General features: G+C 35.7%; 56 protein-coding genes (1 of these 56 running past the window's edge). 20 read left to right on the plus strand and 36 right to left on the minus strand.

The window, feature by feature from the left end:
* Positions 1 to 279: 279 nt before the first annotated feature.
* From G551_RS0109665 to G551_RS0109690, 6 genes are all read left to right on the plus strand, one after another.
* On the plus strand, positions 280 to 855 hold the full coding sequence (locus G551_RS0109665; protein ID WP_027885391.1) for a YceI family protein: 576 nt from the start codon (positions 280 to 282) through the stop codon (positions 853 to 855).
* A gap of 11 nt (positions 856 to 866) precedes the next feature.
* Entirely contained in the window at positions 867 to 1,361 is a 495-nt protein-coding gene (locus tag G551_RS0109670) for a VOC family protein (protein ID WP_027885392.1), read from the plus strand.
* Positions 1,362 to 1,380: 19 nt separating this feature from the next.
* Positions 1,381 to 2,262, plus strand: a complete 882-nt coding sequence (gene ygiD, locus G551_RS0109675) for a 4,5-DOPA-extradiol-dioxygenase (RefSeq protein WP_027885393.1) — start codon at positions 1,381 to 1,383, stop codon at positions 2,260 to 2,262.
* A 152-nt stretch (positions 2,263 to 2,414) separates the two neighbouring features.
* Positions 2,415 to 3,059 carry a hypothetical protein gene (locus G551_RS0109680; protein ID WP_027885394.1) on the plus strand — a complete coding sequence of 215 codons (645 nt, stop codon included), beginning with the start codon at positions 2,415 to 2,417 and terminating at the stop codon, positions 3,057 to 3,059.
* A gap of 12 nt (positions 3,060 to 3,071) precedes the next feature.
* On the plus strand, positions 3,072 to 3,356 hold the full coding sequence (locus G551_RS0109685) for a hypothetical protein (protein WP_027885395.1): 285 nt from the start codon (positions 3,072 to 3,074) through the stop codon (positions 3,354 to 3,356).
* Between the two features lie 79 nt (positions 3,357 to 3,435).
* On the plus strand, positions 3,436 to 5,085 hold the full coding sequence (locus G551_RS0109690; RefSeq protein WP_036243645.1) for a M1 family metallopeptidase: 1,650 nt from the start codon (positions 3,436 to 3,438) through the stop codon (positions 5,083 to 5,085).
* Positions 5,086 to 5,103: 18 nt separating this feature from the next.
* Here G551_RS0109690 and G551_RS0109695 read toward each other — a convergent pair whose 3' ends face one another.
* The 6 genes from G551_RS0109695 to holA all read right to left on the minus strand — a co-directional run bounded on the left by G551_RS0109695 (position 5,104) and on the right by holA (position 11,088).
* Positions 5,104 to 6,207 carry an AMP-binding protein gene (locus tag G551_RS0109695; protein ID WP_027885397.1) on the minus strand — a complete coding sequence of 368 codons (1,104 nt, stop codon included), beginning with the start codon at positions 6,205 to 6,207 and terminating at the stop codon, positions 5,104 to 5,106.
* A gap of 55 nt (positions 6,208 to 6,262) precedes the next feature.
* Positions 6,263 to 7,207, minus strand: a complete 945-nt coding sequence (locus G551_RS0109700; RefSeq protein ID WP_027885398.1) for a CPBP family intramembrane glutamic endopeptidase — start codon at positions 7,205 to 7,207, stop codon at positions 6,263 to 6,265.
* A 3-nt stretch (positions 7,208 to 7,210) separates the two neighbouring features.
* Positions 7,211 to 8,251 carry an o-succinylbenzoate synthase gene (locus G551_RS0109705; protein ID WP_027885399.1) on the minus strand — a complete coding sequence of 347 codons (1,041 nt, stop codon included), beginning with the start codon at positions 8,249 to 8,251 and terminating at the stop codon, positions 7,211 to 7,213.
* Complete coding sequence (locus G551_RS0109710) at positions 8,248 to 8,931, minus strand: metal-dependent hydrolase (RefSeq protein ID WP_027885400.1); 684 nt, start codon at positions 8,929 to 8,931, stop codon at positions 8,248 to 8,250. The genes G551_RS0109705 and G551_RS0109710 overlap by 4 nt, the downstream gene beginning before the upstream one ends.
* A gap of 244 nt (positions 8,932 to 9,175) precedes the next feature.
* On the minus strand, positions 9,176 to 10,078 hold the full coding sequence (menA, locus tag G551_RS0109715; RefSeq protein WP_036243648.1) for a 1,4-dihydroxy-2-naphthoate octaprenyltransferase: 903 nt from the start codon (positions 10,076 to 10,078) through the stop codon (positions 9,176 to 9,178).
* Positions 10,078 to 11,088, minus strand: coding sequence for a DNA polymerase III subunit delta (gene holA, locus G551_RS0109720; protein WP_027885402.1), 1,011 nt, complete (start codon positions 11,086 to 11,088; stop codon positions 10,078 to 10,080). The genes menA and holA overlap by 1 nt, the downstream gene beginning before the upstream one ends.
* Before the next feature lie 32 nt (positions 11,089 to 11,120).
* Here holA and G551_RS0109725 point away from each other — a divergent pair, with 32 nt between their 5' ends.
* From G551_RS0109725 to G551_RS0109735, 3 genes are all read left to right on the plus strand, one after another.
* Entirely contained in the window at positions 11,121 to 11,567 is a 447-nt protein-coding gene (locus G551_RS0109725; protein ID WP_027885403.1) for a type I restriction enzyme HsdR N-terminal domain-containing protein, read from the plus strand.
* A gap of 9 nt (positions 11,568 to 11,576) precedes the next feature.
* A complete protein-coding gene (locus G551_RS0109730) occupies positions 11,577 to 12,590 on the plus strand; it encodes a glycosyltransferase family 2 protein (protein WP_027885404.1) in 1,014 nt (337 codons plus the stop codon).
* Positions 12,591 to 12,658: 68 nt separating this feature from the next.
* Entirely contained in the window at positions 12,659 to 13,513 is an 855-nt protein-coding gene (locus tag G551_RS0109735; RefSeq protein ID WP_027885405.1) for an OmpA/MotB family protein, read from the plus strand.
* A 57-nt stretch (positions 13,514 to 13,570) separates the two neighbouring features.
* Here G551_RS0109735 and G551_RS0109740 read toward each other — a convergent pair whose 3' ends face one another.
* The 4 genes from G551_RS0109740 to trxA all read right to left on the minus strand — a co-directional run bounded on the left by G551_RS0109740 (position 13,571) and on the right by trxA (position 19,198).
* Positions 13,571 to 14,233 carry a uracil-DNA glycosylase family protein gene (locus G551_RS0109740; RefSeq protein WP_027885406.1) on the minus strand — a complete coding sequence of 221 codons (663 nt, stop codon included), beginning with the start codon at positions 14,231 to 14,233 and terminating at the stop codon, positions 13,571 to 13,573.
* 211 nt (positions 14,234 to 14,444) lie between these two features.
* A complete protein-coding gene (locus G551_RS0109745; protein ID WP_027885407.1) occupies positions 14,445 to 17,897 on the minus strand; it encodes a pyruvate carboxylase in 3,453 nt (1,150 codons plus the stop codon).
* Positions 17,898 to 18,081: 184 nt separating this feature from the next.
* Positions 18,082 to 18,882, minus strand: coding sequence for a TIGR00266 family protein (locus G551_RS0109750; protein ID WP_027885408.1), 801 nt, complete (start codon positions 18,880 to 18,882; stop codon positions 18,082 to 18,084).
* Positions 18,883 to 18,898: 16 nt separating this feature from the next.
* A complete protein-coding gene (trxA, locus tag G551_RS0109755; RefSeq protein WP_027885409.1) occupies positions 18,899 to 19,198 on the minus strand; it encodes a thioredoxin in 300 nt (99 codons plus the stop codon).
* 130 nt (positions 19,199 to 19,328) lie between these two features.
* Between trxA and G551_RS0109760 the strand changes: the two genes are divergently transcribed.
* From G551_RS0109760 to hemN, 4 genes are all read left to right on the plus strand, one after another.
* Positions 19,329 to 20,564, plus strand: coding sequence for a PAS domain-containing sensor histidine kinase (locus G551_RS0109760; protein WP_027885410.1), 1,236 nt, complete (start codon positions 19,329 to 19,331; stop codon positions 20,562 to 20,564).
* A 6-nt stretch (positions 20,565 to 20,570) separates the two neighbouring features.
* The gene (locus G551_RS0109765; RefSeq protein WP_027885411.1) at positions 20,571 to 21,623 is read left to right on the plus strand and encodes a response regulator; all 1,053 of its coding nucleotides are present in this window, start codon (positions 20,571 to 20,573) and stop codon (positions 21,621 to 21,623) included.
* 334 nt (positions 21,624 to 21,957) lie between these two features.
* Positions 21,958 to 22,776: a universal stress protein gene (locus tag G551_RS0109770; protein WP_027885412.1), complete on the plus strand. Its 819-nt coding sequence runs from the start codon at positions 21,958 to 21,960 to the stop codon at positions 22,774 to 22,776.
* Positions 22,777 to 22,786: 10 nt separating this feature from the next.
* Positions 22,787 to 24,148 (plus strand): oxygen-independent coproporphyrinogen III oxidase, encoded by a 1,362-nt coding sequence (hemN, locus tag G551_RS0109775; protein ID WP_027885413.1) that lies wholly within the window; start codon positions 22,787 to 22,789, stop codon positions 24,146 to 24,148.
* 105 nt (positions 24,149 to 24,253) lie between these two features.
* On the opposite strand, the gene G551_RS0109780 is transcribed toward hemN, so the two are convergent.
* Both G551_RS0109780 and G551_RS0109785 read right to left on the minus strand, forming a co-directional pair.
* On the minus strand, positions 24,254 to 24,637 hold the full coding sequence (locus G551_RS0109780) for a group III truncated hemoglobin (RefSeq protein WP_027885414.1): 384 nt from the start codon (positions 24,635 to 24,637) through the stop codon (positions 24,254 to 24,256).
* 6 nt (positions 24,638 to 24,643) lie between these two features.
* Entirely contained in the window at positions 24,644 to 24,937 is a 294-nt protein-coding gene (locus G551_RS0109785; protein WP_027885415.1) for a hypothetical protein, read from the minus strand.
* A gap of 169 nt (positions 24,938 to 25,106) precedes the next feature.
* Here G551_RS0109785 and G551_RS0109790 point away from each other — a divergent pair, with 169 nt between their 5' ends.
* From G551_RS0109790 to G551_RS0109810, 5 genes are read left to right on the plus strand one after another with little or no spacing between them, the layout of a single operon-like run.
* Positions 25,107 to 25,370: a DUF2089 family protein gene (locus tag G551_RS0109790; protein WP_027885416.1), complete on the plus strand. Its 264-nt coding sequence runs from the start codon at positions 25,107 to 25,109 to the stop codon at positions 25,368 to 25,370.
* 7 nt (positions 25,371 to 25,377) lie between these two features.
* Complete coding sequence (locus tag G551_RS0109795; RefSeq protein ID WP_027885417.1) at positions 25,378 to 25,962, plus strand: hypothetical protein; 585 nt, start codon at positions 25,378 to 25,380, stop codon at positions 25,960 to 25,962.
* A gap of 4 nt (positions 25,963 to 25,966) precedes the next feature.
* Positions 25,967 to 27,349 (plus strand): alpha/beta hydrolase family protein, encoded by a 1,383-nt coding sequence (locus G551_RS0109800; protein WP_027885418.1) that lies wholly within the window; start codon positions 25,967 to 25,969, stop codon positions 27,347 to 27,349.
* Positions 27,350 to 27,381: 32 nt separating this feature from the next.
* Positions 27,382 to 28,023, plus strand: coding sequence for a spermidine synthase (locus tag G551_RS0109805; protein WP_027885419.1), 642 nt, complete (start codon positions 27,382 to 27,384; stop codon positions 28,021 to 28,023).
* 55 nt (positions 28,024 to 28,078) lie between these two features.
* Positions 28,079 to 28,804, plus strand: a complete 726-nt coding sequence (locus tag G551_RS0109810; protein ID WP_027885420.1) for a Bax inhibitor-1/YccA family protein — start codon at positions 28,079 to 28,081, stop codon at positions 28,802 to 28,804.
* Positions 28,805 to 29,051: 247 nt separating this feature from the next.
* On the opposite strand, the gene G551_RS0109815 is transcribed toward G551_RS0109810, so the two are convergent.
* From G551_RS0109815 to G551_RS0109860, 10 genes are all read right to left on the minus strand, one after another.
* Positions 29,052 to 30,320 carry an acetyl-CoA hydrolase/transferase family protein gene (locus G551_RS0109815; protein WP_027885421.1) on the minus strand — a complete coding sequence of 423 codons (1,269 nt, stop codon included), beginning with the start codon at positions 30,318 to 30,320 and terminating at the stop codon, positions 29,052 to 29,054.
* 219 nt (positions 30,321 to 30,539) lie between these two features.
* A complete protein-coding gene (locus G551_RS0109820; RefSeq protein ID WP_027885422.1) occupies positions 30,540 to 31,262 on the minus strand; it encodes a sulfite exporter TauE/SafE family protein in 723 nt (240 codons plus the stop codon).
* A 289-nt stretch (positions 31,263 to 31,551) separates the two neighbouring features.
* Positions 31,552 to 32,001 (minus strand): FixH family protein, encoded by a 450-nt coding sequence (locus G551_RS0109825; RefSeq protein ID WP_036243651.1) that lies wholly within the window; start codon positions 31,999 to 32,001, stop codon positions 31,552 to 31,554.
* 88 nt (positions 32,002 to 32,089) lie between these two features.
* Positions 32,090 to 33,511, minus strand: a complete 1,422-nt coding sequence (gene ccoG / locus G551_RS0109830; protein ID WP_027885424.1) for a cytochrome c oxidase accessory protein CcoG — start codon at positions 33,509 to 33,511, stop codon at positions 32,090 to 32,092.
* A gap of 66 nt (positions 33,512 to 33,577) precedes the next feature.
* Positions 33,578 to 34,537, minus strand: a complete 960-nt coding sequence (locus tag G551_RS0109835) for a cbb3-type cytochrome c oxidase N-terminal domain-containing protein (protein ID WP_027885425.1) — start codon at positions 34,535 to 34,537, stop codon at positions 33,578 to 33,580.
* Positions 34,534 to 34,719, minus strand: a complete 186-nt coding sequence (locus G551_RS0109840; protein WP_027885426.1) for a cytochrome c oxidase subunit IV — start codon at positions 34,717 to 34,719, stop codon at positions 34,534 to 34,536. The genes G551_RS0109835 and G551_RS0109840 overlap by 4 nt, the downstream gene beginning before the upstream one ends.
* 11 nt (positions 34,720 to 34,730) lie before the next feature.
* Positions 34,731 to 36,929 (minus strand): cytochrome-c oxidase, cbb3-type subunit I, encoded by a 2,199-nt coding sequence (gene ccoN, locus G551_RS0109845; protein WP_027885427.1) that lies wholly within the window; start codon positions 36,927 to 36,929, stop codon positions 34,731 to 34,733.
* A gap of 2 nt (positions 36,930 to 36,931) precedes the next feature.
* Positions 36,932 to 37,135, minus strand: coding sequence for a cbb3-type cytochrome oxidase assembly protein CcoS (ccoS, locus tag G551_RS0109850; protein ID WP_027885428.1), 204 nt, complete (start codon positions 37,133 to 37,135; stop codon positions 36,932 to 36,934).
* Positions 37,136 to 37,436: 301 nt separating this feature from the next.
* Complete coding sequence (gene pdxH, locus G551_RS15645) at positions 37,437 to 38,042, minus strand: pyridoxamine 5'-phosphate oxidase (RefSeq protein WP_051191357.1); 606 nt, start codon at positions 38,040 to 38,042, stop codon at positions 37,437 to 37,439.
* Between the two features lie 2 nt (positions 38,043 to 38,044).
* The gene (locus tag G551_RS0109860; protein ID WP_027885429.1) at positions 38,045 to 40,435 is read right to left on the minus strand and encodes a heavy metal translocating P-type ATPase; all 2,391 of its coding nucleotides are present in this window, start codon (positions 40,433 to 40,435) and stop codon (positions 38,045 to 38,047) included.
* 130 nt (positions 40,436 to 40,565) lie between these two features.
* Here G551_RS0109860 and G551_RS0109865 point away from each other — a divergent pair, with 130 nt between their 5' ends.
* Positions 40,566 to 41,159, plus strand: coding sequence for a DUF6134 family protein (locus G551_RS0109865; protein ID WP_027885430.1), 594 nt, complete (start codon positions 40,566 to 40,568; stop codon positions 41,157 to 41,159).
* Positions 41,160 to 41,223: 64 nt separating this feature from the next.
* On the opposite strand, the gene G551_RS0109870 is transcribed toward G551_RS0109865, so the two are convergent.
* Positions 41,224 to 41,793 carry a T9SS type A sorting domain-containing protein gene (locus G551_RS0109870; protein WP_169558814.1) on the minus strand — a complete coding sequence of 190 codons (570 nt, stop codon included), beginning with the start codon at positions 41,791 to 41,793 and terminating at the stop codon, positions 41,224 to 41,226.
* Between the two features lie 237 nt (positions 41,794 to 42,030).
* Between G551_RS0109870 and G551_RS0109875 the strand changes: the two genes are divergently transcribed.
* Complete coding sequence (locus G551_RS0109875; protein ID WP_027885432.1) at positions 42,031 to 42,915, plus strand: AraC family transcriptional regulator; 885 nt, start codon at positions 42,031 to 42,033, stop codon at positions 42,913 to 42,915.
* Between the two features lie 55 nt (positions 42,916 to 42,970).
* Here the strand turns inward: G551_RS0109875 and G551_RS0109880 are convergent, their stop codons facing one another.
* From G551_RS0109880 to G551_RS0109940, 13 genes are all read right to left on the minus strand, one after another.
* Positions 42,971 to 44,296 carry a TolC family protein gene (locus tag G551_RS0109880; RefSeq protein WP_229797333.1) on the minus strand — a complete coding sequence of 442 codons (1,326 nt, stop codon included), beginning with the start codon at positions 44,294 to 44,296 and terminating at the stop codon, positions 42,971 to 42,973.
* A gap of 1 nt (position 44,297) precedes the next feature.
* Positions 44,298 to 47,411: an efflux RND transporter permease subunit gene (locus tag G551_RS0109885; protein ID WP_027885434.1), complete on the minus strand. Its 3,114-nt coding sequence runs from the start codon at positions 47,409 to 47,411 to the stop codon at positions 44,298 to 44,300.
* Positions 47,412 to 47,414: 3 nt separating this feature from the next.
* Positions 47,415 to 48,473 (minus strand): efflux RND transporter periplasmic adaptor subunit, encoded by a 1,059-nt coding sequence (locus tag G551_RS0109890; RefSeq protein WP_027885435.1) that lies wholly within the window; start codon positions 48,471 to 48,473, stop codon positions 47,415 to 47,417.
* Between the two features lie 20 nt (positions 48,474 to 48,493).
* Entirely contained in the window at positions 48,494 to 49,090 is a 597-nt protein-coding gene (locus tag G551_RS0109895) for a TetR/AcrR family transcriptional regulator (RefSeq protein ID WP_036243654.1), read from the minus strand.
* Between the two features lie 460 nt (positions 49,091 to 49,550).
* On the minus strand, positions 49,551 to 50,105 hold the full coding sequence (locus tag G551_RS0109900; protein WP_027885437.1) for a DUF4494 domain-containing protein: 555 nt from the start codon (positions 50,103 to 50,105) through the stop codon (positions 49,551 to 49,553).
* 319 nt (positions 50,106 to 50,424) lie between these two features.
* Positions 50,425 to 51,066, minus strand: coding sequence for a DUF6266 family protein (locus G551_RS0109905; protein ID WP_027885438.1), 642 nt, complete (start codon positions 51,064 to 51,066; stop codon positions 50,425 to 50,427).
* Positions 51,067 to 51,154: 88 nt separating this feature from the next.
* Positions 51,155 to 51,628, minus strand: a complete 474-nt coding sequence (locus tag G551_RS15650) for a DUF6943 family protein (protein ID WP_051191358.1) — start codon at positions 51,626 to 51,628, stop codon at positions 51,155 to 51,157.
* Positions 51,629 to 51,859: 231 nt separating this feature from the next.
* Entirely contained in the window at positions 51,860 to 52,156 is a 297-nt protein-coding gene (locus G551_RS15655; RefSeq protein ID WP_036243656.1) for a helix-turn-helix domain-containing protein, read from the minus strand.
* Positions 52,157 to 52,923: 767 nt separating this feature from the next.
* On the minus strand, positions 52,924 to 54,852 hold the full coding sequence (locus G551_RS0109920) for a heavy metal translocating P-type ATPase (protein ID WP_027885439.1): 1,929 nt from the start codon (positions 54,850 to 54,852) through the stop codon (positions 52,924 to 52,926).
* A 12-nt stretch (positions 54,853 to 54,864) separates the two neighbouring features.
* Positions 54,865 to 55,863, minus strand: a complete 999-nt coding sequence (locus G551_RS0109925) for a sodium:calcium antiporter (protein WP_027885440.1) — start codon at positions 55,861 to 55,863, stop codon at positions 54,865 to 54,867.
* Positions 55,864 to 55,865: 2 nt separating this feature from the next.
* Positions 55,866 to 56,546 carry a lipoprotein signal peptidase gene (locus tag G551_RS0109930; protein ID WP_027885441.1) on the minus strand — a complete coding sequence of 227 codons (681 nt, stop codon included), beginning with the start codon at positions 56,544 to 56,546 and terminating at the stop codon, positions 55,866 to 55,868.
* Between the two features lie 44 nt (positions 56,547 to 56,590).
* Positions 56,591 to 57,382, minus strand: a complete 792-nt coding sequence (locus tag G551_RS0109935; RefSeq protein ID WP_027885442.1) for a cation diffusion facilitator family transporter — start codon at positions 57,380 to 57,382, stop codon at positions 56,591 to 56,593.
* An 85-nt stretch (positions 57,383 to 57,467) separates the two neighbouring features.
* On the minus strand, positions 57,468 to 57,671 hold the end of the coding sequence (locus tag G551_RS0109940) for a cytochrome P450 family protein (protein ID WP_027885443.1). Its footprint extends 228 nt past the window's final position; the window shows 204 of its 432 coding nt (coding positions 229–432); the start codon falls outside the window, past its right edge; the stop codon is at positions 57,468 to 57,470.

Here is a 57,671-nt window from a genome sequence, read left to right on the forward strand (position 1 = left end):
TGAAATTAATCTTTTTTAGTAAATTGTGCAACAAGCACAATGGCTATAAGTAATTGCGACTTGGTTTTTTCATTCAAGTCGCTATTTTTTTTAATTACTTATTAAAATAGTTGCTATCTATAAATTTCCATTAATTAAAAAAATACCGACAAATATGCGTCATAAATTTTTAGACTCATAACTTCTTTACAAGACAACGATCATTTATTGATTCAGGTCAAGAGAAAACAGGTTAGTGACTGCTTATTTTTGTGATATCAAATTTTAAAAACAGATATCATGAAAAAGATCATTTTTATTCTCTTAGCTTTTATTAGTCTAACAGCTTTTAAAACCATTCAAAAAACTTGGGTAAACGACGATCCGCATACGCAACTAAATTTTGAGGTTACCCACTTGGGTATTAATCAAATTTCTGGAGCTTTTACAGATGTAGATATTACCTTGAATGCTAAAAAGAAAGATTTTAGTGATGCAAAATTTCAGCTTACCGCAAAAACAGCTTCTATAGATACACGTGTTGAAGCACGAGACAACCACCTAAAAAGTGCCGATTTTTTCAATGCTGAAAAATTTAAAACCCTAAACTTTACAAGTTCTTCCATAAAAAAGGTGAAAGATAACACCTATCAAATTTCAGGAGAATTAACAATGCATGGTGTTTCAAAAGAAATCACGCTCGACGCAATTTATCGTGGTCATCAAAAGAATCCTGCAAATAATAAAGTAGCTGAAGCTTTCCAGATCACAGGAACTTTAAAAAGATCTGATTTTAACATAGGTAACGATTTTCCTGAATCTTTAATTAGCGACGAAGTTAAGATTGAAGCGAATATTGAATTTATTCAGCAATAAATAATTAAGCCGTGAAAAAAGATTCTTATCACATTCCGCAAGAAACTCGTATTGGTCACGTACATTTAAAAGTTTCTGATCTTCAAAAATCACTCGACTTTTATTGTGGTTTATTAGGTTTTAAACTTACTCAAATGTATGGTGATCAAGCGGCATTTGTATCGGCAGGAGGCTATCACCATCATATTGGCTTAAATACTTGGCAAAGTCAAAATTTCCCTCCGGCTAATAGAGATGGTGTTGGGCTTTATCATTTAGCTATTTTATATCCAACTCAAAAAGACCTTGCGACTATTTACAAAAGGTTACACTTACATAGTGATTTAAGAATAGGAGCTTCAGATCACGGCGTTTCTCAAGCACTTTATATAAGAGATCCAGACGATAACGGAGTTGAACTTTATTGGGACAGGCCTAAAGAAGAATGGCCAAAAACTTCAGAAGGTGAATTAGCAATGTTTACTAAACCGCTTCGCTTAAAAGAATTATTAGAATTGGCAGATTAACGCTAAAAGTGCTATTATTATGAACAGAAAAAATTTTGTAAAAACTATGATCGCAGGAGCTGCTGTAGGATCTTTATCTACATTACATAAAATAACATCAGATTTAAAAGATAGTGAAAAACTAATGCCGGCACTTTTTGTGGGACACGGCTCTCCGATGAACGGAATTTTAGATAACGAATTTTCACAAAAATGGTCAACGCTTGCAAATAAAATTCCGAAACCCGCTGCTGTTTTAGTCGTTTCTGCACATTGGTACACGAAAGGCACAAAAGTTACCGCAATGGATTTTCCGGCGACGATTCATGATTTTGGTGGTTTTCCCAGAGAATTATTCGAAGTTCAATATAAAGCTCCCGGAAATCCTGAACTTGCCAAAGAAACTTCAGCATTAATAAAAAGTACTTCTGTTGAATTAGATCACGAATGGGGACTAGATCACGGAGCTTGGGTAATTGTAAAACATATGTACCCGAACGCAGATATTCCCGTTTTACAATTAAGTATCGATTGTACCAAACCACCAACCTATCATTATCAATTAGCGCAAGAATTGTATGAACTTAGAAAAAAAAGGGTTTTAATTATTGGTAGTGGTAATATGGTTCATAATTTAAGAATGGTCGCTTGGGATAAGATCAACGATAATTATGGTTACGATTGGGCTTTAGAATTAAATCAAAAATTTAAATCGTTAATCGAAAGTAAAGATCACGACTCGTTAATTCATTATAAAAATTTAGGACAAGCAGCAAATCTAGCCATTCCTAGTCCAGATCATTACTTACCGCTACTCTACACGCTAGGCTTACAAGGTAAAAAAGATGAAGTTTCATTTTTTAATGACAAGGCTGTAGCAGGTTCACTAACGATGACTTCTGTTGAATTAAATTCGCTTTGATATAAATAAAATATCATTATTTTTCGGCATTTAATTTAGTTCTTAGAATTCAGCTAATTGATATGACGTGCTAAAAACCCAAGCAAATCGAAGGAGTAGTTCTTTAGTTAATTTGTTAAAGTTTTCTATATATTTGAAAAAATTAAACACCCATGAAATATATAGCTTCAATTTTAATCATTTTAGCTTTAACCGTAAGTTGTAAAAAAGATGTAAATCCCGTAAAAGTAGATCCAAGACCGTTAGGAGATATTAATGTGGTTATCAATTCACCTAAAATTAAAATTGACAGTTTAGCTATTTTCAGTATTGATGCTAAAAATAAAGTGATCGAAACTACAGAGTTTGATACCCTTAAGTTTAATTTAACTGAACCTTTAAACGATATCTATAAAATAGAATTTTTTAGCGAAAAGCATATCACCCCAACTCAAGTCTGGCTTGATGGAGAGAAAACTATTTTGAATATTCAGGTAGATAGATTTGCCAAAGTAAAAGAAGTTAAGAACTCACCTTTACACGATCATATTAATCAATATTCTAAAAAATTAGAGGAGTTATATAAAGATCCCGTTGAAAACAACGAAAAAATAGATGCTTATCTATTACAGCAAATCGATGAGTATAAAAACTCTCCTTTTGCCTTTTCTCCGGCAGAAGTCTATTATTATAAAAACAAAGAAGATCTTCAAAAACTAAAAAAGCTCGATAGCTTACTTAATACGGTTGCTAAGAAATTTAATAACCATAAAATAAATATTCAACCACTTGTAAAAAAATCTATCGAAAACTTCTAATACCTAATTATCATGATCGGGATTGTATTTATCTACTTCGTCGGAAAAAAATTCTATACCCTTGCTGAAGAAAAAAATAAGAAAAAGTGGCCTTACGCCATTCTTGGCGTACTTAGCTATTATTTTGGTTTAGTAACCGGCGGAATTCTATTAGGTATCCTTTTAGAGATTTTTATGCCGGGAACAATAGATTCTACGATATGGCTTTTAGTTTACTTTGCATTCCTTTTGGGTTATTGGCTTGTTTCGGGTTATATTGGATATTTAGATATGCTTGGCAAGGTGATGAGACTATAGAACCAAACGATTTACATACCGAAAACTTAGAATAAAATTCAGTTAAAATTGGTATCTTGCTATCCTCAAAATTAGATCGATGCGATACCTACTTTTCTTTATTTTATTTAGTATTTTTCAGTTTTCTAACGCGCAATTACTTTCAGGAAAAGAAAAAAATTATACCCGTAAAGACTCTCTTCGTGGCTCGTTAAGGCCAGAAAGAACAGACTACGACGTAAAGAAATATGATCTATTCGTAAAAGTAGATCCTGAAAAGAAATACATTTCCGGTGTTAACAAAATCAGTTTTAAAACTTCAGCAAAACTACCAAAACTACAGATCGATCTGTTTGAAAATATGAAGATCGATTCTATTCTTTTCCGTGGAAAAAAATTAAAATTCAACAGAGAATTTAATGCTGTTTTCGTTGAATTTGAAAAAGCGATCAAGAAGAATAAAAAACGAACCATCGATGTTTATTACTCCGGTAATCCAATAATTGCCAAAACTCCGCCTTGGGATGGTGGCTTTATTTTTACCAAAGACCAAAACGGCAAAGATTGGGTAAGCGTTGCCGTACAAGGTACCGGAGCGAGTTTATGGTATCCTAATAAAGACCATTTAAGTGATGAACCTGAAGAGGTTGAAATTCATATCGCAGCTCCAAAAGATTTAGTCGCCGTTTCTAACGGTAGATTGATGGGCAAAGAAGAATTAGATAAAAACTTCACACAATGGAACTGGAAAGTCGTGAACCCGATCAACAACTACAACATCATTTTAAATATTGGTGATTACGTTAATTTTTCAGATCAATTTCAAGACTTAGATCTAGAGTATTACGTCCTTTCATACAATTTAGAAAAGGCGAAAAAATCGTTTCAAGAAGTGCAACCGATGATGGACTGTTTTTACGAAAAAATTGGTCCCTACCCTTTTCCTGAAGATTCTTACAAATTAGTAGAAACTCCTTTTCTCGGGATGGAACATCAAAGTGCCGTGGCTTACGGTAATGGTTTTAGCTTTGGTTATCGTGGCAGCGATCTTTCGGCGACCGGCGTTGGTTTAAATTGGGACTATATTATTATTCACGAATCGGGTCACGAATGGTTTGGCAACAGTATTACCGCAAAGGATATTGCCGATATGTGGATTCACGAATCGTTCACTTCTTATACAGAAGCGATTTATATCGAATGCCGTTGGGGACTCGAAAAAGCGCTCACTTACCTTAACGGAGTAAAACGTACAATGGTAAGAAACAACAAACCGATTATTGGCGATTATGGCGTAAATGCTGAAGGTTCTGGCGATATGTATTTTAAAGGCGCCAATATGATCAATACGTTACGTTTTGTGATTAATAATGACGAAAAATGGTGGAATATATTGAATAATTTCACTTCAGAATTTAAACATACCACCACAGATACCGAAAGTGTAGTTGCTTTTTTTGAAGCGGAAACCGGTCTAGAATTAACTCCGTTTTTCGATCAATACTTGCGTTACACAAAATTACCTCAACTTCAGTTTAAAAAGGAAAAGAATGTTATTTCTTACCGCTGGAAAACCGATGTCAAGAATTTTGAAATTCCGGTTGAACTTTCTAATGATGCTGAAGAAATAAGAATCTACCCAACCAATAAATGGCAAGAATTAGATCAAGAAATTTCAACTAAACATCTAAAAGTAAACCTGAAAAAATTCTATATCACGACCAATTTAGAAGAAGTTTTGAAAAAATAGAAACCGCAAAAAATTAATTTAATCAAGTCTCGCTTTCAACGTATTTAAACGGTTAATTTTACCGGTATGCGTTTCTTCAAATTTTTCAACAAAATAGATCTTCTTCGGTTTTTCGAACTTGTCTAATTTTTTAGATTGCTGAATTTCTTCTTTTAAATGCTGCAGCACTTCTTCACTAAAAGCCGCTTCAACAAACAGAATTAATTTTTCTCCTAAAGCATCATCGGGCAATGAGGTCACAAAAAATCGTTGTAAAATGATATTTTGAAGTTTTTTTTCTACTTCTTCCGGATGTATTTTTACTCCACCGCTATTAATTACGTGATCGATTCTGCCTTTCCAGAAGAATTTTTTATAGGTCACCAATTCAACCACATCATTGGTAACGATGGTTTCATCGGCAACCATTGGCGCTTTGATCACTAAACAATTTCGGTCGTCTTGCGCAACAGTTACATTATTTAGCACTTTAAACGGAAGCTGTTTTTTTCTGCTTTTTTTAGAATTAATTCGGCGTGCAGCAATATGTGTGACGGTTTCGGTCATTCCGTAAGTTTCGTAAATCTTAGTAGGAATACCTTGTACTAATCTTTTTAAAGGAACAGAAACGGCGCCACCACCCACAATTAACTTTTTGATTAAATGAAGTCTTGCTAACGAATTATCGAGCTGAAAGGGCGTCATTGCACAAAAATCGTAGCGTTTAAAAACCTGATCTATCGGATTTGATTTTGGCTGAACGCTATCGATATGCCAACCTAGAACCATCGCTCTTACCAACATCATTTTACCGGCAATGTAAGAAGCTGGTAAACAAAGTAAAGCGGTAGTTTGCTCTGGCAGTTTAAAGAATTTACCGGTAGCTTTTGCGCTATTAACCATAAATTCTTTACTTATTTTTATAATTTTTGGCGTTCCGGTAGAACCAGAAGTTTTTACTTCAACAAAATCTCGTTCATCTAACCAATCTAAAATAAATTCTCCTATTTGCTCTTCGTAAGGTTCGCCTTCATTAATATATAAATTAGCCAGTTGAATTAAACCGGCCTCATTCAGTTGGTTTTTGTTAAACTGAAAATCTTCGTGAAGTCTTGGGATAAAATAGTCGTTATATTCAGTCATAACCAAATATGAGATTTCGTTTATAATTTAGCGTTACTAAACCAATAAATTAAAATTAAATTTCTTCAGCAGATACTTTTTCTGTTTCAAGAATAGGAACAGGACCAATTAGTTTCTCTTTCCAGTTTTTCCATTTATAGACTTTTGCCATAATTAAAAGAAAGATAGGATAAATAATAATGACCGGCAAAATCACTTGAAAACCTGCGGTTGGGTTAGAAACGTCTTTCAGAATAGATTCTGTTTGGAAAGCCGTCCAATCTGCGGTAACCAATAAAACTCCTATTAAATTATTCCCCGCATGAAAACCAAGTGCTAATTCCATCCCTTCATCCATCAAAGTAATGATCCCTAAAAATAACCCGGTACCGATGTAATAGATCATAATAATATTACCTAGTTTGGTTACTTCAGGATTAAAAAAATGTAATCCGCCAAAGATAAATGAAGTGAGCAATAACGGGAACCAACGATTTTTAGCTAACAATCCAAAACCTTGCATCAAATATCCTCTAAAGATATATTCTTCCATGCTTGTTTGGATCGGAACCATTAAAATTGCAATGATGCATAAAATCGTAAAAGAAACCGGTTCAAAATTAATTACGTAATTATCCGGGGTAGAAGAATAATCCCAATAAGTAGTTACTGCTGTGAAAATTGCAATTAAAGAAAAACCGAAGGCAATACGCTTCCAATCTACTTTTCGTCGGGTTGTCGTGACAGTTTTAAATGGTTGTTTGTGCAGAAATTTCACCACTAAATAAATCCCTAACATTCCAAACACAAAAGAGAGCAATAATAAGAAAAGGTTGAGATTAGAATCTAAAACCTGCATTAATTCTGCTTCTGTGGCTCCCATTATTTCGAATCCTTTTTTGTAAAAAACGGCAAAGGTAAATGGTAATTGACCGATCACTGAAGCTATAATTATAATGAACGATCCTACAAGATATCTCCAAAAATCATGAGCATACTTCGATGCTTGTGCTATAAACATAAATTATAAAATTGAATTTACATCCCATTTTTTTTCGGGTGCATAAGTTATATATTCTCCTTTAACCTCTAACGGACTTTCAATATTATTGGTGTACAAACTACCGGTACCAAGACCTTGCGGCATATTGCTATTTTGCATAAATGTAAATTGCGAAATTGCATTTAACCCAATGTTGCTTTCTAAAGCGCTGGTAATCCACCAACCGATATTTTGCTTTTCCGCTAAATCTATCCATTCTTGCGTACCTTTAAAACCACCGATTAAACTTGGTTTTAAAATAATGTATTGCGGTTGTATGGTTTGTAGAAGTTCTTCTTTTTTTGTTACAGAAAATACACCAATTAATTCTTCATCTAAAGCAATAGGCAGCGGCGTTTTAGCACATAATTTTGCCATTTCTGAAAACTGACCTTGCTTAATGGGTTGCTCAATGCTGTGCAAATCTAATTCACTTAAACGTTGAAGTTTTTGCAAAGCTTCTTGAGGCTGAAAAGCTCCGTTAGCATCTACGCGTAATTCTATTTCTGAAGCTGAATATTTTTTACGAATTGATTGAAGCAAAGCGATTTCTTTATCAAAATCGATCGCACCAATTTTCAATTTAATACAAGAAAACCCCTGTTCTAATTTCTGCTGAATTTGCTCATGCATAAAAGTTTCTTCACCCATCCAAATAAGTCCGTTAATCGGGATTCCTTTTTCACCATTCGTAAATGCTGAAGGAAATAATTGAAACGGATCTTGTGACTGAAGCGATAACAATGCCATTTCTACCCCAAACTGAATGGAAGGAAATTCAACTAACTCGGCCAACAACTCATCTTTTGGTAAATGAATGTTTTGGCACGTCCATTTTAGTTTTTCTTCATAATCGGGACGATCGTCGATGCTTAGTGTTCGTAAGATTCCGCATTCTCCGATCCCGAAATTATTTTCTTCTTCTAAAATTAAAAACCAGGTTTCTTTGGTAGTAAGAACGCCCCGCGAAGTTCCGCTAGGGCGTTTAAAATTTAGTGTGTACTTTTTGTAGCTTGCTTTCATTTAACTTCGATACTCTCGCCGATTGGTAATAAATACAATTCTTTATTTTTCATCTTGAATTTATCTTTGGCTAAATTATGATCTATTTCAATAAAACCAAAAGTATCGTAGTGACATCCTAGAATTTTATCACATTCAATAAAATCGCTGGCAATAATCGCATCATCAACATCCATTGTAAAGTTATCGCCAATTGGCAAGACTGCTAAGTCTAATTTTGTACGCATCGGGATAAGCTTCATATCTAATGTTAAGGCAGTATCACCGGCGATGTAAAGATTTCCTTCTTCAGTTTCAAATACAAAACCTCCTGGTTGGCCTCCATAACTTCCGTCGGGAAAAGAGCTACTGTGATGTGCAACGACATATTTTACTTTTCCGAAATCAAAATTCCAGCTTCCGCCATGATTCATCGGGTGAGCTTCGAACCCTTTAGATTCGTAATGAGAAGCTATTTCTGCGTTACTCACAATTTTTGCTCCGGTGTTTTTAGCGATCGCTTCAGCATCTAAAATATGATCTTGATGCGCGTGAGTTAAGAAAATATAGTCTGCTTTTAAGTCTTTAATATCTACTTTGTCTTTGGCAAGATCGCTTCCGGTAATAAATGGGTCTACAATAATATGTTTTCCTGCTACTTCGATAGCAAGTGAATTTTGCCCGTAAAAGGTAACTTTCATAATGTTTAGTTTTTAAGCAGTAAAATAATCAATTTTCAATTTTTACTCAACCTATTCACATTATAATAACATTTGAATTTAGTATACACTGAAATACAGATAATTACCCACTACAAGGGATGTTTTCATACATAATTAATGAGTAGGTTTACAACAACTTAACTATGATAGTTCCCAAATTTATTATCGTAATTTTGTTTGCTTTAGCGGTTTGTTTAAAAGCCTTCAGAAATGAAGGCTTTTTTTATAAGTGAACAGCAATTAAAAACAGTATTGAAAAGAAAAATGTGCTTAAGGCAACTTTTTTTAATTCAGGATCTAAGTCTTTCGGAGTGGTGTTTTTCGCAACAACATTCAAGTGAATGAATAATGGAATAAATGCTACTAAACTTAATAATAAGTAATAATTTTCTTTTAAGATGATAAAAATAAGTTGTGACAATAAAGCGAAAATAATGATCGAAAAGTGATAGATTTTTGCTCTTTTTCCTCCTAATTTCACCACCAATGTATTTTTACCGGAATTAGCATCGCTTATGCGATCACGCATATTATTTAGGTTTAAAACCGCAGTACTCAATAAACCAACAGCAATCGCCGGAAGAAAAATTTGCAGCGATAGATCTTGATAGTACAGAAAAAAACTTCCTGCAACGCTCAATAAACCAAAAAACAAAAACACAAATACGTCGCCTAGACCGCGATAACCGTAAGCAGATTTACCAACGGTGTATTTTATCGCTGCTCCGACAGATGCTAAACCTAATACAAAAAACAACAGTGAATAAGCAAAATTCTCTTTTCCGAAGGCTAAATAAATTAAGATCAATGCGAAAATCATGGTAATAACCGAGGTAATGATCATCGCTTTCTTCATTTCTTTATCGGTAATAATTCCGCTTTGGAGCGCGCGCATCGGTCCGATCCTCTCTTCGTTGTCGGTACCTTTTACTCCATCACCATAATCGTTGGCAAAATTTGAAAGTATTTGTAAGCCCAACGTGGTTAAAATCGCAAACACAAAAATTGCCCAAGAAAAAGTATGATATTCTACAGCAAGTGCGGTACCGGTGATAATCCCTGCAATAGAAAGTGGTAACGTTCTTAATCGTGCGGCCGAAACCCAAGTTTTAATCTTAACTCCCATTACCTGGCCATTGAAGTTTTTATTAATATCTCTTTGAATAGATCTGAAGTATTCGCACCATTTGCTCCTACTCCTTTCCCTTTGGCATCTACTTCTCGTAATTTCTCTACAATGCCACTTACTTCTTTCATTTTATAATTTCTGGCGGCAACCGCGTAGTCTTTTACAAAAAAAGGATTTATGCCTAAGGTTTTTGCTACATTACCTTTATCGTGGTTCGCTAAACTATGGTACTTCAAGATCTTCGTAAAAAAGCTGAATAAAATAGCAGTGGTTTGTAAAATAGGATGCTCTTTTGGGTTTTGTGAAAAATAATCGATAATTCGAAAAGCCTTTTTAAAATCTTTTTCACCCAAAGCTTTTTGCAGCTCAAAGTTGTTGAAATCTTTACTGATCCCGATATTTTCTTCAATAAGTTCTGGTGTAATTTGTGAACCTTCCGGTAAAATAAGTTGTAGCTTCTCTAATTCATTATTGATCTTGCCAAGATCGGTTCCTAAAAATTCAACTAACAATAAAGAAGCTTTCGGCGTAATGGTATAGTTTTTCCCTTTCAATACTTTACCAATCCAATCGGGTATTTGATTGTCGTATAAAGGTTTACTTTCAAAAACCACACAGGTTTTATTCAGCGTTTTGTATAAAGCTTTACGCTTGTCCAGTTTTTTATATTTGTAACAAATCACCAGAATGGTTGAAGGCTGCGGATTTTCAGCATACTTCACCAATTTCTCGATGGTACGCGATAGATCTTGCGCTTCTTTTACGATAAGCAACTGGTATTTTGCCATCATCGGGAAACGCTTTGCAGAAGAAATAATATCGTCTACGCTTACATCTCTACCATATAAAACCGACTGATTAAAGCCTTTTTCTTCTTCACTGAGTAAATTTTCTTCAAAATAATTGGCTAAACTATCGATATAATAAGGCTCTTCACCCATTAAAAAATAGATAGGTTTTAGCTCGTCTTTTTTTATATCTGCTACAATTTTCTTTACTTGCTCCATAAAAGCGCTACAGCCTAAGTTGTACTAGTTAGATGATAAAACTTAACTTTCCGTCGTATCAATTTCGGTTCAAAAATAGCGAAAATAAAACGGCTATTTTCGATGAACTCCGAAAAAAATTCATCATTCTTACCCCGGAAGAATGGGTGCGACAACATACGATCCAGTATTTAATTCAGCAGAAAAATTACCCAAAACAACTTTTAAATGCCGAAAAACAACTCAAAGTAAATGGCTTAACGCGACGCTACGATATTGTGGCTTACAATCCTAACGGAAGTATTAATTTAATTGTTGAATGTAAAGCGCCGTCTATTAAGATCACACAAGATACTTTCGACCAAATTGCTCGTTATAATTTAGCTTTAAAAGCAGAACAATTGATGGTCACTAACGGAATGAATCATTATTTTTGCGAAATGGATTATGAGTTAGAAAAATATCATTTCTTACGCGAAATTTCGTCGTATTCTCTTTAATTTGCAATCGTGAAAATTGCCGTCGTCATCTTAAATTGGAATGGGAGAAAATTGCTTGAAACTTTTCTGCCATCTGTAGTTAACTATTCTGAAGAAGCTCAAATCTATCTTGCCGATAATGCTTCAGAAGATGATTCTGTGGCTTATGTTGAAGAGAATTTTCCACATATAGAAATTATTCAGAATAAAGAAAATGGCGGCTATGCAAAAGGATATAACGATGCGCTAAAGTATGTTGAAGAAGATATTTTCATCTTATTGAATAGTGATGTTGAAGTAACTGAAAATTGGCTTCAGCCTTTATTATTTCATTTTGAAAATCATCCAAAAACAGCTATTCTTCAGCCTAAAATTTTAAGCTACCAAGACAAAGAAAAGTTTGATTATGCCGGTGCTTGTGGTGGTTTCGTCGATAAATTAGGTTACCCTTATTGCCGCGGAAGAATTTTTGCAACACTCGAAGAAGATGAAGGTCAATATAATAAAGCGCAACGCATTGGCTGGGCAAGTGGAGCGTGTTTTGCAATTCGAAAAAAGGTGTTTTTTGAAACCGGTAAGTTTGATGAAGATTATTTTGCACATCAAGAAGAAATTGATCTTTGTTGGCGTGCGCACCATTTAAATTATGAAATTTGGGCAATACCGGAAGCAAAAGTTTATCATTTAGGCGGCGGAACTTTGCACGCGATGCATCCTAAAAAAACCTATTTAAACTTTAGAAACAGCCTTTTTAACTTGGTAAAGAATAAAAAGAAACACGTATTTCTAAGTATTTTCACTCGAATGCTTTTAGATGGTTTAGCTGGCATTAAGTTTGTTGCTGAATTAAAACCAAGGCATTTTATTGCTATTCTTAAGGCGCATTTTAGCTTTTACAGGCAATTGAATAAAATGATAAAAAAAAGAAATACGAATTACAATAAAGAAAATTTCAGTCCGTTAAAATCTATCGTATGGCAGTATTATGTTGAGAAAAACACAAAATACAGCGCTCTAAAAAAACCCGCGCTAAATAATTGTTAATCCTTGACTTGAATATTGCTTTTTTAATAGCTTTGAACCAATAATTAACATTTTTAAAACAACTTATGATGAATAGAGTTTTTTTATTTTCTGTACTATCAGTATTCATGTTCACTTCGTGTGTATCTAAAAAGAAATATGCTGAGCTTGAAGAAAAACAAAAGGAGACTCAAGATTTGCTAGATACGGCAACGATTAAGCTAAATTCTTGTTTAGACGAAAAAGAAACCAGAGTTACTTATCTAGAAGATCAGGTAAATACTTTGAAAAAGACCAATAACGCTTTATTAACTAACCAAGGTGATTTAGCGACTTTATCTAAAAAAGGAGCTGAAAATTTAGAGCGTTCTTTAGAAAGCATCAAAGAGAAAGATCTTCAGATCAAAACAATGCGTGATGCGATTAACAAAAAAGACTCTGTAACCTTAGCTTTAGTAACGAGTTTAAAAGGTGCTTTAGGTAACATTAACGATGAAGATATCGAGATTAATGTTGAAAAAGGAGTTGTTTTCGTTTCGATCTCAGACAAACTTTTATTTAGAAGTGGTAGCTACCAAGTTTCTAACCGTGCAAGAGAAGTATTAGGTAAAGTAGCAAAAGTTGTGAAAAACAAGCCAGATTTTGAATTTATGGTTGAAGGTCACACCGATGCAGATCCTATTAAAACGGAATGTATTCAAGATAACTGGGATTTGAGTACTAAAAGAGCGACTTCTATTGTTAGAATCTTACAAAACGAATTTGGCGTAGAACCTTCAAGAATGACAGCTGCCGGAAGAAGCCAGTACGTTCCTGTATCTTCTAACGATAATGCTGAAGGTAAAGCTGCTAACCGTAGAACAAGAATTGTTGTGCTACCTAAGTTAGACCAATTTTACAATATGATCGAAGAAGGAATGAAAGAAGCTTCAAACAAAAAATAATTGAAGAAAATTCATTAGAATAATATTGAAAAAGCTACTCAAATCGAGTAGCTTTTTTTATGCTTTAAAGAAAGGCTCGTATTGCAACACCCGAAAATCTAAAGTATTCATTTCAGGATTTTTCTGTTTTAAGTATTTATAATGCTGCATACTTCCTACAGCTCTATTGGCTGCTCCCGATGGCGCGGTTAGTGAAACGGTGGTAATTGTTCTTTCTTCTAGATTAAATTCGTGAATTCTTGGCACCTCATCACTCATTCTTTTTAGCTGAATTTCCTTATGGTCGCGAATATGTTTTCTGAAAAAATACTCTGGACCGTTTTTGCTGTTTCCTCCGGTAAAAAGTAAAGTTTCTACAGATGGATTTTCTTTTAAGATCTGAATCATATTCCGAAGTTTCACTTCTTTCATTCCTAAATCGGAAGCGTCGATTTTCTCGCGCATCGCATATTCTACCATATCACAAATCCCGATTTGGTGAGTTTGCAGAAAATCTTTTCGTTGCTGAATGGCTTCTTGAGTCGTTTCAAACTTTAGATTCAGATTAAAAATTCTGTTGAGGATAATCCATAATTGTCCGTCGCGACTTCCGTAGCAAAAATTCACGTCACCTTCTTTAAATTCTCCCATCGTGAATCTTGGTGGCGGCAACGTACCCACGATTAACTTTTTGGTTCCTTCAGGAATATAAGGTTGATAAGGGTGTGAATGTTTAAACAAGGTATTGGGTTTTATAATGAATATAAAAAAACCTTCCAAATCTGGAAGGTTTTATTTGTTATTTGTTAGTTCACGCTGATTCAAAAAATTTCTTGGGGTCATGCTGGACTTGTTTCAGCATCTCATCAAACATCTAAAAATCAGAATGTGAACCTGAATCGAGTTCAGGGTGACGTGATTATTAACCTCTCGACTCCGCTCGAGGTGACATTTACTTCAACTCAACGACTAGGTCGTCACTAAAGACCATATCTCCTTGTTTTAGGTAGATCTTTTTCACTTCGCCTTCATCATTAGAAGTAATGGTCGTTCCCATTTTCATAGCTTCGATCACAAATAAAGGCTGATTTTTAGTAACCTTATCGCCTTCTTTCACCATAATTTCTGATAATGATCCTTGTAATGGCGCTGCTACTTGCTTAGCATCAGATTTATCGGCTTTTACGTGTTCTACTTTTTCAACTTTTACCGATTTATCTTGTACTTGAATATTTCGGGTTTGTCCGTTAACTTTAAAGAATACGGTCACCATTCCGGCTGCATCAGGTTTGGTGGTAGAAATTAAGGTAATTAGTAAAGTTTTACCACGATCTAATTCAACAATAATCTCTTCACCCGGTTTCATTCCGTAGAAGAAATTTTTTGTTGGAATGTTCATTACCTTACCATATTTCACGTAATGATCGTAAAGATCGGTAAATACTTTCGGGTATAATTTATAAGAAAGGAAATCGGTAATATCCCATTCACGATCCATACCTTCACTAAACTTCTCTTTAAACTCAGCAAATTCTTTTTCAAAATCTACCGGTTCTAAGTGTGAATTTGGTCGATCGGTATACGGTTTTTCTCCTCGTAAAATAATATCTTGTACTTTTTTAGGGAAACCACCAACCGGCTGACCTAAATCTCCTTTAAAGAAATTTTTCACCGACTCTGGGAAAGATAGTGTTTCTCCTTTTTCAAAGAAATCTTCGATCGTTAAGTTATTACTCACTAAATACTGAGCCATATCGCCCACTACTTTACTACTAGGTGTTACTTTAATTACGTTACCAAAAAGCTCGTTTACCTTACCGTACATCTCGGTAATTTCATTAAAACGATCTTTTAAGCCTAAAGATTCTGCCTGCGGAACTAAATTTGAATATTGTCCGCCTGGAATTTCGTGTTCATAAACATCGCCGGTTCCGGCTTTTAATCCAGACTCAAATGGATAGTAATATTCACGAACGCTGCTCCAATAATTAGAATATTCATTTAATTTATGAATATCCATTTTATTCTCTCGCTCTTGATTGCGCATCGCTTCCACTAAAGAATTGAAGTTAGGCTGCGAGGTTAAACCAGACATTCCTGCCAACGCAACATCGACCACATCTACGCCGGCTTCAATCGCTTTAATATACGTTGCCGACTGAATAGAAGAAGTATCGTGCGTATGTAAATGAATAGGAAGCGAAGTTTCACTTTTTAATGCTGAAATTAATTCTGAAGCGGCATAAGGTTTTAATAAACCGGCCATATCTTTAATCGCTAAAATATGCGCACCCGCATTTTCTAGATCTTTCGCTAACTGAATGTAATACTCTAAATTGTATTTATTGTCTTTAGGCTGAAGAATATCTCCTGTATAACACATCGAAGCTTCCGCAATACCTTTTGTATTTTTACGCACGTGCTCAATACTTGGTGCTAACGACTGCATCCAGTTTTGAGAATCGAAAATTCTGAAAATATCGACTCCGTTTTCCCAAGCTTCAGCTACAAATTTTTCAATAAGATTATCGGGATAAGCCGTATAACCAACTCCGTTTGAACCACGAAGCAACATTTGAAATAATATATTCGGAATAGCTTTTCTTAATAATTTTAAACGCTCCCAAGGATTTTCTTTTAAGAAACGCATACAAACGTCGAAGGTTGCGCCACCCCAAACTTCCATACTAAATACTTCCGGATGGTTTTTTGCGAAGCCTTCAGCAACTTTCATCATATCGAACGTACGCATACGCGTTGCTAATAAACTTTGGTGCGCATCACGTAAAGTCGTATCGGTAAAATGAATTTTTTGTTCAGATTTTAACCACTTAGCGAACTCTTCCGATCCTTTTTCAGTTAATAGATCTTTGGTTCCTTTTGGGTAAGCATCTCTATGCTCAAACTTCGGAACTTTTGGTAAAACCAATTTTTTATTAGGATCGGTAAATTTTACATCTTCATTACCATTAACGATTACATTCCCCAAGAAATTCACCATTTTGGTAGCACGGTTTCTTGGTTCTTTAATTTCAAAAAGTTTCGGTGTATTCTTAATATAATTAACAGTGACTTCTCCTCTTCTGAAAGTGTCATCTTTCAAAATATTATCTAAGAACGCCATATTGGTTTTTACACCACGTACTCTAAATTCTGCTAACGCACGACGCATTTTACGACAAGCTCCGTCTAAGGTTCTGCTATTTGCCGTTACTTTTACCAACATCGAATCGAAGAACGGAGAAATACTTACACCTTGATAAACACTACCGGCATCTAAACGAATTCCGAATCCGGAAGCGCTTCTATAAGTCGTGATCGTCCCGTAATCAGGTTTAAAATCGTTTTGAGGATCTTCTGTAGTAATACGACATTGTACAGCATAACCTTGTGTAGAAAGTTTCTCTTGACTTTCAATTTTAATTTGTTCATCAGAAAGTTTGTAACCGCCGGCAATAAAGATTTGAGACTTTACGACATCTACACCGGTCACCACTTCAGTTACTGTATGCTCTACTTGTACACGCGGATTTACTTCAATAAAATAAATACTTCCGTCATCATCGACTAAAAACTCTACGGTACCGGCATTGTTATACTCTACAGCTCCACAAATTGCCAGCGCATATTCGTATAATTTATTTTTAGTTTCTTCTTTTAAGTTATAAGAAGGAGCTACTTCGATCACTTTTTGATAACGACGTTGAACGGAACAATCTCTTTCAAAAAGATGAACCATGTTTCCATGATTATCGGCGATAATCTGAACTTCAATATGTTTTGGATTCTCTACAAATTTTTCAATAAAAACGGTATCATCTCCAAAGGCATTACCTGCTTCACGTTTAGACTCTGGAAAAGCTTTACGCAACTCATCTTCTGTACGGATAACACGCATACCGCGACCACCACCACCAGAAGCTGCTTTTAACATCACGGGATAACCAATTTCTTTTGCTTCATCTAAGGCAATATCTACATTGGTAAGTTCTTTTTTATTACTCTGAATAATAGGAACGTTATTCTGAATAGCAACTTGCTTAGCCGTTACTTTATCTCCTAACGATTTTAAAACCGATACTTTAGGACCAATAAAAATAATCCCATTGTCTTCACAAGCTTGCGCAAATTTTGAATTTTCAGAAAGGAAACCATAACCGGGATGTATAGCATCGATATTGTTTTCTTTAGCAATTTCGATGATCTTATCGATATCTAAATAGGGCTTTAAAGGTTCACTATCATCACCAATTTGATAAGCTTCGTCGGCTTTATAGCGGTGTAAAGAATAACGATCTTCATAAGTATAAATACCTACGGTACGAAGACCTATTTCTGTACATGCGCGAAAGATTCTGATAGCAATTTCACCTCGATTGGCAACTAGAACTTTGTTGATTTTCATTTGAAAAGATTGGTTTATAATGATTGAACTTTTAAACTGAATTTACCTCTGAAACCCAGACTGGGTAATATCGTTATTTTTTGGCAAGTTTTAAAATCCTATTCAGAAGATTAGGACTTTTATAACATTATGGAACTTTAAAAAATGTACATTTCTTGCTTCATTCATTTTTAAATTAGCTGAACTAAAAACGGTTATCACCATCTAATAAATTTCCTAGTCCACCCAACAAACTTCCTTCGCCTTTATCTTTACCTCCACCTTGAGGAGCGGCAGCAAAAACCCTACTTGCTAATCGGCTAAACGGTAAGGATTGAATGTAAACAGTACCTGGACCGGTAAGGGTAGCAAACACCATTCCTTCACCTCCAAACAAGGTGTTTTTAATTCCACCTACAAACTGAATATCATAATCTACCGAAGCATCAAAACCAATAATACAGCCCGTATCTACTCTTAATTGTTCGCCTGGAGCCAATTCTTTTACAGCAGTGGTTCCTCCTGCGTGAACAAATGCCATCCCATCGCCTTCTAGTTTTTGCATGATAAAACCTTCGCCCCCAAAAAAACCACGACCAATTTTTTTCGAAAATTCTACGCCTACAGCAACGCCTTTTGCCGCACATAGAAAAGCATCTTTTTGACAAATAAATTTTCCGTTAAAACGATCTAAATCTATTGGAATAATTTTTCCGGGATAAGGTGAGGCAAAACTCACTTTTTTCTTTCCGCTAAGGTTATTGTAAAAAGCCGTCATAAACAAACTTTCGCCTGTTAACAATCGTTTTCCAGCACCGAGAACTTTTCCTAAAAAGCCTTTGTCTTTAGCAGAACCATCTCCGAAAATGGTTTCCATTTGTATGCCGTGATCCATCATCATAAACGAACCGGCTTCAGCAATTACGGCTTCTTGCGGATCTAACTCAATTTCTACGTATTGCATTTCTTCCCCAAAAATTTGGTAATCTATTTCGTGTGCATTCATAACTGTATTTTCGTTTTTATTGATTATTCTTAATAATTGCTACCAGATCTTGTGCTTGCAACACACCCGATTCTCGCCAAACCTGATTTCCTTGTTTAAACAAAATCATAGTAGGAACTCCACGAACTTGGTATTTTGCGGCTAACGATTGATTTTTATCTACATCAATTTTTACAATTTTTAGATCATCACCCAATTCAGCTTTTACTTGTTGAAGAATTGGCGCCAACATTTTACAAGGTCCACACCAATCGGCGTAGAAATCGACTAAAACCGGTACATCTTGAGTAATTATATCTTGAAAACTACTTTTCATATTTCTGGTATTTAAATTCTATATAAAAATAAGCGTTACTTAAATCATCTAAAAGTACTTTCTTATAAATTACTTAATAATCCCCTATTTCCACAGAAAAATAACTTATAAAATTGTTTATTTTTGAAGTATGAAAAATTTTGAGGAGATTAATAAAAATAGCTTCGGAATTCTTTTTGAATCGGTTTCTGAAGGGATTATCGTCGTTAACACAAAACAGATCATTGTCGCCAGCAATGCCTCTGCCAACCGAATGTTTGGCTATGACGAAGGCGAATTAAAAGGGCAACATTTAGACATTCTTATTCCTCAAAAATATGTTCATCATCACGATGCACTGGTCGATAATTTCATGCATTACCATAGCAGTCATCGCCAGATGGGCAGTGGCCGAGACTTATTTGGTTTACGTAAAGACGGGCAACAATTTCCGGTAGAAGCCGGTTTAAATCCGTTTGAGTTAGAAGGTCATCATTATGTGATGGCAATGGTGATCGATATTAGTATTCGAAAAACGCAAGAAAAGCAAATTCTTGATCTTAACAACCAGCTCGAACAAAAAATTGAAATTAGAACCGAAGAGCTTCGCCAAACCGTTTTGGAATTAGAAGATGAGATCATCAAGCGAAAAGAAGCCGAAAATAAAATTAAAGAATCGCTTCGTAAAGAGCGAGAGCTCAACGACTTGAAAACAAAATTTCTTTCACTGGTTTCACACGAGTTTAAAACTCCGCTTAGTGGTATTCTCACATCGACCACACTTATTGGTAAATACACACAAACCGAGCAACAAGAAAAGCGAGAAAAACACCTAAAAACCATCAAAAGTAAGGTTAAATACCTCAACAATATTTTAGACGATTTTCTTTCGGTAGAGCGATTAGAAACCGGAAAAGTTTCTTACAAGTTTAGTAGTTTCCCGCTTAGTAAAGTCACCAATGAGGTGATTTACGATGCCAATATGTTGCTTAAAGACGGGCAAAAAATAAGCTATCCGCAAAATATTGATGATATTGTGTTGGATTTTGATGAAAAAATTCTGGAGCTTATTCTTACCAACCTCATCAATAACGCTATTAAATATTCTCCAGAGCATTCTACCATCGATATTGAAGCTTTTGCTGAAGAAAATTTACTGACGCTAAAAGTAAAAGATGAAGGTATTGGTATTCCGGAAAAAGAACAGAAATACATTTTTAAACGCTATTTTAGAGCAGAAAACGCTTTACTAAATCAAGGAACCGGCATCGGACTCAATATTATTCAAAACCACTTGGAAAACCTTGGCGGAAGTATTAATTTTACCAGTACAGAAAACCAAGGAAGCACTTTTACCGTAAAGCTTCCGCTAACTTCAAACCAATAACCTACTATGAAAACTATTCTTCTTATTGAAGATGACACCGCCTTAAGAGAAAACACCGCAGAACTTTTAGAACTCTCTAATTACGAAGTAATCACCGCTCCCAATGGTAAAATAGGTATTCAAAAAGCTTTACAAGAAAAACCCGATATCGTGGTTTGCGATATTATGATGCCGGAGGTAGATGGTTATGGAGTTTTAGAAGCGTTAGCCAAAAACCAACACACCCAAAACGTTCCGTTTATATTTCTTTCTGCCAAAACAGAACACAAAGAAATTAGAAAAGGGATGGATCTTGGCGCAGACGATTACCTTACCAAACCTTTTGATGAAGAAGAATTAATTAGCGCGGTAGAAAGTAGGTTAGCCAAAGCTAAAATTTTGGCTCAAAATACAGTAGAACCTATTAAAGTTGAAGTTGAAAAAGAAGATGATGTTCGAAATTTAAACGAACTCAAAAACCTTTTTGATGATGAAGGCGAAATCACAACCTATAAAAAAGGTGAACCTATTTATGCGGAAGGTGATCACTCTAATTTTGTTTATTTAATTTTAGAAGGAGTGGTAAAAACACATCAAATGGATGAAAATGGTAAAGAATTGATCACAGCCCTTTTTAAACCAGACGATTTTTTAGGCTTTACTTCTTTTGAAGATAATATTCCTTACCAAGAATCTGCTACTGCGGTAGAAAAAGCAGAACTTGCCGGTATTTCTAAGCAAACTTTAAAAAATATCTTAGAAAGCAACAAAAAAGTTTCGTTAGAATTAATGAATGTACTTACCGACAATTTATCTGAAATTAAGCAACAACTGCTACAAATGGCGTATAGCTCGGTAAAGCGTAAAACCGCACAAACCATTCTTCAGTTTGTAAAAGTATTAGACAAAAAACCTTCAGAAAATATTAAGATCTCTCGGGGCGATTTAGCCAGTGTTGCCGGTATTGCTATCGAAAGTTTAATTAGAACCTTATCGGCATTTAAAAAAGAAGGCCTTATTGAAATTGAAGGAAGAAACATTAAAATCTTAGATATTGAAGGTTTGGAAATGATGGAGTAAATCTTTTAGATCGTTAGACCGATTTTTTTTAAAAGAATTTAGATCGCTTCGCTTTTAGAAGTGAGAATATAGACTTATTAAAATTTAAAAACGCTCCCCTCCTTTTCAAGGAGGGGATTAAGGGGTGGTTGCAATAGGGATAGCAGTGAAAATCCCGCAGTAAATGGTAGCGCTAGCGAAAATTTACGAGGAATTGTAACGTATAGCCCGACCCGATAGGGAATTGCCCAAAACAATAGTGGTATTTCCTAAAATTTTAGAAACCTGACTTTTGTCATTTTTCAACAAGTAGTCTTCATCTACATTTGCTTTATCAAATTAATGTACGAGGAAGATGAACATTTTAATGCCTACTGATTTTTCTGAAAACTCTTGGAACGCTATTAGCTATGCGTTATCGTTTTTTAAGAACGTGTACACGAATTTTTATTTTTTACACGTAGAGCCTACTGAATGGGAACAGAATGAAGAAGACTTGCAGACCGTGCAGGTAAAAGCTAAAAATTCGGCAACCGCTTTTCAGGTGTTGTTAGAACGTTTAGGCAACCAACAACTTAATAATAAACACCAATTTTATACTTCGCTAGAGCGTGGGCATTTTGTAGATACGGTGCGAGAACACGTGCAAGAGCGTGATATCGATTTTATCGTGATGGGAACGCAAGGCGCCAGCGGCTATAAAGAAGCAACGGTAGGAAGCCATTCTACAGAGGTGATCACTCGTGTAAAATGTCCGGTTTTGGTCATACCAGAAAATGCCAACTATCGGGAACCAAAGAATATCACATTTCCTACAGATTTTAATATTTCGTATAAAAACAAAGTAATACATACCTTAAAACAGGTTTGTCATTTTAACGAATCTGCTTTAAGCGTACTTTACCTTTCGAAAAAGAGCGAAGATCTTACAGAAAGACAAGAAGGAAACAAAGCTTACTTAAAAGAACAATTATTTGAGATAGATCACAGCTTTCATTACACCAGAAACGACACTTTAGAAGAAGCCGTACAATCGTTTGTAACTTCTCACGACACGCAAATGATCACGATGATGGCGAAGAATTTAAATTTCTTTCAGCATATTTTATTTCATCCTTTGGCGAAGAAAATAAGTTACCATAAAGAGATTCCGTTTTTAGTGTTACACGAATAATTGAAGAAATATGTGCCAACCACTCATACAAAAATACAATATTCCGGGTCCGCGATACACGAGTTATCCAACCGTACCTTATTGGGATCATCATACTTTTTCTGTGCAGAATTGGAAAAAATCGGTCATCGAATCGTTTGAAGAAAGTAATACCACTGAAGGTATTAGCCTTTACATTCATTTACCTTATTGTGAAAGTATGTGCACGTTTTGCGGTTGCAACAAAAGGATCACCAAACGTCACGAAGTGGAAGAACCTTATATAGCTTCAGTTTTAAAAGAATGGAATTTATACTTAGCCTTTCTACCGGAAAAACCTCGTATTAAAGAGATCCATTTAGGTGGCGGAACGCCAACGTTTTTTTCTCCTGAAAATTTACAATACCTGATTAAAGGAATTTTAAAAGATGCCGATCTAGCTGAAAATTATCAGTTTAGTTTTGAAGGTCATCCCAATAATACTACGCGAGCTCATTTAGAGGCGCTTTACGATGTTGGTTTTAGACGTGTGAGTTATGGCGTGCAAGATTACGATCTAAAAGTACAACAAGCCATTCACAGAATTCAGCCTTTTGAAAAAGTAAAAGAAGCGACAGCAATGGCGCGTGAAGTTGGATTTACTTCTGTGAGTCACGATATTATTTTCGGTTTGCCTTTTCAGAGTATTGAAGCGGTTGAAAATACCATCTTAAAAACGAAAGAATTAATGCCCGATCGCATTGCGTTTTACAGTTATGCACACGTCCCTTGGATTAAAGGAAACGGGCAACGCGGTTACAGCGAAGCGCATTTACCTTCTGCTGAAACTAAACGTACGCAATACCAATTAGGTAAAGAGTTGCTGGAAGAAATGGGTTACATTGAAATTGGAATGGATCATTTTGCTTTGAAAACAGATGATCTTTACCAATCGCTAGAAGCAAAAAAATTACACCGAAATTTTATGGGGTATTCGGCTTCTAAAACGCAATTAATGATTGGCTTGGGAGTTTCTTCTATTAGCGACAGTTGGTACGGGTTTGCGCAAAATTCAAAAAGTATAGAAGAATATCAGCAACGTATTAAAGAAGGGAAATTACCGGTATTTCGCGGACATTTACTCAACGATGAAGATTTAATTATAAGAAAGCACATTCTAAATTTAATGTGCCACCTAGAAACTTCACTTTCTTTTCAGGATGATTTTTTTGAACTGCCTGAAGTTTTAGAACGCCTGGAAGAAATGGAAAACGATCTATTGATCGAAATACAACCCAACTCCTTAAAAGTGACAGAAAAAGGAAGACCTTTTGTAAGAAATATATGTATGGCGTTCGATTTACGCTTGCAACGAAATAAGCCCGAAACAAGATTATTCTCGATGACGGTTTAATAATTTAGGTTAAGTTTATTAGTAGGTTGGTGAACACCCTGAAGTTTTTAATTAAACTGAAGGGTGTTTCCTTTTTTTCAAACACTTTTAAAAATGAACTTGAAACTACTTCGGCCTTGCCATAAAAATTTTCATCTGAAAATTAGTCGCCATATTTCTAGCATTAAACTTAGCGCGTTCGGCTACTTCACCTTCAAAATATTCATCTAAGGTATTTACCCAAAGATTCAGCCAGACACCAAAATGTTTGGCTTCAATTTGATGGTTAAAATTATAATCGACCATAATATGCGCTCGACCGGGTCTGCCGCGATATTTGCCGGCATAAAATAAATTACTTTCCCAAAAATCACTCAACTTCTCTAGGTGGTGATCCCAATCGGTAATCGTATCATTAAAAAAAGAGCCAATCTCGGGATTGGCTCTTACTTTATCGTAAAACCGATGTACAAGTAATTCTACATCGGCTCTATTTTCTAATTCTTTCATAAGCTGTTAAAGCATCATCAAAATTCCGTAGTACAAAATAAATAATAAATTTACAGATACACTTCCTATTAGCGAATTTAATACTTGTTTAGCCGGTAAACATGCTAAGACCGCAGTATTGTAACCCATACTGATCATGACCACTAAAAACAATTGTAACATTTGCCACACGCCGTGACCGGTCATTAAAATAAACATCGCTGCGATAGCTCCTAAACAACTAGAGGCAATGATACCAATTGCAGCACTACCATAATACATTTCTTTAAACTCACCGTAAACTTTTTGATACACAGACATCTTCTTTTGTTTTAAAATTATAGGGTAAAATTACTGCTGAAGCACGGCTTAAAAAATGATATCGGTCAGGTTTAAAAAATCATCAAACATCAAATAAATCTACATTAATTTTAATTTTATTTATTTTTGTTTTAATTTTATTCAATATTAAATTCAATTTTATCAAAAAATGGCTCAACTTCCTGTTAAATGTCCCAGCTGTCAACACACGCTAGAAGTGAGTGAACTTTCTTGCGGAAACTGCGAAACTAAAATTTCTGGTATTTACGGACTTCCGGCTTTAATGCAACTTTCTGTAGAAGATCAAGAATTTATTTTGGCGTTTGTATTATCTGGCGGAAGCTTAAAAAAAATGGCTACTCAATTAGGCAAAAGTTATCCTACCGTAAGAAATATGCTCGATGATATTATTGAACAATTAAACGCAAAGTAAACAGAAGATGAAAAAAATATTATTTCAAGCTTTTAATTTTTATTCTGAAAAAAGACTTTTAACTATTGGTCTCTTAGGCACTATCGCTGCATCGTTGCTCGGTTTTGTTCTTCACGCACGATTTGACGGAGTATTGGATGTGCATTTCGTAAAAAGTATAAAACTTTACGAACCACTGCTCGATAACTTGATCAATATTTTTAGCATTACGCTGTTTATATTTATCGCCGGTAAAATTGTAAATTCTAAAACACGATTGATCGATATTTTAAACGCGTCGCTTATAGCCAGATTGCCTTATTACCTCATTAGTTTAGCGAACATAAATGGCTATATGGCAGATTTATCTGAGCGAATGTTAGGGCTTGCCACTCAGCAACCGGAGGCTTTACAAATTAATCCTCTCGATATTACGGCGATCCTCATTTTTGCTTTTGCTTTCCTCCTATTGCTTATTTATTACATGTATTTACTGTATAAAGGCTATCAAGTCGCCACCAACGCAAAAGGTGCTTTACCTATTGGTTTATTTGTGATCGCTGTGATTCTGGCCGAAGTTATTTCAAAACTCATTATTTACTTTATTGCTTAATCTCATGGAAAAAATTTTACCTGCGCTCTTATTATTCATTTCGAATCTAGTTTTCTCACAAAGCCTTGAAGGTGATTGGCAAGGAAACTTAGAATTTCAAGGGATGAGTTTACCTACCATTTTTCATATCGAAAAAACAGAAGATGCTTATAAAGCAACAATGGATAGCCCGAACCAAAACGCTTACGGCATTCCGATCGATGAAGTAACCTTTGAAAACAATACACTCACCCTTACTCAAAAAGCAGCTCAACTAAAATATGAAGCTACGCTAGTTGATGAAACGCATTTAGAAGGAACCTTTAATCAACGTGGTTTTAGCATTCCGCTAAATCTTGAAAAAATTACTGCGGAAGAAAATGAAACTTCAGCAGCAAAACCTAATCGACCACAAACTCCAAAAGCTCCTTTTCCTTATTTGGAAGAAGAAGTCACTTTTTACAATCCGAAAGCAAAGATCAATTTAGCAGGAACGCTTAGTATTCCTGAAGGAAAAGGCAAATTTCCAGCGGTGATCTTAATTTCGGGTAGCGGACCCCAAAATAGAAATGAAGAATTGTTCAACCATCAACCTTTTAAAGTATTAGCAGATCATCTTACTCGCAACGGAATTGCTGTTTTACGTTACGACGATCGCGGTACTGCAGCTTCAGAAGGAGATTTTGCTAAGGCTACTACCTATGATTTTATAGATGATGCGAAAGCTGCTGTTGAATTTTTAAAAAACCGAAAAGAAATCAACAAGCAAAAAATCGGTGCCATTGGTCATAGTGAAGGTGGTTTTATAGCTCCGGCGCTCACCAAAAAAACCAAATTAGATTTTATCGTTTTAATGGCAGCACCGGGTTTACAAGGAAGTACACTTTTAAATCTTCAGCGTCAAAAACAAGAAGAATTAATGGGCATCAACCCAATGATGACGCTACAGCGCATGCAAGTTTTTCAAGAAGTTTACGATGTGGTTTTAGACACTACCTTAAATAAAGAAGAGACAAAAATCCAAACGAAACAGGTTTTTGCAAAACACTGGGGAAATCTAATTTCTGAAGACCAACTCAACCAAATTGTTGATCAAACCAACACCGAATGGATGAAAACTTTTATTCGCCTAGATCCTAAAACTTATCTAGAACAGGTGAATTGCGAAGTGTTGGCGTTAAACGGAGAAAAAGACTCGCAAGTACCGGCAAAAGAAAATTTGGCGGCCATTAAAGAAAGTGTTGAAAAATCTGGAGAAGAAATTACCATTATCGCTTACCCAAAGCTCAATCATCTTTTTCAAACTGCAGTAACCGGAAGCGTTTCAGAATATAAAGAAATTGAAGAAACCATCAATCGCCAAGTTTTAGAAGATATCACTAACTGGATCAAAGCAGAAACCAAATAGAAACGTAACTTTGCGGTTTTAAACCTGTGATCTTGAAAAAAGCCTTTAGCTACCTTTGGCCATTAACCAAAAAAATAAAATCTGACTTTAGCGGAGAACTAGAAGTTACTTGGTTAAACGGTAAAAAAGTTTTAGATACTAAAAATGCTAATTATTCTTACGGAGCGTTGCATCAAATTTTAGATCTGGCTTTGCAAAAAACGCAAGCCGATCGTGGTGGTCACACTCTAGTTTTAGGTTTAGGTGGCGGAAGCGTTTTACAATTACTGCGGAAAAAATTTAATTTCTACGGAAAGATCACTGCCGTCGAACTCGACTCAAAAGTGATCGAGATCGCTAAAAAAGAATTCAACATTCAGCAATACCAACCTTTAGCAGTAATTTGTGAAGATGCTGAAAAATTCGTTAAACAAAATGATCAAAAATTCGATACCGTAATTGTAGATCTATTTATCGACATTCACGTTCCTGAACAATTCTACCAAGTTGAATTCTGGCAAGATCTTGCGCGATTACTTCAACCCAAAGCCACTGTAATTTTTAACGCTGGTATTGGTGAAAATCAACAGGTAAAAATTAACCAACTTCAGCAAAAAATAAAGTCAACCATTTCATTTGAAAAAATTGAACACGTAAAAGGAACCAATACCTTACTCTTAGGAAATAAAATTTAGCAAAGCCCTTTTCATATATTTCAAAAAATTTATTTTTACATAAAATTATTCATATATGAACTCGAATTTTTCTGAAGCTTCTACTTACGAAGCTCCATCATTAACGCAAGACGAAATTAAAAAAGCGCAAGCCGGCTTTATTACCAAAGTGTACAGTTGGATGACGTTAGCGCTTGTAATTACAGGATTGGTGGCAATTGTAACTGCTTCTACTCCATCACTTCTCAATGCCGTTTTAGGAAATAAAATTATTTTCTTCGGACTTATTATTGGTGAATTTGCTTTAGTAGCTTACTTAACTTCAGCCATTAAAAATATGTCGGCAAGTACCGCAATTGCATTATTTATTGCTTACGCCTCTTTTAACGGATTAACTTTATCGTTTATCTTTTTGGCTTATACGGCAGGATCGATCGCTTCAACCTTTTTTGTAACCGCTGCCACTTTTGCTGCAATGAGCGCTTACGGTTATTTTACCAAACAAGATCTAACCAAAATAGGAAACCTATGTTTTATGGCGCTTATTGGCTTGGTGATCGCTTCGATCGTAAATTTATTCTTTCAGAATGAAATGCTGTATTGGATCGTAACTTATGCCGGAGTTCTTATTTTTGTAGGGTTGACTGCTTGGGACACGCAAAAACTAAAAAGAATTGCTGTTGAAGGAAACGAAAACTCAGAAACAGGTCAAAAACTTTCTATTATTGGAGCGTTGACTTTATACTTAGACTTTATCAACCTTTTCTTATTCTTACTACGTATTTTAGGAAATAGAAGATAAGTTTTTAAAATATAACTTTTCGTCATTCTGAATTTATTTCAGAATCACATCAAACTCTTCTACTCATCCAGATGAGATTCCGGATCAAGTCCGGAATGACGAAAAACATTAACAAAAAATCCCTAGTTTTTAAGCTAGGGATTTTTTTATGTTTGATTGGTCAGTTCGAGCGGAGTCGAGAATTCAACACCTATTAAATCTTAGGTAAATTAAACACCTTTCGACTCCGCTCAAGGTGACCTTCATTTTATTTAAAACGTTCGTACATCGCTTTTTCTAAACTCTCCTGATGATCGGGATGAGCTATTGAAATTAAAGCTTTTGCGCGCTGTTTTAAACTCTTTCCGTATAAATTAACCACACCATTTTCAGTAGCGATATAATGTACGTGTGCACGTGTAGTGGTAACGCCGGCTCCTTCTTTTAAAAACGGAACGATCTTCGAAATTCCTTTCGCCGTAGCCGAAGGCATCGCGATAATCGCTTTACCGCCTTCAGAAAGAGAAGCTCCGCGAATAAAGTCCATTTGTCCGCCAACTCCCGAATATTGCATTTTCCCGATCGTATCGGCACAAACTTGTCCGGTTAAATCAATTTCTATCGCGCTATTAATCGCCGTAACTTTTGGGTTTCTTCGAATAATCGAAGTATCGTTGGTATAAGCTGCTTCTTTAAAATGCACTAACGGATTATCATCTAAAAATTCATATAATTTAGGCGAACCAATCGCAAAGCAAGTCACGATCTTTCCGTTTTTTACCAATTTATTTTCTCCGGTAATAATTCCTTTTTCAATAAGTGGCAAAACTCCGTCAGAAAACATTTCGGTATGTATTCCCAAACCTTTATGGTTGTGTAAATTATTCAAGACCACATTAGGTATTCCGCCGATTCCCATTTGTAAAGTCGCGCCATCTTCCACCAATTGCGCCACGTGATAACCAATTTGTTTTTCAACTTCAGAAGGTTCAACGGTAAATACTTCGTGAATTGGTTCATTTACTTCAACAGCCGCATCAATTTTACTCACATGAATAATTCCGTCACCGTGCGTTCTTGGCACTTTCGGATTCACTTGTGCGATTACCTTTTTAGCACATTGTATGGCCGTGATCGTCACATCTATCGAGGTTCCTAACGAGCAATAACCGTGTTTATCTGGCGGCGAAACCTGAATAAACGCTACATCTAAAGGCAAAATACCACGCTTAAACAACAAATGCATTTCACTTAAAAATATAGGAATATAATCACCGTGTTCAGAATTTACGGTTCGGCGCACATTACCGCCTACAAAACAACTATTTACGTGAAAACTTTTATTGTAAGGTTCTTGCGCATATAAGGCATCGCCTTCGGTGTGCATTTGCACCAATTCTATATTAGATAATTCTTGGTAACGTTCGCATAAAGCTTTAATAATCACTTTTGGCGTCATTGCCGCTCCCTGAAAAAATACACGATTTCCCGATTGTACATTTGCGACAGCTTCTTCGGCTGAAATAAATGGTAACATAACTCTTCTGGTTTTTAATTTCTCATGCAAAACTATGACCTCAACACCGTTTAAAATATGACATTTCGCATACTTCAAGAAAAAGAAAATTTTTTGTTATTCTTGATTGGGCGCAACCCAAGGGTCGGGCTATTCGCTATATCTTTTTTTGCTTTACTTCGACAAGCTCAGCATGACAAAAAAAGAATAAGTTTATCCTGAGCGAAAGTCGAAGGGCTACTATCCCTTGCGCGGAGAATGACAATCGATTTGAGAAGAAACTTTTTCGGTGGTATAAATGGCTTTAGGAGAAACATAAGGAATACCTAAACCTAAACCACGTAACACAAACAGTAAACCTACGATCACCACAAAAACGGGAATCGCTTTTTGTATTTTTTGTCGAAACGAATTACTTAAAAAATTACCCGCCAAAACCATCGTGGTCATTAATGGGATAGTACCTAAACCAAACAGCAACATATAGAGTAAACTCATCGGGATACTTTCATAAGCAAACGAACCGAAAATAGCCATATACAATAAACCACAAGGTAAAAACCCATTAAGAAAACCGATGGTTAAAAACGTGTCGGGAGTTTTCTTTTGTAACTCTTTTCCTAAAGCAGATTTTACTTTAGAGATCAATTTAAAAATGGGCCTGGAGAAATTGTATTTATTAAAAGTTTGATGCGGAATAACCACGACCAAGATCATTAAAACACCGATAGCGATCGATATTTTTTGCTGAATACCAAACAAAAATAAGCCTTTACCTAAAACCCCAAATAGCAACCCAATAAAGCTATAAGTGAATAATCTGCCTAAATGGTAAAGGCTTAATTGTAGTATTTTTTTGAATTTGCTCTTACGATCCAGCGGAAGCATAAATGCAATAGGACCGCACATTCCCACACAGTGAAAACTTCCTAATAATCCTAATATGAAAGCTGAATAAAGCATAATTCTATTTATGATTAAAACCTAAAAAATACTTACTCCGATGAGATTCCAGATCAAGTCTGGAATGACGCTCATCTTCATTGTCAGATCTAACGGAGTCGAGATCTTGAAACTTTACAATAGCTAAAAAACCTCTCGACTCCGCTCGAGGTGACGTGTTCATTAATTTATGAACGTGTTTTATAAATTATTTCGAGTATCGTCACCCTGAACTCGATTCAGGGTCTCATTGCCCAGATCTTTTGTTTAGAATATGATTCCGGATCAAGTCTGCAATGAAACGAAATATCTAATTTCTGATCTGTAAATCTTTTTTATACAAATAAGTGGTTTCGTTAGATTTCCAGTTGATGGAAAGCTTATATTTCCCTTCCACTAATTTTTCAGCAGGAATTATCATTTGCTGATTTTCTAAACTAATAGGAATTTCTAGATCTAACTTTTTGTTTGAAGGTCGGTATAAACTTACTTCTCCTTTAATGTCTTTTTTTTCTGAAGGAAACATAATCTGGATTCCTTCAGCAGTAATTTCAACTTGAATATTTTTAGCTAAACGCGCTGAATTTTGCTGCGCATCGATTTGATCTTGATAGGCTAATTCTTGTTTGTAATATTCTTCGGTCACCAAATCGTGGTCGTACTTTTTATCGGTACTCATTTTTATCACAAAAAACATGATAAAGCCTATAAAACAAGCGATGGTAATCACGATGCCTACGCCCCAATTTAATTTTTTCATTTTGATTTATTTTTTTTTGTTTTCTTTGATTCTATTGCATTTTTTTAATTCAGGATGAGATTCCGTGTCAAGCACGGAATGACGCATTCTACCTAAAACTACGCGGACCCAAAAATGCGGCTTTGGTTGTTTCTATAAGTTTTTCGCCACTGTACACCCCTATTTTCAGTCGTTCTTTATCGCTTTCTAAAGCAGCTTGATTGATATCGATAAACAGCGTTCCTTCTGATAATCCTTGTTTAGGAACTTCAAAATTTTCGTGGGTGACCAATTCAATTTTTCCGCTATGCGAAATCAATTTAAAATGAACATCTTCAATAGGTTCTACCGTTTTGTTCACGAGTTTGAAAGTGTACACATTTCGAATTACATTGTTATCTTTCTTCTCGTACAATTGTCCCGGTAAACGTAAGACCGTTGCTTCAACATCGTTTCGCAGAAAAAGCATTCCGGTTAAAACGCCGATTAAAATCACTAAAACTGCTGTGTATGCTTTCAATCTTGGATTAAAAGTAAATTTTTTCTTTTCAGCTATATTCTCTTCACTCGCATATCGAATTAAACCTTTTGGAAGATCTACTTTTTCCATCATTGCATCACAAGCATCGATACAAGCCGTACAATTTACACATTCGAGTTGTGTACCGTTTCTAATATCGATCCCAGTTGGGCAAACTTGCACGCATTGTGAACAATCGATACAATCTCCTTTTCCGGTAGCAGCACGATTTTCGTTTTTTCTGAATTTTGCTCTTCCTTCTTCTTTTTCACCACGTTTATAATCGTAAGCAACAACAATCGATTTTTTATCTAATAAAACGCCTTGTAAACGACCGTAAGGACAAGCAATAATACATACCTGCTCTCTAAACCAGGCGAAAATAAAATAGAAGACCCCGGTAAATATAAGAAGAGAGATGAGTGTGCTTGTGTGAGCACCGGGGCCTTCGGTTATATATCTAATGAGTTCGTCACTACCAATTAAATAAGCCAGAAAAATATTGGCTATCAAGAAACTAATGATGAAAAAAATGAACCATTTTACAACTCGTTTTCTAATTTTCTCTGCATTCCAAGCTTGTTTGGCTAGTCGAATTTGCTTACCACGATCACCTTCGATCCAATATTCAATTCTACGGAACACCATTTCTAAAAAAATGGTTTGTGGACAAATCCACCCGCAGAAAATTCGACCAAAAGCAACGGTAAACAGAATGATAAATACCACACCGATGATCATCGAAATCACGAACAGGTGAAAATCTTGTGGCCAAAACGGAAATCCGAAAATATTGAAACGACGCTCCATTATATTGAAAAGTAAAAATTGATTGCCATTAATTTTTACAAATGGTGCAGCAAATAGAAACAACAATAACCCATAACTTACCCAAGTTCTGTATTTGTAGAACTTTCCGTTAGGTTTTTTAGGAAAAACCCAAGAACGTTTACCTTCTTGATTGATGGTTCCTATAGAATCTCTAAATTTTTCGTTTTCTGGAGTTTCCACGTTATTGAGGTGTTAAGTTATTGTTTTAAGAAGAAAATATCCCGGAACGAGTCCGGGAATTATTATCTAAATTTCATCGGTTACTTGAATCGTATCGACAGAGGTGGTGTTTTCTGCGCGTTCGACCTCATCGGCTTCCGGAGCTTCACCTTCTTCAACCCAAAGTTCTCCTTGGGGTTCTTTTGGTTCTGCAGGTGTTGTTCCTTGAAGCGAAATCACATAGCTGGCAACTTGTGCTCGTTCGACCGGTTTTAAAGTTCCTTCCCAAGGCACCATTCCTTTACCGGAACGACCTCCTTCGGTTACGGTTCTAAATACATTCTTGATTCCGCCGCCTAAAATCCAATATTTATCGGTTAGGTTAGGGCCAATTCCTCCGCCTCCATCGGCTTTATGACAAGCGGCACAATTGGTTTGATAAATGTTGTTCCCCGCAATTAAATCGGCTTCATCGGTTAATAATTCAACCGTATTCACATCGACTAAATTTTTAGCCGTTTTTTTGTATTCAGCAATTGCAATTTTAGCTTCCACTACTTCAGCTTCATATTCTTCAATTTGATTGTAGTCTTGAAAAATATGGTAACGTGCTAAGTAAATTACCGCAAAAATTATAGTGGCATAGAAGCTATAGATCCACCACGGCGGAAGGTTATTATCTAACTCTTTAATGCCATCGTAGTTATGGTCGAGGATAATCTCACCTTCCTGCTCGATAGGTTTTCGATCTACTAATTTGTTATACGTTTTTCTGAACCAAGCATAACGTTTGGCATTGCTTTCTTTTTCGGCTGCTAAGTATCTCGCTTTGGCTTCTTCATCTAAAGACCTAAAAAGTACATTTTGCAATGCTGCCACAGAAAGTTCTATTGCGATCGCAAATAAACCGGCAATCCCTAGAACTAACCAAGCTAACGGATACGTCGTAAAAACAGAACCTTCTGGCACATCTACCGTATATTCGATTAATAAGTACCCAATTACTAAGAACAGGAATACGCGAAGGTATGAAGCTAAACTTTTCATAAGGCTGAATCTTTTTTGGTATCTAACGGAATGTTACTTACTTCTTTGATGTAATCTTTTTTGGCAGTGAAAACCCACCAGAATAAAGCTACGAAAAAGATGAAAAATATGAGTAAGGAAATCATTGGGTAAACTTCTACCCCATCGATGGTTTCCATATGTCCTTTTATAAACTTCAACATGGTTTTTGGTTTTAGTTTGAACTTACTTCTTGGTTAGCGTCTTTTATTTTAATATCGGTTCCTAATCGTTGAATGTAGGCGATAAGTGCGATCACTTCACGATCTTTCATCTCTACGAAATCGAGTCCGTTTTCTTTCGCAAACTTTTTATCGGCTTCATAACTTTCAGCAAAATCGGGATCCGAGTACAGGTTTTGTTCAATTTGAGCAGCCTGCTCTTCCATCCATTGTTGTGCGTTGGCAATTTCTTCTTCGGTATAAGGAACTCCTAAAGTGACCATTGCTCGCATTTTATCTTCGGTTTGTGAACGATCGTGTTCATTTTTAATCAACCATTTATAACTTGGCATAATTGAACCTGAGGAAGTGGTTTGCGGATCATAGAAGTGATTAAAGTGCCAGTTGTCTGAATACTTTCCTCCTACTCTAAATAAATCGGGTCCTGTACGTTTACTTCCCCATAAAAATGGATGGTCGTACACATATTCTCCTGCTTTAGAATATTCACCATAACGTTCTACTTCACTTCTAAAAGGTCGAATCATTTGTGAGTGACAAGACACACAACTTTCTCTGATGTATAAATCTCTACCTTCTAATTCTAATGGCGTGTAAGGTTTTACACTGGTAATGGTTGGAATGTTAGAATCGATCATTAACGTTGGTATGATTTGAACCGCACCACCAATTAAAATTGCGATCGTTGCGTAGATGGTTAATTTTACCGGTCTTCTTTCTAACCAAGTGTGGTAACCTTCACCAGCTACACGTTTGTGAGTTACTTTTGGTAGTGGAGCTGCTTCAGCCAATTCATCAGTTACCGTGCTTCCTGCTTTGATAGTTTTCACAATATTATAAAGCATCACAATAGCTCCTAGAATGTATAAACTACCACCGATAGCACGCATCCAATACATTGGAATAATTTCTTGAACGGTTTCTAAGAAGTTACCGTACACTAAACTTCCGTCAGGGTTAAATTGTTTCCACATCGAAGCTTGTGTGAATCCTGCCACATACATTGGTAATGCGTACATAATGATTCCTAAAGTTCCTATCCAGAAATGAACATTAGCCAATTTGGTTGACCATAAGTCTTTTTTCACCAATTTTGGTACTAACCAATACACCATTCCGAAGGTTAAGAAACCATTCCAAGCTAAAGCTCCTACGTGAACGTGCGCAATTACCCAGTCGCTAAAGTGAGCAACAGCGTTGATATTTTTAAGTGATAACATTGGCCCTTCGAATGTTGCCATCCCGTAACCGGTAATCGCTACCACCATAAATTTTAAAACAGGATCTGTTCTTACTTTATCCCAAGCACCGCGAAGAGTTAATAATCCGTTGATCATCCCACCCCAAGATGGAGCGATAAGCATTACAGAAAAAGCAACTCCTAAGTTTTGCGCCCAATCTGGTAAAGCTGAATATAATAAATGGTGAGGTCCTGCCCAGATGTAAATAAAGATTAACGACCAGAAGTGAACGATTGATAAACGATAAGAATATACCGGACGATTAGCGGCTTTTGGTACAAAATAGTACATTAAACCTAAAAACGGCGTGGTTAAGAAAAATGCCACCGCGTTATGCCCGTACCACCATTGCACCAAAGCATCTTGCACACCTGCATAAACTGAATAACTTTTTAAAGCACTTACTGGCAATTCAATATTATTAAAAATATGAAGTACCGCTACGGTTACGAAAGTTGCTAAGTAAAACCAAATGGCTACATATAAATGACGCTGTCTTCTTTTGAAGATCGTCCAGATCATATTCACACCAAAGGCTACCCAAACTAAAGCAATCGCGATATCGATTGGCCATTCTAATTCGGCATATTCTTTAGAAGAAGTATAACCTAACGGAAGGGTGATCGCTGCCGCTACAATGATTAATTGCCAACCCCAGAAGTTAAAATTACTTAAAGCATCGCTGGCCATTCTGGTTTTAAGTAAACGTTGCAAAGAGTAATATACTCCGGCAAAGATGGCGTTACCTACAAAGGCAAAAATTACGGCATTGGTATGTAACGGCCGTAAACGACCAAAACTTAGCCACGAAATCCCATCGGTTAGATTGGGAAATAAAAACATAAACGCTAAGAGAAGCCCTACAGACATCCCTACGATTCCCCAAAAAATCGTAGCGTACAAGAATTTTTTTACGATCTTATTGTCGTAATAAAACTGATCCATTTCCATTTTTATGATTGTTTGTCTTTAGTTAATACTTGTTTATGGTTTTTCTTGGTATTGGGATCTTTTACCAGCTCGTCTTCAAAAAGCATACGTACCGATGGTGTATAAACATCATCGTATTGACCGCTTTTTACCGAAAGGATAAATGCCACGAAAAAAACGATGGCAACGGTAATGCTAATGGCTAGTAAAACATAAATAACACTCATAACTCTCTATTATGGTTCAAAAGTAAACGCAAAGGCTTTCTTAAAAAATGACATTTGTCAGGTTTGGGAATTAGGGATTAGTTTTTAGGGATTAGGTAGGAGATTTTTAGTAGGCAGAACTTCGTGTTCAGTTGGTAGTAAGTAGATGGTAGAGATCAGTTGGCAGTAATTGGTTGACAGCAAACAGTGATTTGGAAGTTAGAAGTGGTTAAAAAGTACTCTTACAATATTGAGTTATTGAGTTTTCAATTCAAATTCATCTTATATTTCAACTTCGGATTCAATTTCACTTTGAATTTCCTTAGAAGAATAAATCGTAGCAATGCCTAACGTGTTTACTCCAACTGTAATTTTTCTCTAATTGATACTGAATAGTCTTGCGAATACCGACCGAAGAATAGTGTATAAAATCGAAAGCTTCCGGTTTTACTAAATAACCGCCCCAATGTTTCGGCATCGGAATACTTTGCTGCTGAAATTGTTCTTCAAAACTTTTCAAATTGGTTTCTAGAATACTTCTTGAAGAAATTGCTTTGCTCTGTTCAGAAACCCAAGCGCCAATTTGACTCCCTCTGGGACGCTGTTCAAAATATGCTTCAGAAATTGATCGAGGTAATTTTTCTGCTTTTCCTTGAATATAAATTTCCCGATCTGCAGCCTGCCAATTAAAATGCAAACTCACCCGTTTGTTTCTGGCAATTGCTCTTGCTTTTTCACTTTTAAAATTGGTAAAAAACAAAAAACCTTCCCACATAAAACGCTTCAGCAAAACCATTCGGCTTTTTGGGCAAGCATCTTCACCTATAGTCGTGAGCAACATCGCATTTACTTCTCCTATTTTCTGAGATTTTTCTACCTCATAAAACCAGGTTTGAAACTCTTGTAAAGGATTATGCTCTTGACTCATCTTTACATTTTTTTAAACAGTTTTCGACCTTTTAAGTTGGTGAGAACGGTTACAAAAACCAATACACTTATCGAGCTCAACGGCATTAAAATAGCAGCAATAATGGGAGATAACTGCCCCGTAACCGCAAAATATAAACCAATTACATTATAGATAAACGACAAGGTAAAACTCGCCTTAATGATCCCCACGGTTTGTTTTGCTGCCTGAATAAACGCATTGATTTTTGAAAACTGTCCGGCTTCTAAAATAGCATCGCAAGCGGGAGAAAATACGTTTACATTTTCTGCAATAGAAATACCCACGTCACTTTGCGCTAAAGCTCCGGCATCGTTGAGTCCGTCGCCAATCATCACCACATTTTTACCTTCTTGCTGAAGGGTTTGAATATAATTGAGTTTATCTTCTGGTTTTTGGTTGAACAACATATCGGTTCCTTGCGGAAGTAATTGTTGCAAGTAGGCTTTTTCTCCCTGATTATCGCCCGAAAGAATAATTAAATGAAACTCTTTTTTTAGCTGCTGAAACAAATCTTTTACACCTTCCCGATACTGGTTATGAAAAATATATTTTCCTTTATAGGTATCGTTGGTTTTCACGTGAACCGAAGTTGCTAATGTATCGGTTTCAGTTTCATTTCCTACAAATTTAGCTGAACCCACATCGATAGAATTTTCAGCTTTTTTGGCGTGCATTCCCTTCCCGGTGATCTCTTCAAAATCGTCTAAGGTTTGAATATCCTGTTCGGCTAAAAAATCGTATAACGCTCGACTTAACGGATGGTTTGAAGAACGTAAAGTATTTTTCAGCAAAGATTCTTCTTCTTCAGAAAGAGCCATCCCTTCATAAGCAATCGAACTTTTTTTATTGGTCGTAATGGTTCCTGTTTTGTCGAAAATTAGCGTATCAATTCTAGCTAACTTTTCAATTACATTCGCGTTTTTCAAGTAAAATTTCTGTCGACCAAAAATGCGTAACATATTTCCTAAGGCAAAAGGCGTCGATAGTGCCAATGCGCAAGGGCAAGCGATGATCAATACCGAAGTAAGTACATTGATCGCCAAACTGCTATCGGCTACCAACCAATAACTTGTCGCCACTAAAGCAATACTTAAAACTGCCCACGTGAAGTATTTACTAATCGCATTGGTAATACCTACAAAACCCTGTTCTTTATCTTTAGCAAACACATCGTTACTCCACAATTGCGTAAGGTAACTTTGCTCAACAGATTTGAGCGCTTCTACTTCGATCGCGCCTGCTAATTGCTTTCCGCCGGCAAAAAGTTTATCTCCGCTCAATTTGGTTACCGGTTCACTTTCTCCCGTTACAAAGCTGTAATCGATTTGCCCTTTCCCGGAAATTAAAATACTATCGACCGGCAACAATTCGGCATTTCTAATGAGTAAGCGATCGCCTTCTTTAATTTCATATACCTGAATATTTTCTTCTTTCGTTTCTCCATTCAGCTTAGAAATTTTAGTTACTGCAATCGGAAAATAGGATTTATAATCGCGCTCAAACGATAAAAAGGAATAGGTTTTTTGCTGAAAAAATTTTCCCAATAATAAAAAGAATACCAAACCGGTTAGGCTATCGAAAAATCCTGTTCCCGTATCGGTAAAAATTTCTGCTGAACTTCGTAAAAAAAGCACTAAAATCCCCAATGCGATAGGAACATCAATATTCAGAATTTTGGAGCGCAAACCTTTATAAGCCGAAATAAAATACTCTTGCGCGGCATAAAAAACTACCGGTAACGAAAAGGCAAACATCAAACCGCGAAACAGGTATTTATATTGCTCGAGCCAATATTCTGAAACTTCAAAATATTCTGGAAACGATAAAAACATCACGTTCCCAAAAGCGAAACCGGCAATGCCTAATTTGTAAATCAAGCTGCGGTCTACTTGTTTTTTTCCTTCAGCATAATCATTTAAACTTATGTAAGGTTCGTAACCAATGCTACTTAATAGTTTGACGACTTCTTTTAAGTTGAAGTTTTCAGTTTTAAAAGTAATACGAACGGTTTTCTTCGGAAAGTTGACTTGCGAACTTTTAATTTCAGTTTGCAATTGATTTAAATTCTCTAAAATCCAAATGCACGAACTACAATGCATATGCGGAATGTAGAGGTTAACGATCTGGATAATCCCGTCATTAAATTCAACTAATTTTTCAATAATATCAGGATGATCGAGATAATCGTATTTGCCTTCAATCTCTTGCGGAATCGCTCCTGGAGAGGATTGAAGATCGTAATAACAGGATAGATTATTCGTTGAAAAAATTTCATAAACAGTTTGGCAGCCATGACAGCAAAAGCTTTTCTCGTCAAACACAATAGGCGATTTCCCGCAATCGCTCCCACAATGAAAACAAGTTTGTTGCATCTCTTCTCTTAATATTGAATGCACAAAGTTGCAATAGCAATAGCTTTCTAAAAATGATAATTGTCAGGTTTCGATCACTTTATTATCTAAATTTTTGTGTTATCTTTCTACATCTTTAAGCTCTTGTTACATGAAAAAACTTTTACTTCTATTCCCTATTTTGATTTTATTTGCGTTTACTTCTTCAACTACACAAGAAGAACGACATGTGTTCGATATTATTCATAAAGGAAAAAGTATCGGTACGCTTTACGCTAAAAAAGAACAGGTAGGTTCTAAAACAATTTACAGCAATCGCACCGAAATTGATACTCGAATTATCGCGAAGATCGAAGTCGATTACAACTATAAAGTTGTTTATGAAAACAGTAAACTATCGCATGCGTATGTTTTGATTTTATTCAACGGAAAAGAAAAAACCAATACGTATACTGATAAAAATAGTCAGGGTTATATTTTTTATGAAGACGATGAAGAAGAAAACCGAATTCACGAATCGATCACTTACGGAACCGTAAATTTAATGTTTGAAGAACCTGAAAATATAAATAAAGTTTATGCAGAAGAACACGGAACTTTTCATTCGATAAAAAAAGTTGATTCACATACTTACGAAAAAACTTCTCACAAAGGTAAAACCTCTATTTACAAATATAAAGATGGAGAATTGGTAGAGGCTGAAATAGATGCGGGATTAATAAGTTTTAAGATTGTAGCCAAATAAAAAAAACGCCACAAAGTAGGCTTGTGACGTTTTTAAGTTTTGGTATTTGGGGTTGTAGTCTATATTACTTAGTGCTTACACTTTTATAAAAACTTCTGCTATCAGTAAGTACTGCAATCATATAATCTCCTGCCGGTACTTCAGAAAAATCAAAAGTCTTTTTAAGAACTAAATCGCTATTTCTTAAAGAAGAAACAATTTCACCTTTTGCGTTGTAAACAAAAACTTGCGTATTCTCCTCACTAGGATTAGTAAAAGACAACTTTACTTGATTTTTAACTTGCTTAAAAGTTGGCTTAAAAATAATTTGAGAATCTTTTTTAACAATTACCGAACTATTTTCTTTTACAATCTCTTTAGTATAAATTGTATTAGCATCTTCTAAGTGAAGGTAATAAGTACCTTCAGATAATAATTCTAAACTTAAACTCTTTTGAAATTTGTTGCCTAATTGCTCTTCTTTAAAAAGCACTTTTCCATCTACATCTAATAAAGTTAACATATCTCCTTCTTGAGCATCATTCAACTCTACCATTAAAATTTGATTTTTAGCAACAGCTACATCAAAATTCTTTGCTGCTTGTACATTATTAAATCCTAAAACTAATAATAATGTTACTACGATTGTCTTCATTGTTTTCTGCATAATCTTAAGTTTTAATGGTTAATAATTATTTACTTGATTATTACATACAAATGTAAGTGCATAAGTAGGAGAATTTTATAACTGAATATACACAAATATGTACTATATTAACCCTTATCTATCACTTAACGTTAATTCAATAGTTAATTATAGACATAATAATAGAAGTGCTTTATTTTTATTATTTTCTTAAATTAATGCTTCTATTTTTTAGAGAATCACAATATGAGTGCGAAAAAAAATTCTAAGCCAATTTTAGAAAAAGTTGAACCTTTATTTGGGAGTTCTTTTTCTTACAAACATTTTAACCAAGATAACCTGAATAAAAGTGAAAAATTCTGGCATTATCATCCCGAGTTAGAATTGGTTTACGTGAATAGAGGTTCCGGTAAACGCCAGATTGGAAGTCACGTTTCTCATTACAGAAATGGAGACCTTATACTTATTGGCTCAAACTTACCGCATTGTGGTTTTACCGACCAAATGAAAGAAGGACAACAGGAAACGATTATTCAATTTTTGCCAGATTTTTTAGGTCAGTATTTTTTTGATATTCCAGAAATGTCTTCTGTTAAAAATTTATTTGAACGTGCTGCAAAGGGAATTGTCTTTCACGGGCAAAATAAAAGAACGATCGGCGCTAAAATTCAAGGGCTTCGTTATGAAGACAGCTATCATAAACTTCTGGGCTTGCTGGAGATTTTGAAGCTTTTAGAAGAGGCCAAAAATTATACGGTTTTAAATGCTGAAGGTTTTATGCTCGAAACTAAACTTGAAGATAATAACCGCATCAATACTGTTTTTAATTTTGTAAAAGAAGAATTTAAACGTCCCATCCCTCTAGAGGAAATCGCAGAACTGGTGAATATGACGGTTCCTGCATTTTGCCGCTATTTTAAAAAAATTACCGGCAAAACCTTTGTGCAATTCGTGAATGAATATCGATTAGCACACGCGGCTAAATTATTGCACGAAAAACAAATTAGCATTACCGATGTTTGTTTTGAAAGTGGTTTTAATAACTTCAGCTACTTCAACAAAAAATTTAAAAGTCTTACCGGAAAGTCTCCTTCTACTTACAGAAATGAATTAAACTTTAGTATAAGCTAGAGTTATAAAAAAAACCTCGTAAACGAGGCTTTTAAATTTTTTACAAATAATAATATTATTTCGTAGAGCTTAATAATTGATTTGTGTTGTACAAATACATAGCTTCAGATTGCTCATAAGCAACTCTTGCATTTACCCAAGTAGCTTCTGCTTCTTCTAAAGACTTCCTAGCATCTAGCAAATCAGTAAGATTTTTAAGTCCACTATCGTAATTATCTTTTTGAGTTTTTAAATTTTCTTGTGCATATAAAACTCGATCTTTAGCATACTCAATTTGCTTATAAGCGTTTTGTAGATCATACCAGCTTTTCATGATACTTACCGTTAATTGATCTTCTGCATCTTTTAATTTATTCTCACTAATTTCAACCTCTATTTCTTGTTGCTGAAGTTGCTTTTTCTCACCAGACCACCAAGCAGAAATGGGTATTGTAATACTCCCAAATGCAATAGGCTGAATGTCTACTCCTAAATCTCTACTAAAAGAGTCAAACTTTGCAGCACTAACCCCTACTCCAATACTAGGTAATAAGTCTGCTCGTTCATTTTTTACTTGTAACTTTGCCGCTTCTACCTGTTTTTGTAATAAGCGATACCTATTGTTATCTTGTAAATCTAACTCTGGGTTTTGATAGGTTAATGCTGGTGATGGTACTGGTTCTTTAAAATTTGCTTGTGCTACCAAAGTGGTATCGTAACTAATACCTGCGAATAATGCTAAATCTAATAAAGCTAATTTACGTTGGTTAGCTATTTTATTTTCCTGAAACAATACATTGCTTTTTTCTACTTTTACTTGTAATAATTGATTTTTAGCAATGAGTCCCGCATCTAATAAATCTTGTTGTTGCTTTAATAATTCGTTTAAATAAATTTTACTACTAGCGATAACTTTTTGTTGCTCTTGCAACTGTACTAATTGCCAGTATTTTGTTTCTGTTACTAAAACTACAGAGTCTGTAGATTCTTCTGTACTTAACAAACTTGCTTCTTCTTGTATTTGAGCTAATTGATTGGATAAATTCACCTTACCACCTGCATAAACTACTTGAGATGCCGTGGCAGATATGCTATAAAAGTTATCGAAACCATTGGGTAGAACCCCTACAATAGGTGGTATTATATCGTCAAAGCCATAGATACCTAATGCCATCGCTTCAACTTCTGGAAAATAATTGGTATAAGCTTCTTTTCTAGCTAATGCTGCCTTTTCTGCTCTAAGCTTTCCGTTTTTAATATTTCGACTATAATCTATAGCAGACTTTTTTACTTCGTCTAAATTTAATTCTTGAGCATAGCTAAATGGTACAAATAAAAATGTACATATAAAGAAAAGAATAGTCTGTTTTGTAAGAATTATTTTTTTTGATGTTTTCATCATTTTATTCTTTTTCGGTGGTTAAATTTTCATCTTGGTTTTCTTCATTTCTAAAAAATAACCAATACAATACAGGTAAAACGTACAGAGTTAATACCATAGAGACCAGAAGACCAAATGCAATTACGGTACCTAATGGTCCCCATAAACTTGATCTACTTATAATCATAGGGGTAACTCCCACTGCTGCTGCCGATGAGGTTAAGAAAATAGGGCGCATCCTACGTTGTGCAGATTGCATTGCAGCATCCCAAACATTTTTGCTGTGATGCTCTCTTAATTCATCTGCAAAATCTATGAGTATAATTCCGTTTCTTACCACAATACCACATAGAGCTAATACTCCTAAAAATGAGGTAAAACCATAAGGGTATTGCATTAATAATAAACCTAATGCAGCTCCTAAAATACTTAGTGGCATCGTCATAAAACTTAAAAATGCGTGTTTAAATGATTTAAAGTGCCAAATAAGAATAAGGATAATTAAAAGAATGCTTATAAGTAAAGATACTTGCATAGGCACTAAGTTTTCTTGAGACATTTCGTACTCACCACCGTAACCAATTTCTATATGTTTGGGTATGTTTAGTTCTTCTAATTTTGGTCTTATTTTATCGAGCACCACATTGGCTACAGCTCCTTTTTCTATATCTACTCGAATGGTTAAACATCTTCTACCGTTACGCCTAACTATTTGCTCTTGTTCCCAAGAAGGTTTTACCTCTGCTACCTGTTTTAGGGGAACAATTTTACCTGTGGTTGGAGAGATTATGGACAATTGATTTAATTCTGAAATACTTTGAGCTTCGCTGTTTTCAGATTTAATTTTCACATTAATTGCATAATCATCTTCGTATAATTGAGTAGCTTGCAGGCCTTCCATATTCATAGCAATACTATTACCTATGTCTTCTTTGGTTAAGCCAACTTGAGCTGCTTGATCTTCTTTTATATCTATACTTATTGTAGGATAACGCTCTCCAAAATTACTTCTGCTCCAGATAGTTTGAGGTGTTTTTCTTGCCGCATCTATTACTAAATTTCCGTATTCTTGAAGTTCTTCAATATCATCACCATATAACCTAATTTCTATTGGTGCTGGCTTACTCACCATATTAAGTTGCTTCATACGTAAGTAAGCATTCGGAAACATCTCTGCATACTTTTTATCGTATTCTTCTAATAACTCTTCTGTTGCATCATTAGAAGTGGTAGTTACTAATATTTGAGCATAATTTTTAGCTGGAAGATTAGGTGCATATACCATATGAAAACGTGGAGAACTTTCTCCTATAAAACTGGTATAATTTTCTACTCGCTCTTCTTTAGCTAATATTTTTTCAAATTTATTTACAACTGCTGCTGTTTCCTCTAAATTACTTCCTTGACTTAAAGTTACCTCAACTGCAAATTGATCTCGTTCCACAATAGGAAATAATTCTTGACTTACATTAGAGAATAAATAGCCTCCAACTAATACAGCAAGTATTCCTGCCAATACCGTAAGTTTATAATGCTTCATCGCTTTTTCTACTGTTCTGTTGAAAAAGTTTTGAAGACGATCTAGCATAGACTTCTTTTTTTGTTTTTCCTGCTCATCTTTATCTGAATGTAAACCTTTCTTAATAAATACCGTATTAAGAAATGGCACCAATAAAATCGAAATTGCTAATGATAAAAACAAGGCTATAGAAATGGTAAAAGGAAAAGTACTTAAAAAGTCTTTTGCTGTACCAGACATAAAAAACATTAGCGGAAAGAAGGTTGCCGAAATAGCTAAAGTAGCTGTAAATACAGAAGGAAATAATTCTTTTGCACTATGGTAGGCGGCATTCCATCTAGATTCTCCTTCATCTAATTTTTCAATATAATTATCTATCACTACAATAGGATCGTCTACTACAATACCTAATACTACAATTAGCGCAGCTAGTGTTACCGTATTCAACTCCATCCCAAGCATATACATTACAGCAAGAGTAGCAGAAATGGTAATAGGGATTGTAGCTGCAGCTAACGAAGCTACTCTAAACGGTAAAAGCAACATACATACAATAATCACACCCATTAAAGCATAACCAAACTCTTTCATAAAATGACTTATAGAGTGATCTACTGCTACAGGTTGGTCTGCACTTGTACTTATTTCTATATCTGAAGGTAGCTCTGCTTCTAATTTTGCAAGGTGTTCTTTAACTTCTTCTCCAAACTGAACGATATTATTACCCTTAGCCATTTCAAGAGTAATAATCATAGCTTTTTCGCCTCCAGTTTGTATAAAAGAATCTGGATCTTCATAAGCTTTTTTTACTTGAGCAATATCGCTAACCTTTACTACATTGCCATTGTCATCGGTTTTAACAATATGGTCTGCTACATCTGTTATATCGTGTAAAAATGCATCTAGATGAATAGGCTTATCAAAGTTTGCTTCTTCTAAGGTCCCTCCGGGTAAAATAGTGCCTCGAGTTTGCAAACTTTGCATAAGCAGGCCTGGACTAATGCCATACTCGGCCAATTTGTTTTGATCTACCTGTATTTCTATTTGTTCGGTAAGGCCGCCAGAATAACTAATTTTTGCCATATCTTCTATCTGGCGCAAATCGTCTGCTATGTCTTCTACGTGTAACTCAAGGTCTTTATAAGGTCTAGTTTCTGATTTTACCGATAAAATCATTGCAGCAGTATTTCCAAAATCGCTGTTTACTACAATCCCTCTTACACCTTTAGGTACAGAACGCTGCTGAAAGACAAAAAGATCGTTTTTAAGTTTATTCCAAAATTGTTGTGTTTCGTCTTTACCAACACGGTTTGCTACTTCTAAGTATACATAACTCATCCCATCTTTCGAGTAAGAATAAGTCTTAGTTTTATCTACCTCGTTAAAAGAAAAAAGATATTTCTCTAATTTAGAAGTAAGCTGTGTTTCTACCTCCTCTGCCGTAGCACCGGGATAAACCCCAACTACAAGTCCTGTTCTTATGGTAAAATCTGGAAACTCATTACGAGACATATTAAAAAGTCCAATAAGTCCGATCATCAAAAATGTAAATGCTAGCGCAATAGGGAAAACTTTGTTCTTCATTCCCCACGCAATAAGATCTTGTTTCTTTTTCATGGGTTACTTTGTTCTCAAGGTTATAGGTGTATTATTAGTAAGTTTATGGTAGCCAGAAGAAATTACTTGATCACCAGCTTTTAAGCCATTCGTTATCGCAATACCTTCATTATACAGATTACCAACTTCTATTAATTGTCGTTTTGCCGTATTAGAAGTTGGATCTACTAAATACACAAAATGTTCTCCTTTATCTGTAATAGAAACTAAATTGACTGGCAGTATAATTTCTGAATTTTCTTTTTTAGGCTGCTCTGTTTTTACGTCGGGAAACATAGCCTTACAACTCATTCCTGCTTTTAGTATTCGGTCAGGATTTGGTAAAGTAATTTTTGCCTCATATACTGGAGTTTGCTCACCAGTCTGTACCGAAACTTCAGTTAAAACACCGCTAAATTGCTTATTTAAAGCTTCTACTTTTACAACAGCAGAATCACCTTCTTTAAAGTTATTTACTTCTTGATCTGAAAGCGAAATAACCGCTTGCATTTGATCGGTATCTAGTAATTGTAAAACTGGCATACCAGGACTAGCTACATCTCCCACTTCCATTAGCTTGGCTCCAATATATCCAGAGAATGGGGCTTTAAGCTGAGTTTTCTTTACATTTTCATAAGCGGCATTGGCTGCTGCTTGTGCTTGTTTATAATTAGAACGAGCTTCTACCATTCTAATTTCGGCAATGCTCCCTTTTAGATAGACTTCATTAATGCGTGTGTAGTTTTCTTTTGCCAATTCGGCTTGTGCTCTTTTTGCTTCATATTGTTCTCTATAGCTAGTGGCATCGATGCTCGCTACCAAATCTCCTTTTTGCACATACTCTCCTAAACTTACAGCTATATTATTAATGTTTCCTGAAACCTGAAAGCTTAACTGCGCTGTCTTTTTGGCTTTAATAACTCCAGAAAAACGTGAAGATGCTTTTGCTGAAGAACCCGAATAAGCGCCTACAGTAAGAACTTCAACTGCAATAGGGTCTATACTTTTAGTTGTTTCTTCCTTTTTACATGAAAACAGAATTGAAACAGCTATCAAAAAAATAAAAATTGAATTATTTTTCATATTGAATTGTTTATGTGAATTTACTTTAGAGAATTGATCATTAATTGAGTTATCCACTGTAATTGCTCATTAGGATCTCCTTTTACAGTTTCGTAAAGAAAAATTTCTTTTTTGATACTTCCGGCAGAAGTAACAATTGCTACCGATAAAAAATGTAATTTTTCTGAGGCAATAGGTTTAATTTCATTTTTTTCTATGGCCCACAGCAAACAGTTTTTTATGATTTCTATTTCTTCATCTTTAATTTTTCTAAAAAGATGAACCATAAATTTGGTATCACTTTTTATATCTGCTAGCAAATTTTCGTAGGTATCTAAAGCTTCAATCAAGTGGTTTAACCTTCCTTGCGTATAAAGATTTAGATTTTTTTCAATGGTAAGGTTGGGTGATAATTGTTTAAAGATAACCTCGAGCATATCTTCATAAAAATCTTCGCAAAAAGCTTTAAAAACCGCATCTTTATTTTCAAAATAATAGTAAAGAGTACTTCTTCCTTTTCCAGAGGCTTTAGCAATTAACTCCATATTGGCTTTTTTAAAGCCGTAATTTTTAAATACAACTTTAGAGGCTTCTATAATTTGATGTTTTACAGATTCATCTTTTTTAATTTTCGACATAAACCTTATAAATGTTCATTTTTCGACAAAAATATAAATAATGTTTATTCAGAATGAATGAATATGGACTTTAACAAAAATTTATTGTGAGTTGAAGTTTACCGTGATAAGTTAGAAAAATTACACTTTGCGCCATTACGCAAGGATGGTTTTTCTGAAGTATAAAATGATCAAAATCCTTTTTTAGACGTTCTGTTTTCATGGCTGTTTTTAGAGATAAATTTCATTTAATTTATCTTCAACCAATAATGGTAAAGCGCCAATTATTAGCCTTTATGAGTGTTTAAACTTAAGTTTACGTTAAAAAATAAGACTTTACCTTAAAAGAATATCAAAACAGATTAATTTATTTAATTTGGAAACACTTAGATTGAATTTATAATAAGCAAAAACCGTTTTGGTACTACCCAAAACGGTTTTTATTTTTTTGTTGAAAGATTAATACCACTTTCTAAAATATTTATTCAGCAACTAAAGCATCTTCGTTTGCTAAAGCTTCGTCTTCATTATTCTGAAATGGCACAGAATCCTTTAAACGCATAAATTCTTCTACACGCTCTGCATCTTCTTCTTCACCTGTAAAATAGGGGAAAACATCCATAATTGGAGATTCAGAAATAGCAGGAATATTATACTCTCCCATCGTATCGCGCATCACGTGAGTCGTGTTATCGTAAGCTTCTTTTATATCGTTTGCTTGCACTAAAAGATATTGGTTGGTTTTACGCTCTTTACCGCTTTCTTGGTCGTAAGCAATGAGGGCTATTTTTGCTTTAAACCAACGATCTGCCAGTTCAAACGGATGAATTTCAGCATAATTAGCTACCTTGATATTGGTAATTAAAATCTCTTCACCCTCACTTAAATACACCGACATTTCTTCGGTAATTCTCTTTTCTGCTTCAGTATACGAAATGGCATCGACCAAAAAAGGTTCTGTTTTTACCTTTCGAGCTCCGGAAGCTTCATCGGTTTTTCTATATTTCACCTTACATTCATACCAAGTTGCGCTCATAATTTTCAATTTTTAGAGCGCCAAAAATACAGTTTCAGCCTTAGCAATCAAGTAACATAAAACAATAGATATTCACAATTCTAACTGTGGACTTCTAAATTATTTAAAATGAATTATCTATCAAGAAAATTATTTTACTTCCCGATACAATATGTAACTTACCTTATATTTATTAGGGTTAGAGCATTTGGGCAACAAATAGGATACAAAAAACACCCAAAAAGGGTAAATTAAGGGCAATCATTAATAAATTCAATTACGAATATAGCATAAAAAAACCACTCATAAAGAGTGGTTTCATACATAAAAACATCAACCGTTAATTAGCTGTTCCAGAGCCTAAATAAACGCTGTTTGAGACGATACTACCATCAGCAGTAATAAATGCCATAAAAAGCTCAACAGTATCACCTGCATAGGTACTTGGAATTGTAATGATTTGAGATCCTACAGTTCTATCAGCACCATCAAGAATATACATTGATTCTTTTTTACTTGGATTGTAAACTAAAATCATTGCTTTATCAGTTGCATTTGCATTACCTTCAGCAGAGTTATCATCCCAAGTAAATTCTACTTGTCCCGCAGTTGCTAAATCTGTTGCAGGGTTCAATGCTCCAGATAGATTACCTCTACTTAATAAAGCTAAAGAATAATCTACAGTAAAGTTTGGTGCAGCTCCTGTAATCGCATTATTCAATACATAAGACATTGCTGCATTAAACTCTGTTTTTTGCACCGCATAAGATTTATACCCTTTCTTGATAAAACCTAAATTCGGTTGAAGATACTCCAAAGTAACAGTAAACTTGTTTCTTTGGTTAACTTGTCCTTCTGTTCGTGGATTTGCCACATTTGAAGGCTTAATTCTCAAATAGTCAATACCTTTCCAAGAAGCACCAACTACGTTTCCTACTTTACCTGATACACCGCCCAGGATTCCTTGTGAAATAACACCCATTGTATATAAAATTTAAAATTAATACTTGTTCGAAGTTGGTACGGACTTGGTACGGTCTTTAACCAACACAAGTAATATATGGCAAATACTATGCTAATAGATTGATTTGGTTTTTGTTGCCCTTTGTTGCCCGATTTTGCTTTTTAGAAAATAGATTTTGTATGTATGACACTTTTAAATCTGCCATTTTTGAAATTACTTTTTGAAGTTCAGCTTCTTTTTTACAAATTGCTGACACTATATTAATATGCTTTTGTAACTCAAATTCATCATTTAACAACGATGTGTAACTATTTTTTAAGGTGTTTCTGCAATCATCTATTGAGATAAATGGAATAACACTCCCTTTTAAATAATAAGCATAAAAACCGCCTATTTGCAACATCATTGATAAATGGTAAAGGGTTTGTTTTTCTTCTTCGGTTGATGTAGATACCACAAAACAATTAGGACAAGGATTTATTAAGGGCTTTCCGCTGTTTTGCCCTTTATTCAAAATAAAAAAATGAGGTTGCGAGTAGGTTCTTCCGATTTGGTGAGTTTTCAGTTCAAAAGTTGACATAGCTATCCAATTTAAAATTGCTTCGCTACGCTTCGCACCATTAATTTTTTAAAAGAAAAACAATAAAAAAAGAAAGCCGTATGTTCTTGTGGCGTGGATAAGGCTGTCAAGGTTTTTGGAAAAAATACTACCCTCTTTTTTTAATAATATTGGGGTGGAGATTTTTTTCAAAACCCGTAGGGCTTGACCTTTATAGCCTTGCGCGTTGGCTGTGGTAGCCACATATATTTGCTACCTTTTTTTATTTATTTTTTGTTGTTCTAAAACATCTAATATGTCTTGTTTTTTGTAAAAAATTCTGTTGCCCATACGAATTGGATTTAAAATGCCGTGTTTATTCCAGGAATGTATTGTTACTAAACTTATCCTTAAATAATCAGCTACTTCTTGTCTTGTTAGGATTTCATCATTTTGTTTTTTAGATAATTCTTTAAGGTAGTTTTCAATTTTAAACATTAGTTTATCTGCTACCGTATCTGCTAATTCATCTGCTGTAACTTCTGTGATTTGAATTGTTTTTGTAATCATCTTGTTTTCTTTTTAGTTAATTGATTTCCACTTTTTGGGGCATAAACTCTTAAAAAAATAGGTTATTACCAATTTGAGCGTTGGATGAAGCGTTTGTATGGGTAGCGTTTTAAATAGTTGTTTGATAAAACAGCATTTAAACAAGCTATTTATACAGGACTTTGAGACAATAGCTTTTTGTTTTTTTGAGGTACGAGAAAAAGCAATATGCTATGGCGTTGTACTACATTTTATGAACCTATTTTTTTATAACCGCTGACTTGGGTGGTGGGGAAAAGTGGTCTTTTATATTTGTTAACGAAATGAAACAAACAAAGACTTGAGGTAAGGAATAATTGGACTTAACGATGGTTTTGTGCAGCTTGAATGAGGTAACGAATATGCTTCATTTTAATCTAAAATTTCAAATGGTTATTGTTTCAATTTAGTTCGGATTTTTATTAAAAGTTCGGATGTGAGCGTGGGAAAAGCGGCTATTTTACATAATGGCGTTATAACTACAGCTTTGGTGATGCGGTGGGTGTAGCGGCTGCTATTATAACTACCCGTTATGTAAACATAGCTTGGGGTAGTTTTTGGTGTGAGGGATGGGAACAGCTCTTTGCTTTTTTATTGTACTACTTTTAAAATATAATAGCAAATAAAATAAGCAATGTGCTGTGTGAGGGTTGGCAACCAAAAACTACAAGTGCGGTGGATAGCGGAACAAAACAAAAGACAGAGGATTCTGAGGTACGAAAAAACTGGGTTTTGGGTTGTGGGGACAATTACCAACTCATTCGTTGTAATCTAACTGCATTTAAAATTGCTAATAATGCTACTCCTACATCTGCAAAAACTGCTTCCCACAATGTGGCCATACCAATTGCGCCCAAAATCATAAAGATAATTTTTACACCGAAAGCCAGACCAATATTCTGCCATACGATGCGTCTTGTAGACCGACCTATTTTTATTGCCCTTGCAATTTTAGAGGGTTGGTCGGTCTGGATAATGACATCCGCCGTTTCGATGGCCACATCACTACCCAAACCACCCATTGCAATGCCAACATCACTTATCGCCAAAACCGGGGCATCGTTAATACCATCGCCTATAAATGCTACTTTGGTTCCGGATTGCTTTTTGAGTTCTTCGACTTCGTTCAATTTGTCTTCAGGCAACAATCCACCTTTTGCCCAATCGATATTTAACTCTTTTGCAACTTGTTGTGTAATAGAGTCCTTGTCGCCTGATAGCATTATAATCCTGGAAATTCCTGAATCTCGAATTTGTTTAATGGCTTGGTGTGCATCATCCTTTAATTCATCTGCAATGGTTACATAACCTTCAAATTTTCCGTCAATAGACACCATAACAATTGATTCTACAATACCATCTGTTTCCGAAGGAACTTCAATACTGTTTGAGGTCATCAATGCTTTGTTACCTACAAGTACTGTTTTTCCGTTGACCATCCCTTTCAATCCTTTTCCGGCAACCTCTGAAACATTGGTGGCCTCATAATCAGAACCGTCCGCTTTATATTCCAAGATCGCCTTGGCAATGGGATGTGTGGATTGTTCTTCCATCGCCATCAGGTACTTCATAAACGTTGCCTTTTCTAATGTTATGGGTTTGATTTCCTTTATTTTGAATACCCCGTGAGTAACGGTTCCTGTTTTGTCCATTACTACCGTATTCACTTGGGTCATTGCATCCAAGAAGGATGCACCCTTGAATAGAATACCGTTTCGGGATGCTGCACCCAACCCACCGAAGTAACCCAGGGGAATGGAAATCACCAATGCACAGGGACAAGAAATTACCAGAAAAATCAAGGCCCGGTATAACCACTCCTGAAATACGTACCCGTCCACAAAAAAATAAGGTAAAAACGTTAAGCATACTGCTAAGAAAACTACGATAGGAGTATAGATGCGTGCAAATTTCCTTATAAACAGTTCGGTCTTTGATTTACGTGCTGTGGCATTTTGCACCATATCGAGAATTCGAGCAATGGAACTATCCTTAAATTCCTTGGTGGTTTCCACTTCTACAACACCTTCTAGATTGATGCTCCCGGCAAAAACCTTGTCTCCTTTGGCAATGGTGTCGGGTTTGCTTTCCCCCGTAATCGCTGCGGTATTGACCGATGCTTTTTTAGATAGCAATTGGCCATCTAAAGGGAACTTTTCACCTACGCGCACTTGTATTTTTTCTCCAATTTCAACGGTCTCGGGATCGACCGAAACATAATCGCCGTTCCGATACACCACGGCCTCATTAGGACGTACATCAAGAAGCGCCTTTATGTTGCCCTTTGCTCGTTTTACAGCTGCGTTTTGGAAAAGTTCGCCCACGGCGTAAAACAGCATTACGGCCACACCTTCCGGGTATTCCCCAATGGCGAACGCCCCTAAGGTTGCGATAGACATTAGGAAGAATTCGGTAAAGAAATCACCGTCCCTGATACTTTTCCATCCCTCTTTTATAACAGGAAAACCAACGGGGATGTAGGCTACCGCATACCAAGCGATTCGTACCCAACCTTTAAAAAACGGAAAGGCATCAAAGTAATCAATAGCAATTCCCGCTATCAACATCACAAAACTGAATATGGAAGGGATGTATTCCTTAATGCTCAGTTGTGATGAAACCTTATTTTCAATTGAAGGATCCTTGAGGTCTCTTAGATTTAGTTTTTTCTTTTTCATATATGTTTTATTTTAAAATAGTTTTAGAACAAAAAATACCATTGTCAATAGATAGACGATATAGGCTGCATCGAACGCGAATATCTGCCATCTGCTAAAACCGTGAAGTTCCTTGCTTTGATGGACAAAAAGGGAGTACAAAAGCGGCATCAGTCCAACGAAGGCAAGATTCACCCAAAACAACTGGAAATCTTCGATAGGGGTAGTAACCAGCGCCAACGGGAAAAAGGCGACCGTCATCGTAACAGCATTATCTGCGATAACACTAGTGGTGCCTGCCGTTACTTCGCCTCCTTTCACCACGCTCCAGGTCTTAAATATTTCAGGCGCGGTGGTCATTATACCCGTGATGAACAATCCCCCAACGATTTCAGAAATATTCAGGGCCGAAACAATATTTTCTGTTGCCTTAACAATAAAAAAAGCACCCACAGCTATGGCCAGGGCCCCGGCCACGGATAACCAGACTTTCTTTTTGTCCCATTCTACTTTTTCGCCCTTTTCCCTGCCTTTTATAATGGCATGCGTTAAAAAAGCAGCATAGGCAGCCAGCATAATATAGCCATCGATGGGTTGTAATCCACGCCAGGCTTTGGGAAGGGTTAGTATAGCTACCAAAGCAATGATTGCCAGGTAGGGGATGGACAATACCGAAACAGAACGTTTGTTCAGAGCCAGTAGGTTGGCATCCAGATGTTTTTGGTGTTCCTTATTATTTTTAAATTGCTTTCTGGAAGCAAAGTATGCAATGGTTACCATGAGCGGAATGGAAATGATATTGGAACCAAGCAAATTCCCCAACCCGATATCAGATACCCCACGGGCGGCGCTCGTAATATTTATCGCCACTTCAGGGCTCGCTGTTACAATAGCCAGGAAAGCTGCCCCTGCAGAAGCAGTAAGCCCCCATTGTTTGCGCAGCATCTTTAAAGGGGTAAGGAGTTGATCAGCACCCCAATGGGCAGCCCAAGCTGCCAATCCCAATACTACTACCCAAAGCCAAACGTTCATAACTAATCGTTGTTTATAATTTTTCTGTTACCCTCAGTATATTTCAACTTTTTATTTTCCGATATTTTCTGGTCTTTTTTTTGTTGGCTTTGAAAGATCAGGAGTAAAATCACTCCCGTGCTAATCCAGACATCTGCGGTATTAAATACAGGGTCAAAAAAAGTAAATTGATTACCTCCCCAAAATGGCATCCATTCCGGAAGCCTTGTATCAATAATGGGAAGGAACCACATATCCACGACATTGCCATTTAAAAATCCCGCATATCCACCCCCTGACGGGAATATTTCTGCAACGTTTTGTACTGCCGGATCACTTTTTTCAAAGATCAGTCCGTAAAATGCACCGTCAATCAAATTACCCAATGCACCTGCGTATATAAATGCTGCACAGATTACAAAAACCTTTGCATATCCTTCACGTATCATCTTTTTGATATAAAAAGTCCCCCAAACAATGGCGGCCAGCCGAAATAGGATCAAAACAAGCTTGGCCAGATATCCCTCCCCAAACTTAAAGCCCCAGGCCATTCCGGGATTTTCCAAAAAATGCAAGCGAAACCAATCCAGGCCAAATACGTAGTACTCCTCGCCATAATAAAAATGGGTCTTCACATAAATCTTTATGGTCTGGTCTATTGCCAACAACAGTAAAATCAATAATGCTACACTACTTTTATTCATAATTTCCTATTGTTTCCCAACGTCTTGTGCAACATATATTTGCATTATTTAGATAATTTTAAAATTCTTATGGCGCCCCGCATTACAAACGTGAAGACGATGCCGCCAATCACCAAATCGGGCCATTTGCTATTCAGAAAATAGACCAGTACCCCTGCCACTATAACCCCACCGTTTACAATGATATCATTGGACGTAAAAATGGCACTGGCCTGCATATGGGCCTCCTTACTTTTAGCCTTGTTTATCAACCAAAGCGAAATAAGGTTCCCCAGTAGGGCTAAAATGGAAACTACAATCATCCACTGGAACATTGGTGTTTCACTACTGGTAAAAAACCTTCTTAATACCTCTGCAAAACCAAGTGTTGCCAATGCCATCTGAAAATACCCGCTGAATTTTGCGACCTTCTTTTTTCTTGAAATGGCACCGCCTACCGCGAATAGGCTTAGCGCATATACGATGGAATCTGCCAGCATATCCAACGAATCCGCCACAAGTCCCATAGAAGAGGAAATCCAACCTGTGGTCATTTCGATAACGAAAAAACCAAAGTTGATGCCCAAGACCCACCAAAGGATTCTTTTTTGTTTGGATTGGTCTTCCATTACGGGTGGTTCGGCTTCTGTGGTTCCCTCTAAAGAATCCCCAAGGTTTAAACCGGCTATTGATGTTTGTATATCTTCAATGCCATCCACATGATATACTTCCAATTTCCTGTTGGGAATATCAAAATCCAAATATTTCACTTGAGCATAAGATTCCAACTTCATCCGGATCATCTGCTCTTCCGAAGGGCAATCCATTTTGGTTATCTTAAATGTTGTTTTCTCCATTATCTCTTTTTTTATTTTTAATATTCGTTATAATAGTTGTCCTTTATCCGGATACAATTGTTACAAAATCCTTTTAGCAGCAGGTTTACTTCTTCTGCCTGAAACCACTCCGGCAAAGGCACTTTTGCTCTTCATCTTTCTCCCATTTACCAATGTATGTTTCCCAGTAGCTCTTTTGAATTTTTAGGAACCCCCGCAGGCTATCCGGTTTCATCAAAGACATAGACATTTCATTTCTTTGCCTGTATGCTGAATTATTCAGTGTCTGGACACCCTTCTGGAGGAATAA

Source organism: Mesonia mobilis DSM 19841, assembly GCF_000423405.1.
GTDB lineage: Bacteria > Bacteroidota > Bacteroidia > Flavobacteriales > Flavobacteriaceae > Mesonia > Mesonia mobilis.

Coding starts and splice junctions, on each gene's coding strand:
- G551_RS0109865 (WP_027885430.1), top strand. CDS start 40,566: ATGAAAAAACTTTTACTTCTATTCCCTATTTTGATTTTATTTGCGTTT.
- G551_RS0109790 (WP_027885416.1), top strand. CDS start 25,107: ATGGCTCAACTTCCTGTTAAATGTCCCAGCTGTCAACACACGCTAGAA.
- menA (WP_036243648.1), bottom strand. CDS start 10,078: ATGGGAGTTAAGATTAAAACTTGGGTTTCGGCCGCACGATTAAGAACG.
- G551_RS0109685 (WP_027885395.1), top strand. CDS start 3,072: ATGATCGGGATTGTATTTATCTACTTCGTCGGAAAAAAATTCTATACC.
- G551_RS0109870 (WP_169558814.1), bottom strand. CDS start 41,793: ATGAAGACAATCGTAGTAACATTATTATTAGTTTTAGGATTTAATAAT.
- G551_RS0109875 (WP_027885432.1), top strand. CDS start 42,031: ATGAGTGCGAAAAAAAATTCTAAGCCAATTTTAGAAAAAGTTGAACCT.
- G551_RS0109795 (WP_027885417.1), top strand. CDS start 25,378: ATGAAAAAAATATTATTTCAAGCTTTTAATTTTTATTCTGAAAAAAGA.
- ccoN (WP_027885427.1), bottom strand. CDS start 36,929: ATGGAAATGGATCAGTTTTATTACGACAATAAGATCGTAAAAAAATTC.
- G551_RS0109820 (WP_027885422.1), bottom strand. CDS start 31,262: ATGCTTTATTCAGCTTTCATATTAGGATTATTAGGAAGTTTTCACTGT.
- holA (WP_027885402.1), bottom strand. CDS start 11,088: ATGGAGCAAGTAAAGAAAATTGTAGCAGATATAAAAAAAGACGAGCTA.
- G551_RS0109770 (WP_027885412.1), top strand. CDS start 21,958: ATGAACATTTTAATGCCTACTGATTTTTCTGAAAACTCTTGGAACGCT.
- G551_RS0109930 (WP_027885441.1), bottom strand. CDS start 56,546: ATGAATAAAAGTAGTGTAGCATTATTGATTTTACTGTTGTTGGCAATA.
- G551_RS0109765 (WP_027885411.1), top strand. CDS start 20,571: ATGAAAACTATTCTTCTTATTGAAGATGACACCGCCTTAAGAGAAAAC.
- G551_RS0109840 (WP_027885426.1), bottom strand. CDS start 34,719: ATGTTGAAGTTTATAAAAGGACATATGGAAACCATCGATGGGGTAGAA.
- G551_RS0109800 (WP_027885418.1), top strand. CDS start 25,967: ATGGAAAAAATTTTACCTGCGCTCTTATTATTCATTTCGAATCTAGTT.
- G551_RS0109700 (WP_027885398.1), bottom strand. CDS start 7,207: ATGTTTATAGCACAAGCATCGAAGTATGCTCATGATTTTTGGAGATAT.
- G551_RS0109900 (WP_027885437.1), bottom strand. CDS start 50,105: ATGAGCGCAACTTGGTATGAATGTAAGGTGAAATATAGAAAAACCGAT.
- G551_RS0109735 (WP_027885405.1), top strand. CDS start 12,659: ATGAATAGAGTTTTTTTATTTTCTGTACTATCAGTATTCATGTTCACT.
- G551_RS15650 (WP_051191358.1), bottom strand. CDS start 51,628: ATGTCAACTTTTGAACTGAAAACTCACCAAATCGGAAGAACCTACTCG.
- G551_RS0109885 (WP_027885434.1), bottom strand. CDS start 47,411: ATGAAAAAGAAACAAGATCTTATTGCGTGGGGAATGAAGAACAAAGTT.
- G551_RS0109680 (WP_027885394.1), top strand. CDS start 2,415: ATGAAATATATAGCTTCAATTTTAATCATTTTAGCTTTAACCGTAAGT.
- G551_RS0109810 (WP_027885420.1), top strand. CDS start 28,079: ATGAACTCGAATTTTTCTGAAGCTTCTACTTACGAAGCTCCATCATTA.
- G551_RS0109935 (WP_027885442.1), bottom strand. CDS start 57,382: ATGGAGAAAACAACATTTAAGATAACCAAAATGGATTGCCCTTCGGAA.
- G551_RS0109750 (WP_027885408.1), bottom strand. CDS start 18,882: ATGAATGCACACGAAATAGATTACCAAATTTTTGGGGAAGAAATGCAA.
- G551_RS15655 (WP_036243656.1), bottom strand. CDS start 52,156: ATGATTACAAAAACAATTCAAATCACAGAAGTTACAGCAGATGAATTA.
- G551_RS0109825 (WP_036243651.1), bottom strand. CDS start 32,001: ATGAAAAAATTAAATTGGGGCGTAGGCATCGTGATTACCATCGCTTGT.
- G551_RS0109710 (WP_027885400.1), bottom strand. CDS start 8,931: ATGAAAGTTACCTTTTACGGGCAAAATTCACTTGCTATCGAAGTAGCA.
- G551_RS0109725 (WP_027885403.1), top strand. CDS start 11,121: ATGATAAAACTTAACTTTCCGTCGTATCAATTTCGGTTCAAAAATAGC.
- G551_RS0109665 (WP_027885391.1), top strand. CDS start 280: ATGAAAAAGATCATTTTTATTCTCTTAGCTTTTATTAGTCTAACAGCT.
- G551_RS0109905 (WP_027885438.1), bottom strand. CDS start 51,066: ATGGGTGTTATTTCACAAGGAATCCTGGGCGGTGTATCAGGTAAAGTA.
- G551_RS0109835 (WP_027885425.1), bottom strand. CDS start 34,537: ATGAAAAGTTTAGCTTCATACCTTCGCGTATTCCTGTTCTTAGTAATT.
- pdxH (WP_051191357.1), bottom strand. CDS start 38,042: ATGAGTCAAGAGCATAATCCTTTACAAGAGTTTCAAACCTGGTTTTAT.
- G551_RS0109920 (WP_027885439.1), bottom strand. CDS start 54,852: ATGAAAAAGAAAAAACTAAATCTAAGAGACCTCAAGGATCCTTCAATT.
- G551_RS0109760 (WP_027885410.1), top strand. CDS start 19,329: ATGAAAAATTTTGAGGAGATTAATAAAAATAGCTTCGGAATTCTTTTT.
- ygiD (WP_027885393.1), top strand. CDS start 1,381: ATGAACAGAAAAAATTTTGTAAAAACTATGATCGCAGGAGCTGCTGTA.
- ccoS (WP_027885428.1), bottom strand. CDS start 37,135: ATGAGTGTTATTTATGTTTTACTAGCCATTAGCATTACCGTTGCCATC.
- G551_RS0109880 (WP_229797333.1), bottom strand. CDS start 44,296: ATGATGAAAACATCAAAAAAAATAATTCTTACAAAACAGACTATTCTT.
- G551_RS0109890 (WP_027885435.1), bottom strand. CDS start 48,473: ATGAAAAATAATTCAATTTTTATTTTTTTGATAGCTGTTTCAATTCTG.
- G551_RS0109705 (WP_027885399.1), bottom strand. CDS start 8,251: ATGAAAGCAAGCTACAAAAAGTACACACTAAATTTTAAACGCCCTAGC.
- G551_RS0109815 (WP_027885421.1), bottom strand. CDS start 30,320: ATGTTACCATTTATTTCAGCCGAAGAAGCTGTCGCAAATGTACAATCG.
- G551_RS0109785 (WP_027885415.1), bottom strand. CDS start 24,937: ATGTCTGTGTATCAAAAAGTTTACGGTGAGTTTAAAGAAATGTATTAT.
- G551_RS0109690 (WP_036243645.1), top strand. CDS start 3,436: ATGCGATACCTACTTTTCTTTATTTTATTTAGTATTTTTCAGTTTTCT.
- G551_RS0109895 (WP_036243654.1), bottom strand. CDS start 49,090: ATGTCGAAAATTAAAAAAGATGAATCTGTAAAACATCAAATTATAGAA.
- hemN (WP_027885413.1), top strand. CDS start 22,787: ATGTGCCAACCACTCATACAAAAATACAATATTCCGGGTCCGCGATAC.
- G551_RS0109745 (WP_027885407.1), bottom strand. CDS start 17,897: ATGAAAATCAACAAAGTTCTAGTTGCCAATCGAGGTGAAATTGCTATC.
- G551_RS0109860 (WP_027885429.1), bottom strand. CDS start 40,435: ATGCAACAAACTTGTTTTCATTGTGGGAGCGATTGCGGGAAATCGCCT.
- G551_RS0109695 (WP_027885397.1), bottom strand. CDS start 6,207: ATGACTGAATATAACGACTATTTTATCCCAAGACTTCACGAAGATTTT.
- trxA (WP_027885409.1), bottom strand. CDS start 19,198: ATGAAAAGTAGTTTTCAAGATATAATTACTCAAGATGTACCGGTTTTA.
- G551_RS0109925 (WP_027885440.1), bottom strand. CDS start 55,863: ATGAACGTTTGGCTTTGGGTAGTAGTATTGGGATTGGCAGCTTGGGCT.
- G551_RS0109780 (WP_027885414.1), bottom strand. CDS start 24,637: ATGAAAGAATTAGAAAATAGAGCCGATGTAGAATTACTTGTACATCGG.